At 67.1% G+C, this 54,084-nt stretch carries 59 protein-coding genes (1 of these 59 only partly in view); 38 read left to right on the forward strand and 21 right to left on the reverse strand.

Features of this window, described 5'->3' with window-relative positions:
* The coding region (locus J2X09_RS11780) for a two-partner secretion domain-containing protein (RefSeq protein ID WP_204733901.1) at positions 1–1,486 on the reverse strand (1,486 nt) is incomplete at its 3' end.
* Positions 1,487–1,828: 342 nt separating this feature from the next.
* Here J2X09_RS11780 and J2X09_RS11785 point away from each other — a divergent pair.
* Entirely contained in the window at positions 1,829–2,731 is a 903-nt protein-coding gene (locus J2X09_RS11785; protein WP_204733900.1) for a delta(1)-pyrroline-2-carboxylate reductase family protein, read from the forward strand.
* Between the two features lie 12 nt (positions 2,732–2,743).
* On the opposite strand, the gene J2X09_RS11790 is transcribed toward J2X09_RS11785, so the two are convergent.
* From J2X09_RS11790 to cyoA, 7 genes are read right to left on the reverse strand one after another with little or no spacing between them, the layout of a single operon-like run.
* Entirely contained in the window at positions 2,744–3,295 is a 552-nt protein-coding gene (locus tag J2X09_RS11790) for a response regulator transcription factor (RefSeq protein WP_204733899.1), read from the reverse strand.
* A complete protein-coding gene (locus J2X09_RS11795) occupies positions 3,292–4,617 on the reverse strand; it encodes an ATP-binding protein (protein ID WP_204733898.1) in 1,326 nt (441 codons plus the stop codon). Before J2X09_RS11795 ends, J2X09_RS11790 begins: the two co-directional genes overlap by 4 nt.
* The gene (locus J2X09_RS11800; RefSeq protein ID WP_310308338.1) at positions 4,614–5,378 is read right to left on the reverse strand and encodes an SURF1 family protein; all 765 of its coding nucleotides are present in this window, start codon (positions 5,376–5,378) and stop codon (positions 4,614–4,616) included. The genes J2X09_RS11795 and J2X09_RS11800 overlap by 4 nt, the downstream gene beginning before the upstream one ends.
* Positions 5,375–5,758, reverse strand: a complete 384-nt coding sequence (gene cyoD / locus J2X09_RS11805) for a cytochrome o ubiquinol oxidase subunit IV (protein ID WP_204733897.1) — start codon at positions 5,756–5,758, stop codon at positions 5,375–5,377. The genes J2X09_RS11800 and cyoD overlap by 4 nt, the downstream gene beginning before the upstream one ends.
* Positions 5,758–6,384 carry a cytochrome o ubiquinol oxidase subunit III gene (gene cyoC, locus J2X09_RS11810; protein ID WP_204733896.1) on the reverse strand — a complete coding sequence of 209 codons (627 nt, stop codon included), beginning with the start codon at positions 6,382–6,384 and terminating at the stop codon, positions 5,758–5,760. Before cyoC ends, cyoD begins: the two co-directional genes overlap by 1 nt.
* On the reverse strand, positions 6,377–8,380 hold the full coding sequence (gene cyoB, locus J2X09_RS11815) for a cytochrome o ubiquinol oxidase subunit I (protein ID WP_204733895.1): 2,004 nt from the start codon (positions 8,378–8,380) through the stop codon (positions 6,377–6,379). The genes cyoC and cyoB overlap by 8 nt, the downstream gene beginning before the upstream one ends.
* Before the next feature lies 1 nt (position 8,381).
* Positions 8,382–9,392: a ubiquinol oxidase subunit II gene (gene cyoA, locus J2X09_RS11820; protein WP_204733894.1), complete on the reverse strand. Its 1,011-nt coding sequence runs from the start codon at positions 9,390–9,392 to the stop codon at positions 8,382–8,384.
* 198 nt (positions 9,393–9,590) lie between these two features.
* On the opposite strand from cyoA, the gene J2X09_RS11825 reads away from it, so the two are divergent.
* A complete protein-coding gene (locus J2X09_RS11825) occupies positions 9,591–10,940 on the forward strand; it encodes an MFS transporter (RefSeq protein ID WP_204733893.1) in 1,350 nt (449 codons plus the stop codon).
* A 15-nt stretch (positions 10,941–10,955) separates the two neighbouring features.
* Here the strand turns inward: J2X09_RS11825 and J2X09_RS11830 are convergent, their stop codons facing one another.
* Positions 10,956–11,180, reverse strand: a complete 225-nt coding sequence (locus tag J2X09_RS11830; protein ID WP_204733892.1) for a hypothetical protein — start codon at positions 11,178–11,180, stop codon at positions 10,956–10,958.
* 114 nt (positions 11,181–11,294) lie between these two features.
* On the opposite strand from J2X09_RS11830, the gene J2X09_RS11835 reads away from it, so the two are divergent.
* The 10 genes from J2X09_RS11835 to J2X09_RS11880 all read left to right on the forward strand — a co-directional run bounded on the left by J2X09_RS11835 (position 11,295) and on the right by J2X09_RS11880 (position 21,526).
* Positions 11,295–11,825, forward strand: a complete 531-nt coding sequence (locus J2X09_RS11835) for a DUF4142 domain-containing protein (protein ID WP_204733891.1) — start codon at positions 11,295–11,297, stop codon at positions 11,823–11,825.
* Between the two features lie 12 nt (positions 11,826–11,837).
* Positions 11,838–12,254 (forward strand): hypothetical protein, encoded by a 417-nt coding sequence (locus J2X09_RS11840; protein WP_204733890.1) that lies wholly within the window; start codon positions 11,838–11,840, stop codon positions 12,252–12,254.
* Between the two features lie 215 nt (positions 12,255–12,469).
* Positions 12,470–15,064 carry a DNA mismatch repair protein MutS gene (gene mutS / locus J2X09_RS11845; protein ID WP_204733930.1) on the forward strand — a complete coding sequence of 865 codons (2,595 nt, stop codon included), beginning with the start codon at positions 12,470–12,472 and terminating at the stop codon, positions 15,062–15,064.
* Positions 15,061–15,888 (forward strand): proteasome-type protease, encoded by an 828-nt coding sequence (locus J2X09_RS11850; protein ID WP_204733889.1) that lies wholly within the window; start codon positions 15,061–15,063, stop codon positions 15,886–15,888. The genes mutS and J2X09_RS11850 overlap by 4 nt, the downstream gene beginning before the upstream one ends.
* Before the next feature lie 18 nt (positions 15,889–15,906).
* Positions 15,907–16,791 carry an alpha/beta hydrolase gene (locus J2X09_RS11855; protein ID WP_204733888.1) on the forward strand — a complete coding sequence of 295 codons (885 nt, stop codon included), beginning with the start codon at positions 15,907–15,909 and terminating at the stop codon, positions 16,789–16,791.
* A 31-nt stretch (positions 16,792–16,822) separates the two neighbouring features.
* Positions 16,823–18,748, forward strand: coding sequence for a PAS domain S-box protein (locus J2X09_RS11860; RefSeq protein ID WP_204733887.1), 1,926 nt, complete (start codon positions 16,823–16,825; stop codon positions 18,746–18,748).
* 142 nt (positions 18,749–18,890) lie between these two features.
* Entirely contained in the window at positions 18,891–19,316 is a 426-nt protein-coding gene (locus tag J2X09_RS11865; RefSeq protein WP_204733886.1) for a DUF2306 domain-containing protein, read from the forward strand.
* Between the two features lie 34 nt (positions 19,317–19,350).
* Complete coding sequence (locus tag J2X09_RS11870) at positions 19,351–19,641, forward strand: 2TM domain-containing protein (protein WP_204733885.1); 291 nt, start codon at positions 19,351–19,353, stop codon at positions 19,639–19,641.
* Between the two features lie 38 nt (positions 19,642–19,679).
* Positions 19,680–20,729: a sensor histidine kinase gene (locus J2X09_RS11875; protein ID WP_310308349.1), complete on the forward strand. Its 1,050-nt coding sequence runs from the start codon at positions 19,680–19,682 to the stop codon at positions 20,727–20,729.
* Positions 20,726–21,526: a LytR/AlgR family response regulator transcription factor gene (locus J2X09_RS11880; RefSeq protein WP_204733884.1), complete on the forward strand. Its 801-nt coding sequence runs from the start codon at positions 20,726–20,728 to the stop codon at positions 21,524–21,526. Before J2X09_RS11875 ends, J2X09_RS11880 begins: the two co-directional genes overlap by 4 nt.
* A gap of 4 nt (positions 21,527–21,530) precedes the next feature.
* Here J2X09_RS11880 and hutC read toward each other — a convergent pair whose 3' ends face one another.
* Positions 21,531–22,253: a histidine utilization transcriptional repressor HutC gene (gene hutC / locus J2X09_RS11885; protein WP_204733883.1), complete on the reverse strand. Its 723-nt coding sequence runs from the start codon at positions 22,251–22,253 to the stop codon at positions 21,531–21,533.
* A gap of 138 nt (positions 22,254–22,391) precedes the next feature.
* Between hutC and hutU the strand changes: the two genes are divergently transcribed.
* From hutU to hutG, 4 genes are read left to right on the forward strand one after another with little or no spacing between them, the layout of a single operon-like run.
* On the forward strand, positions 22,392–24,089 hold the full coding sequence (hutU, locus tag J2X09_RS11890) for a urocanate hydratase (protein ID WP_204733882.1): 1,698 nt from the start codon (positions 22,392–22,394) through the stop codon (positions 24,087–24,089).
* A 26-nt stretch (positions 24,090–24,115) separates the two neighbouring features.
* The gene (gene hutH / locus J2X09_RS11895; protein ID WP_204733881.1) at positions 24,116–25,654 is read left to right on the forward strand and encodes a histidine ammonia-lyase; all 1,539 of its coding nucleotides are present in this window, start codon (positions 24,116–24,118) and stop codon (positions 25,652–25,654) included.
* The gene (gene hutI, locus J2X09_RS11900) at positions 25,651–26,880 is read left to right on the forward strand and encodes an imidazolonepropionase (RefSeq protein WP_204733880.1); all 1,230 of its coding nucleotides are present in this window, start codon (positions 25,651–25,653) and stop codon (positions 26,878–26,880) included. Before hutH ends, hutI begins: the two co-directional genes overlap by 4 nt.
* The gene (gene hutG / locus J2X09_RS11905) at positions 26,877–27,812 is read left to right on the forward strand and encodes a formimidoylglutamase (protein ID WP_310308354.1); all 936 of its coding nucleotides are present in this window, start codon (positions 26,877–26,879) and stop codon (positions 27,810–27,812) included. Before hutI ends, hutG begins: the two co-directional genes overlap by 4 nt.
* Before the next feature lie 9 nt (positions 27,813–27,821).
* Here the strand turns inward: hutG and J2X09_RS11910 are convergent, their stop codons facing one another.
* Positions 27,822–28,214, reverse strand: coding sequence for a hypothetical protein (locus J2X09_RS11910; protein WP_204733878.1), 393 nt, complete (start codon positions 28,212–28,214; stop codon positions 27,822–27,824).
* Positions 28,215–28,348: 134 nt separating this feature from the next.
* On the opposite strand from J2X09_RS11910, the gene J2X09_RS11915 reads away from it, so the two are divergent.
* A complete protein-coding gene (locus J2X09_RS11915) occupies positions 28,349–28,966 on the forward strand; it encodes a DUF924 family protein (RefSeq protein WP_204733877.1) in 618 nt (205 codons plus the stop codon).
* Positions 28,967–29,057: 91 nt separating this feature from the next.
* On the forward strand, positions 29,058–30,944 hold the full coding sequence (locus J2X09_RS11920) for a choice-of-anchor I family protein (protein ID WP_204733876.1): 1,887 nt from the start codon (positions 29,058–29,060) through the stop codon (positions 30,942–30,944).
* A 109-nt stretch (positions 30,945–31,053) separates the two neighbouring features.
* Here J2X09_RS11920 and J2X09_RS11925 read toward each other — a convergent pair whose 3' ends face one another.
* Positions 31,054–32,325: a DUF2157 domain-containing protein gene (locus J2X09_RS11925; RefSeq protein ID WP_204733875.1), complete on the reverse strand. Its 1,272-nt coding sequence runs from the start codon at positions 32,323–32,325 to the stop codon at positions 31,054–31,056.
* A 115-nt stretch (positions 32,326–32,440) separates the two neighbouring features.
* Here J2X09_RS11925 and J2X09_RS11930 point away from each other — a divergent pair, with 115 nt between their 5' ends.
* Genes J2X09_RS11930 through J2X09_RS11940 form a run of 3 tightly spaced genes read left to right on the forward strand, consistent with a single transcriptional unit; the run spans position 32,441 to position 35,088 of the window.
* Complete coding sequence (locus J2X09_RS11930; protein WP_204733874.1) at positions 32,441–34,273, forward strand: glutamine--tRNA ligase/YqeY domain fusion protein; 1,833 nt, start codon at positions 32,441–32,443, stop codon at positions 34,271–34,273.
* A gap of 1 nt (position 34,274) precedes the next feature.
* Positions 34,275–34,682: a phage holin family protein gene (locus J2X09_RS11935; RefSeq protein ID WP_204733873.1), complete on the forward strand. Its 408-nt coding sequence runs from the start codon at positions 34,275–34,277 to the stop codon at positions 34,680–34,682.
* 13 nt (positions 34,683–34,695) lie between these two features.
* A complete protein-coding gene (locus J2X09_RS11940) occupies positions 34,696–35,088 on the forward strand; it encodes a DUF1090 domain-containing protein (RefSeq protein WP_204733872.1) in 393 nt (130 codons plus the stop codon).
* A 21-nt stretch (positions 35,089–35,109) separates the two neighbouring features.
* Here the strand turns inward: J2X09_RS11940 and J2X09_RS11945 are convergent, their stop codons facing one another.
* Entirely contained in the window at positions 35,110–35,337 is a 228-nt protein-coding gene (locus tag J2X09_RS11945) for a hypothetical protein (protein WP_310308359.1), read from the reverse strand.
* Between the two features lie 196 nt (positions 35,338–35,533).
* On the opposite strand from J2X09_RS11945, the gene J2X09_RS11950 reads away from it, so the two are divergent.
* Entirely contained in the window at positions 35,534–36,607 is a 1,074-nt protein-coding gene (locus J2X09_RS11950) for a restriction endonuclease (protein ID WP_310308361.1), read from the forward strand.
* A 34-nt stretch (positions 36,608–36,641) separates the two neighbouring features.
* Positions 36,642–36,968, forward strand: coding sequence for a hypothetical protein (locus J2X09_RS11955; protein WP_204733870.1), 327 nt, complete (start codon positions 36,642–36,644; stop codon positions 36,966–36,968).
* Between the two features lie 9 nt (positions 36,969–36,977).
* Here the strand turns inward: J2X09_RS11955 and pcp are convergent, their stop codons facing one another.
* Both pcp and J2X09_RS11965 read right to left on the reverse strand, forming a co-directional pair.
* Positions 36,978–37,619 (reverse strand): pyroglutamyl-peptidase I, encoded by a 642-nt coding sequence (gene pcp / locus J2X09_RS11960; protein ID WP_204733869.1) that lies wholly within the window; start codon positions 37,617–37,619, stop codon positions 36,978–36,980.
* Positions 37,588–38,403: a tRNA-uridine aminocarboxypropyltransferase gene (locus J2X09_RS11965; protein WP_204733868.1), complete on the reverse strand. Its 816-nt coding sequence runs from the start codon at positions 38,401–38,403 to the stop codon at positions 37,588–37,590. Before J2X09_RS11965 ends, pcp begins: the two co-directional genes overlap by 32 nt.
* Positions 38,404–38,556: 153 nt before the next feature.
* Here J2X09_RS11965 and J2X09_RS11970 point away from each other — a divergent pair, with 153 nt between their 5' ends.
* The 8 genes from J2X09_RS11970 to J2X09_RS12005 all read left to right on the forward strand — a co-directional run bounded on the left by J2X09_RS11970 (position 38,557) and on the right by J2X09_RS12005 (position 43,269).
* Entirely contained in the window at positions 38,557–38,943 is a 387-nt protein-coding gene (locus J2X09_RS11970; protein WP_204733867.1) for a hypothetical protein, read from the forward strand.
* A 75-nt stretch (positions 38,944–39,018) separates the two neighbouring features.
* Complete coding sequence (locus tag J2X09_RS11975; protein WP_204733866.1) at positions 39,019–40,236, forward strand: GGDEF domain-containing protein; 1,218 nt, start codon at positions 39,019–39,021, stop codon at positions 40,234–40,236.
* Between the two features lie 36 nt (positions 40,237–40,272).
* A complete protein-coding gene (locus J2X09_RS11980) occupies positions 40,273–40,887 on the forward strand; it encodes a DUF938 domain-containing protein (protein ID WP_204733865.1) in 615 nt (204 codons plus the stop codon).
* A gap of 50 nt (positions 40,888–40,937) precedes the next feature.
* Positions 40,938–41,414: a tellurite resistance TerB family protein gene (locus tag J2X09_RS11985; RefSeq protein ID WP_204733864.1), complete on the forward strand. Its 477-nt coding sequence runs from the start codon at positions 40,938–40,940 to the stop codon at positions 41,412–41,414.
* A 122-nt stretch (positions 41,415–41,536) separates the two neighbouring features.
* Positions 41,537–41,980 (forward strand): RcnB family protein, encoded by a 444-nt coding sequence (locus J2X09_RS11990; protein ID WP_204733863.1) that lies wholly within the window; start codon positions 41,537–41,539, stop codon positions 41,978–41,980.
* Between the two features lie 139 nt (positions 41,981–42,119).
* The gene (locus tag J2X09_RS11995) at positions 42,120–42,728 is read left to right on the forward strand and encodes a thioredoxin fold domain-containing protein (RefSeq protein ID WP_204733862.1); all 609 of its coding nucleotides are present in this window, start codon (positions 42,120–42,122) and stop codon (positions 42,726–42,728) included.
* A 108-nt stretch (positions 42,729–42,836) separates the two neighbouring features.
* A complete protein-coding gene (locus tag J2X09_RS12000) occupies positions 42,837–42,977 on the forward strand; it encodes a hypothetical protein (protein ID WP_204733861.1) in 141 nt (46 codons plus the stop codon).
* A 10-nt stretch (positions 42,978–42,987) separates the two neighbouring features.
* The gene (locus J2X09_RS12005; protein WP_204733860.1) at positions 42,988–43,269 is read left to right on the forward strand and encodes a DUF427 domain-containing protein; all 282 of its coding nucleotides are present in this window, start codon (positions 42,988–42,990) and stop codon (positions 43,267–43,269) included.
* A gap of 2 nt (positions 43,270–43,271) precedes the next feature.
* On the opposite strand, the gene J2X09_RS12010 is transcribed toward J2X09_RS12005, so the two are convergent.
* Together J2X09_RS12010 and ylqF are read right to left on the reverse strand one after the other, a co-directional pair.
* Entirely contained in the window at positions 43,272–43,865 is a 594-nt protein-coding gene (locus J2X09_RS12010) for an NAD(P)H-dependent oxidoreductase (RefSeq protein WP_204733859.1), read from the reverse strand.
* A gap of 82 nt (positions 43,866–43,947) precedes the next feature.
* The gene (ylqF, locus tag J2X09_RS12015) at positions 43,948–44,892 is read right to left on the reverse strand and encodes a ribosome biogenesis GTPase YlqF (protein WP_204733858.1); all 945 of its coding nucleotides are present in this window, start codon (positions 44,890–44,892) and stop codon (positions 43,948–43,950) included.
* 131 nt (positions 44,893–45,023) lie between these two features.
* Between ylqF and J2X09_RS12020 the strand changes: the two genes are divergently transcribed.
* The gene (locus tag J2X09_RS12020) at positions 45,024–45,494 is read left to right on the forward strand and encodes an SRPBCC family protein (RefSeq protein WP_204733857.1); all 471 of its coding nucleotides are present in this window, start codon (positions 45,024–45,026) and stop codon (positions 45,492–45,494) included.
* 10 nt (positions 45,495–45,504) lie between these two features.
* Here J2X09_RS12020 and J2X09_RS12025 read toward each other — a convergent pair whose 3' ends face one another.
* The gene (locus J2X09_RS12025; RefSeq protein WP_204733856.1) at positions 45,505–46,113 is read right to left on the reverse strand and encodes a TetR/AcrR family transcriptional regulator; all 609 of its coding nucleotides are present in this window, start codon (positions 46,111–46,113) and stop codon (positions 45,505–45,507) included.
* A gap of 78 nt (positions 46,114–46,191) precedes the next feature.
* Here J2X09_RS12025 and J2X09_RS12030 point away from each other — a divergent pair, with 78 nt between their 5' ends.
* A complete protein-coding gene (locus tag J2X09_RS12030; protein ID WP_204733855.1) occupies positions 46,192–46,803 on the forward strand; it encodes an NAD(P)H-dependent oxidoreductase in 612 nt (203 codons plus the stop codon).
* On the opposite strand, the gene J2X09_RS12035 is transcribed toward J2X09_RS12030, so the two are convergent.
* The 3 genes from J2X09_RS12035 to J2X09_RS12045 all read right to left on the reverse strand — a co-directional run bounded on the left by J2X09_RS12035 (position 46,804) and on the right by J2X09_RS12045 (position 50,390).
* The gene (locus J2X09_RS12035) at positions 46,804–47,697 is read right to left on the reverse strand and encodes a dienelactone hydrolase family protein (protein WP_204733854.1); all 894 of its coding nucleotides are present in this window, start codon (positions 47,695–47,697) and stop codon (positions 46,804–46,806) included.
* A gap of 95 nt (positions 47,698–47,792) precedes the next feature.
* Positions 47,793–49,355 (reverse strand): glutamate--cysteine ligase, encoded by a 1,563-nt coding sequence (gene gshA, locus J2X09_RS12040; protein ID WP_204733853.1) that lies wholly within the window; start codon positions 49,353–49,355, stop codon positions 47,793–47,795.
* Positions 49,356–49,388: 33 nt separating this feature from the next.
* Positions 49,389–50,390 (reverse strand): tRNA dihydrouridine synthase, encoded by a 1,002-nt coding sequence (locus tag J2X09_RS12045; protein WP_204733852.1) that lies wholly within the window; start codon positions 50,388–50,390, stop codon positions 49,389–49,391.
* A 360-nt stretch (positions 50,391–50,750) separates the two neighbouring features.
* Here J2X09_RS12045 and J2X09_RS12050 point away from each other — a divergent pair, with 360 nt between their 5' ends.
* The 5 genes from J2X09_RS12050 to J2X09_RS12070 form a co-directional block, all read left to right on the forward strand.
* Positions 50,751–51,359, forward strand: a complete 609-nt coding sequence (locus J2X09_RS12050; protein WP_204733927.1) for an RluA family pseudouridine synthase — start codon at positions 50,751–50,753, stop codon at positions 51,357–51,359.
* Between the two features lie 8 nt (positions 51,360–51,367).
* Complete coding sequence (locus J2X09_RS12055) at positions 51,368–52,141, forward strand: SDR family NAD(P)-dependent oxidoreductase (protein ID WP_204733851.1); 774 nt, start codon at positions 51,368–51,370, stop codon at positions 52,139–52,141.
* A 19-nt stretch (positions 52,142–52,160) separates the two neighbouring features.
* Positions 52,161–52,733, forward strand: a complete 573-nt coding sequence (locus J2X09_RS12060) for a histidine phosphatase family protein (RefSeq protein ID WP_204733850.1) — start codon at positions 52,161–52,163, stop codon at positions 52,731–52,733.
* 79 nt (positions 52,734–52,812) lie between these two features.
* A complete protein-coding gene (bktB, locus tag J2X09_RS12065; RefSeq protein ID WP_204733849.1) occupies positions 52,813–54,000 on the forward strand; it encodes a beta-ketothiolase BktB in 1,188 nt (395 codons plus the stop codon).
* A 16-nt stretch (positions 54,001–54,016) separates the two neighbouring features.
* Positions 54,017–54,084: the start of a DUF4256 domain-containing protein gene (locus J2X09_RS12070; RefSeq protein WP_204733848.1), read on the forward strand. Its footprint extends 478 nt past the window's final position; 68 of the gene's 546 nt are visible here — the first part of the coding sequence; its start codon is at positions 54,017–54,019; its stop codon lies beyond the right edge, outside the window.

Here is a 54,084-nt window from a genome sequence, read left to right on the forward strand (position 1 = left end):
CGCCCGCTCCACGCTGCGTTACCGGCGTGTTGCACGCGACGACTCCGGGGTCATCACCTTCATCCAGTCTCACATGGCACTGAACCCGCGTCACGCCTTGCGCCATGCTCTTGGCCGCTGTGTCGCTCATGCCCGCGGCGATCAGGCTTTGCTCGATGTTGTCCTGCCACGCATTCATCAGGTTGGCGCTGGCTCCGCTGACTGCCGCCCCTGCCGCCCCGCCGAGCCCACCGCCCAGCGCACCGGCTGCCGTGTGCAGCGCCACGCGGTACACGCCGCCTTCCTTCCATTTGTCGATCTCGACTTGCAGAGCCTCCTGTTTGACGGGATCGGTCTCGTCCCGCAGTTGCTGCGTCAGCGCGCGCTGCTGCGCACCCGCATAACTCGCCACCGCCTTGGGTGCCTCGCGGCTGAAGGTCTCGGTGATCAAGGTTTGCGCCGCAATCTCTTTCTGCACCGTCTCCTTGTCGAAGATGCGCTGGATGCCGGTCTCGGCATCCGTGCTGCGGATCGCCTTGTCGCCCGCGATGCCGCTGATGCCCGCCGTGGTGGTGCTGCTGGCGTTACCCGAATCTCGCCCCACGCCCGCACCCAGCCCGTTCATGGCCAGGTTCTGGCCGACCGAGCCCGTGCCCACGCCCACGCTGGTGCTGCTGGCGCTGTAGCGGGCCTCGTTCCGGATGTCGGTGGTGCTGAGTTCTCCACCCGTGCCGAAGCGGTTCTTTCCTTCGTCCACCGCACGCTGGTTGCTGGCAATGGCCCCGCCGATGAGTTCGGTGTTGCCGTTGACGTTGACCTGGAAGCCTCCGTCGCCGGCCTTCAGGCCAGACTGCTCGGCCACGCTGACGCCCGAGGCATTGAGGAAAGTACCCCCGTTCACGCGGATGCCCGAGGGGTTGGCAACGATCACCTCGGCGCGCTGGCCGGCCACTTCGAGCGGCCCGTTGAGGTACGACGGGTTGGAGGAATTGACTTCGTTGAGGATGACGCGGGCCGGCGCTCCTACCCAGGGATTCCCGGAAATCCAGCCACCGATCTGCGTTTGCACGTTGGTGCGGCTGTTGTTGAGGATCGCCCCGCTGGCGTCCACATCGAACCGGCCATAGACATTGCGGGAAACGCCTGCCGCGCTTGGCGTTTGGATGTTCACGACCGTTGCGCCGTTGCCCGCTTGCAGGATGGTCGGGCGTTGGTTGCCCGGCGCGCTCGGGTCGGCCACGATCTGCGCGTGGGCCGTGGTGTAGAACACCAGGCCCAGCGTGAACGCCAGGGCGATGCTCAAGGTGAGCGGGTGCAGCGCCACGTTGCGCAGCCGGCTGGGCTTGCAGATGTCCAGGTCACCCAGGGGCGCCAAAGGGGCCAGCACACTGTCGGCTGTGGAGGTCTCGCCGCTGGCGCTGCCGCCTGCGCTGCTCGCGTTCTCTGCCACCACCATGCGCTGGCCGCGTGCTGCGTTGAAGATGATGCGGTGGCGGTTCTTGTTCATGGCTTCACGTTCCCTTGGTGTTGGAGAACCGCGAAGCCCTGGTGATGTGACGTGAACTCAACGCTCGCCCCCCCCTGCCTTGTGGTTCTGGAAGGGGTGACCCGATGCGCGTCGGTCTGCAGCCGCTGGATCGAATCCCCCGTGAGCGGGCGATTCTTCAGGCAATGTCAGTGCGCGTGGGCGTGCAAGACGGAAGTGTTATTTCCATCCACAGGGCAACAAAATTTGGCAACGAAATACAAAATCGGGTCCGCAAACTGATTCACACCTTCGTGCATATGCACCTGTTTTAGATTCAGGCAGATAGTCAACCCATTCCCGAAATGGCCCGATGATGGTGGCATGACCTCTCTTCAAGACGCCGACGCCACCGCCCGCGCACTGCCCTACCCCGAACTGGCGGACGAGATCGCCGCGCTGCTGCGCGACCCGTCGGTGATGGTGCCGCCGCGCATCGTGCAGGCCTTGCCGGGTGGCGGCAGCCTGTTCGTGATGCCTGCCACCGATGCGCGGGTGGCCATCACCAAGCTCATCACCTTCGTGCCCGGCAACGGCGCGCGCGGCCTGCCCACCATCCAGGGCGACATCGTGGTGTTCGATGTGGCCTCCGGGCAGCGCACCGGCTTGCTCGATGGCCCCACCGTGACCGCACGTCGCACGGCGGCGGTGTCCCTGCTCGCTGCACAACGGCTCGCGCCCCGGCGTGACGGGCCGCTGCTCATCGTCGGCGCGGGTGTGCAGGGCCGCTCACACCTGGAGGCGTTTGCCGCCGGCCTGGGTGTGCGCGAGGTGCGCGTGGCGTCGCGGCAGGCGGCGAGCGCCGACGCTCTGGTGGCGCACGCACGCGCACTCGGCCTGGACGCGCAGCGGGTGGACGACGCGGATGCGGCGCTCGCCGAGTGCCCGCTGGTGGTGAGCACCACGCCTGCGCAACAAGTGGTGCTGCGCGGCACGCCGCGAGACGATGCGTTCGTGGCCGCCGTGGGCGCGTTCACGCCGCGCATGGTGGAGTGGGCGCCCGAGGTGTGCCGCGACATGGCCGCGCGCGGCACGCTGGTGGTGGACACACGCGATGCCGACCACGAAGCGGGCGATCTGCTTCAGGCGGGTATCGATGTGGCCGCGCTGCCCACATTGGCCGATTGGGTGAGCGCGCCACGCGCGGTGCGCGGGCCCGTGTTCTTCAAGAGCTGTGGCTGGGCCGGCTGGGATCTGGCCGCAGCGCGTCTCGCGACGCGGTCCTGAGGCGGGGTCGCCTCACTTCACCTGTTGTTTGCCGAGCTTGCGTGCCAGCGTGCGCCGGTGCATGCCCAGGCGGCGGGCGGTTTCCGAAATGTTGAAACCGGTCTCGGCCAGCACTTCGTGAATGCGTTCCCATTCCAGCGTCTTGATGGAGCTGGATCGGTTCGTCAGCTCCACCTCGGTCGTGCCCTGGGCGCGGCCGAAGGCGGCCTCGATGTCGTCGGTGTTCGAGGGCTTGGCCAGGTAGTGGCAGGCCCCCAGCTTGATGGCCTCCACGGCGGTGGCGATGCTGGCAAACCCCGTGAGCACGACGATGAGCATGTGGCTGTTGTGCGCATGCAGGGCCTGCACACAGGCGAGGCCCGAGGCATCGCCCTGCAGCTTGAGGTCCACCACGGCCTTGTCGGGCGAGAAGCTCGCCAGTTGCGCAGTGAGCTGTTCCAGGCTGGCGGCCACGCGCACGTCGTACCCCCGGCGCTCGAAGGAGCGCGCCAGCGTGCGCGCGAAGGCGGCATCGTCTTCCACCAGCAACAGGCGATGGCCTTCGCGGACGGTCTCAGCGGTCATCGGTTCGGTCCTTCCTCGGGCAGGGTGATGGCGGCCAGCGGCAGGGTGATGCGGACTTCGGCACCGCCTTCGGCGGGGTTGCGCACCGCCACCGTGCCACCGAGCGTGCGGGCCACGTTGAACACCAGGAACAGGCCAAGGCCACCACCCGGCCGGCCCTTGGTCGACTGGTAGGGCCGACCCACGTGCGGCAAGAGATGTGCCGCGAAGCCTGGCCCTTCGTCGCGCACGGTGAGCACCAGCGCATCGCCTTCGCGCGAGGCTTCGAAATGCACGGCCTCGGGTGAGGCTTCCAGCGCGTTGTCGAGCACGTTGCCGATCATCTGCTTGATCGCCGAATCGGACACCATGGGCAGGTCGTGGCCGAAACGGTTGTGGTAGCTGAAGCCCTTGCTGGGTCGGCGCTGGCGCCATGCATCCACCACGCCATCGAGGAACGCGCAGACGGTGGTTTCCCCGGAAGATTCCGAGCGGGCCTCGCCCGCCGACAGCAGGATGCCGCTGACGATGGACTTGCAGCGCGCCACCTGGGCCTGCATTTCGGCCACCTCCTCGGCCAGTTCGGGCTCGGAACTGAAGTGCGGCAGGTGCTGCCAGTCGCCCAGGATCACGGCCAGGGTGGATAGCGGCGTGCCCAGTTCGTGCGCGGCGCCCGAGGCCAGCAGGCCCATGCGCACCACGTGCTCTTCCTCCGCCGCGCGCTGGCGCAACGCAGCCAGGCGAAGGTCCCGTTCGCGCAGGTTGGCCACGATGCGGGTGATGAAGGTGACGAGCAGCGCCGCGTTCAACGCGAAGCAGACCAGCATGCCCAGCATGTAGGGACTGGCCAGCCCCTGATGCAAATCGGGCGACAGCGGAAGCGGCTGGGCGAACACGGCCAGGCCGGCGAAGCACAGGGTGCTCACGCCCACCATGGTCCAGGTGGCCCAGGCCGGCAGCAGCACCGCGCCCAGGATCACCTGCAGCAGGTACAGGAACACAAAGGGGTTCGTGGCGCCACCGCTCAGGTAGAGCTGGGCAGTCAGCGCGCCCACGTCCACCAGCAAGGCCAGCAGCAGCTCGGCGTCCATGACGCGCAGCCGGGTGCGCCAGCGCAGCAAGGCCACCACGTTGAAGGCCACGAGACCCGCCAGCACGGCGAACATCTGCTGGATGGGAATGACAATGTTCAGGCCATGGTGAACGACGAGGATGGTCACTACCTGGCCGAACACGGCGATCCAGCGCAACTGGATCAGCTGAAGCAGGTTCTTCAGGCCGGCGGCCTGGTTCAGGTCAACGGCGGCGTGCGAGGCGGCGGAAGAGGCATGGGCAGCGTTCACGCTGCGATTGTGGCCTCTTCCACCCCGTGTGGTCGCGGTGCGGCCTTGTCGCGCAGCAGGTAGACGCCGGCCCCGGCGGTCATGGCGGCGAGGGCGAACCAGGTCAGCGCGTACACGAGGTGGCTGTCGGAGAACTTCAGCACGGTGAGGCCGCCCACGGGCGACGCGGTGGCCTGCGGTGCGGCATCGGCGTCCACGAAAAATGGGGCCACGGTTTCCGGCGCGAGAGCGCGCGCTGCGGCCAAGGCCGCCACGTCGCGCGAATGCCAGCGGTTGGCGTTGGGGTCGTTCTTGCGCAGGAAGCCACCACCGGGCTCCGAAATGCGCAACAGACCCGTGACGGTGACGGGCCCTTCGGGCGCGGCCGCACCGCGCGCGGCGGGCTCGCGCTGCGAGGGCGTCACGAAACCCCGGTTGACCATCACCACGCGGCCATCGGCCAGGCGCAACGGTGTGACCACCCAGAAGCCGGCGCCCAGCTGGGTGACGGCCTGCACCAGGGCCTCGTCGGCATGCAGGAACTCGCCGTCGAGCCGCAGGCGGCGGTATTCGTAGGCGGCGGGATCGCCGCGCACCGCTGGCCACTCGGCGATGAGCGGAGGCGCCACCGGCGCGGCCTGCACGCGCGCTTCGATGCGCGCGATGAGGTCGTGCTTCCACCCCATGCGCTGCACCTGCCACACGCCCAGCGCGACGAACGCAGCCGTCAGCAGCGCGGCACCCGCCAGCATCAGGGCAAGGCCGCGCCGCGCGGTGGTCATGACGTCAACTGCCCGTGCAGCTCGTGCGACGGCATCATGTTGGTGTTCATGTGGAACATGACCCACAGCGTGCCGGCGATCGCGATCGCGACGAAGACGACGGTAAAGAGCGTGGACAGCATGGTCCAGCCGCCTTCCACCTTGCCATTCATGTGCAGGAAATACACCATGTGCACCAGGATCTGGGCGACGGCCAGGCCCCCGAGCACCATCACGGCCGTGGTGCGGTTGCTGATCACATCGTTCATGACCAGCCAGAAGGGAATGGCGGTCAGCACGACGGAGAGGGCGAAGCCGATCATGTAGCCCGAGAAGGTGCTGTGCGGGCCATCGTCGTGATCGTGGTCGTCGTCATGGTGGTGGACATCGTGTGCGCTCATCACAGCACTCCCATCAGGTAGACAAAGGTGAAGACGCCGATCCAGACGACGTCCAGAAAGTGCCAGAACATCGACAGGCACATCAGGCGGCGCTTGTTCGCCCGGGTCAGGCCGTGCTGCGCGATCTGGATCATCAGCACCACGAGCCAGATGCAGCCGAAGGTGACGTGCAGACCGTGCGTGCCGACCAGCGTGAAGAAGGCCGACATGGCCGCGCTGCTCTGCGGCGTGGCACCCACGCTGATCAGGTGATGGAACTCGTACAGCTCCAGCCCGAGGAAGGCCAGGCCGAACAGCCCTGTCACAGCGAGCCATGCCAGCGTGCCACCCTTCTTGCCCTGCTGCTTCTGCAGCATGGCGAAACCGAAGGTGATGGACGACAGCAGCAGGAACGCGGTGTTGATGGCGACGAGCTTGAGGTCGAACAGCTCGGCGCCGCCCGGGCCACCCGCATAGCTGCGGCCCAGCACGCCATACGTGGCGAACAGCGCCGCGAAGATGAGGCAGTCGCTCATCAGGTACAGCCAGAAGCCCAGCGCGGTGCCGTTCTCCGGGTGCGGTTCGTGTTCGAGGTGGTAGGCGCGCGTGGCGCCCGTCACGGGTTGCGGATGGGCAAGTTCAGACATGGGCGAGCTGCTGGGTGCGTGCGTTTTCGGTGGCCACCACGTCGGTCGCCGGAATGTAGAAGTCGCGCTTGTAGTTGAAGGTGTGGACGATGGAGGCAAGCACGATGGCCGCGAACGAGCCGATGGCCAGCGGCCACATGTGCCAGATCAGCGCGAAGCCCCAGACCAGCGACAGCACCGAGATGACCACGCCGGCCGCGGTGTTCGCCGGCATGTGGATCGCCTGGAAGCCGCTCAGCGGGCGCTGGTAGCCGAAGCGCTTCATGTCCCACCAGGCGTCCACGTCGTGCACCACCGGGGTGAAGGCGAAGTTGTAGGCCGGCGGGGGCGACGAGGTGGCCCACTCCAGCGTGCGGCCGTTCCACGGATCGCCGGTGACGTCACGCAGTTGCTCGCGCCTGTAATAGCTGACCACCAGCTGGATCAGGAAGCAGGCAATGCCGATGGCGATCAGGACGGCGCCGCACGCGGCGATGACGAACCAGATCTGCAGCGACGGGTCCTCGAAGTGGTTGGCGCGGCGCGTCACGCCCATCAGGCCCAGCACGTAGAGCGGCATGAAGGCGACGTAGAAGCCGACCAGCCAGAACCAGAACGAGCACTTGCCCCAGAACGGATCGAGCTTGTAGCCGAAGGCCTTGGGGTACCAGTAGGTGATGCCGGCCATGAGGCCGAACAGCACGCCACCGATGATCACATTGTGGAAGTGCGCGATCAGGAACAGGCTGTTGTGCAGAACGAAGTCGGCCGGTGGCACGGCCAGCAGCACGCCCGTCATGCCACCGATGGCGAAGGTGACCATGAAGCCCACGGTCCACAGCATCGGCACCTCGAAGCGGATGCGGCCTCGGTACATGGTGAACAGCCAGTTGAAGATCTTCGCCCCGGTCGGGATCGAGATGATCATGGTCGTGATGCCGAAGAAGCTGTTGACGCTGGCCCCCGAGCCCATGGTGAAGAAGTGGTGCAGCCACACCAGGTACGACAGGATGGTGATGCACACCGTGGCATAGACCATCGAGGTGTAGCCGAACAGGCGCTTGCCGCTGAAGGTGGCCACCACTTCCGAGAAGATGCCGAAGGCCGGCAGGATCAGGATGTAGACCTCGGGGTGGCCCCAGATCCAGATCAGGTTCACGTACAGCATGGGGTTGCCGCCCAGGTCGTTCGTGAAGAAGTTCGTGCCGACGTAGCGGTCCAGCGACATCAGCACCAGGGCGGCCGTCAGGATCGGGAAGGAGGCCACGATCAGCGCGTTGGTGCACAGCGAGGTCCAGACGAAGACGGGCATCTTCATCAGGTTCATGCCGGGCGCGCGCATCTTGATGATGGTGACCAGCAGGTTGATGCCCGAGAGCGTGGTGCCCACCCCCGCGATCTGCAGCGCCCATATGTAGTAGTCGAGCCCGACCCCCGGGTTCTGGTTGCCCAGCGTGGACAACGCCAGCCAGCCGGCGGTGGAGAACTCGCCCAGGAACAGCGAGACCATCACCAGAATCGCACCGGCGGTCGTCATCCAGAAGCTGAAGTTGTTCAGGAACGGGAAGGCCACATCGCGCGCGCCGATCTGCAGCGGCACGAGGTAGTTCATGAGCCCGGTGACCAGCGGCATCGCCACGAAGAAGATCATGATCACGCCGTGCGCGGTGAAGATCTGGTCGTAGTGGTGCGGCGGCAGGTAGCCCAGGTTCTCGCCGAAGGCCATGGCCTGCTGCAGGCGCATCATGATGGCGTCGGAGAAGCCACGCAGCAGCATCACGATGCCCAGCACCATGTACATGATGCCGATGCGCTTGTGGTCGATGCTGCAGAACCAGTCGCGCCAGAGCGTTCCCCACACGCGGTAGCGCGTCAGCAGGGCCAACATGGCGACCCCGCCCAGCACGACGGCGATGAAGGTCCAGAGCAGGATGGGTTCGTGCGACATGGGCACGGAGTCCCAGGTCAGGCGCCCGAGGAGCCAGTGGGAAGCGGCAGGGGAATCGGACACGGACATATCAGTTGCTCAGGAGATCGAAAGACTCGGATGCGGTGCACACGCTCTGCTGCGTCGCGGCGGCCAGCGCGACGCCCGCGTTGTGGGCGCGGTTGCGCCGGGCGTCCCTGGCCATCACTTCGTGCATGCAGGCCTGGCCGTCGGCCACGCACAGGTTGAGCACGCGCTGGAACAGCGACGCGTCCACCGAGGCGAACAGTGCCACGGGGTCGCGCGTGCTGGGCTTGGCCAGCTCGAGGTAGGCGTCGCGCGACAGTTCCCGGCCGCCTTCCCTGGCCTTGGCCACCCACTGATCGAATGCCTCGTTGCTCAGCCCATGGAATTTGAAGGTCATGCCCGAGAAGCCCGAGCCGCTGTAATGCGACGACATGCCGTGGTACACGCCGGGCTTGTTGATGATGGCGTTCAGCTCGGTCTGCATGCCGGGCATGGTGTAGATCATGCCGGCCAGATCCGGCACGTAGAACGCGTTCATGGTGGAACTGGACGTCAGCTTGAAACGGATCGGCCGGTCCACTGGCGCGGCCAGCTCGTTCACCGACGCGATGCCTTGCTCGGGCAGCAGGAACAGCCACTTCCAGTCCAGAGCCACCACCTGCACCTCCAGCGGCTTGATATCGGCGGGCAGGGCCTTGCTCACCGAGATCCGGTCCAGCGGGCGGTAGGGATCCAGCTTGTGCGTGGTGATCCAGGTCAGCGCACCCAGGGCGATGATGATCACCAGCGGCGCCGCCCAGATCACCAGCTCCAGCTTGGTCGAGTGGTCCCAGTCGGGCGCGTAATCGTCCTGGGCCCGCTGGCTGTTGTGCCGGTAGCGCCAGGCGAACAGCAGGGTCAGGAAGATCACCGGAACGATGATCAGCAGCATCAGCACCGTGGCGATCACCACCAGCTGGCCCTGCTGGGCCGCGATGTCACCGGCGGGGTTGAGCACGACCAGCTGCTTGCAGCCGGCCAGGAAACTGGCCAGAACCAGCAGGATCGATCCACGAATCAGGGTCGGAGGGCGCATGCGGAAAGGGCTGTGGTGCGGTCGAACGGAGGCATCCGGGTAAACCCCAGTTGCGAAAACCCAACCAATGTAGCCCCGGGGGTGCCGGAGCGCGATTGGACGTTTTGTCCCACTCCCGTCCTCCATCGATCCGCAGGAGGACCCCCCGGTTTATAGTGACCCACGCCCTTCCGGCCACACGTCCCACGGAGCCCTCCGATGTCCAGCATCAGCCACGCCAGCCCCCCTGGTTCCCCGCTCGTTTCCCAAGGCGCGCCACGCGCCGAGGGCGATCACAACGTTGCGCCTGGCGGTGACGTTGCTCCGGGCGACATTGCCGTGGGCGTGGTCATCGGGCGCACTTCCGAGTACTTCGACTTCTTTGTCTACGGCATCGCTTCGGTGCTGGTGTTCCCGGCTCTTTTCTTCCCCGACCTGCCCCGCCTGGAGGGAACCCTCTGGGCTTTCGCCATCTTCGCCCTGGCCTTCATCGCGCGGCCCATCGGTACGGTGATCTCGATGGCGGTGCAACGGCGCTGGGGTCGCGCCACCAAGCTGACCATCGCCCTCTTCCTGTTGGGCAGTTCCACCGCCGGCATCGCCTTCCTGCCGGGCTATGCGACGCTGGGCGCGGGGGCCATCGTGCTGTTGTCCATCTTCCGCATCGGCCAGGGCCTGGCCCTGGGTGGCTCGTGGGACGGCCTGCCCTCGCTGCTGGCCCTGAACGCGCCCCCGCAACGCCGGGGCTGGTACGCCATGCTGGGGCAGCTCGGTGCGCCGGTGGGCTTCGTGCTCGCCACGTCGCTCTTCGCCTACCTCTACGCCAGCCTGTCCCCTGAAGACTTCCTGGCCTGGGGCTGGCGCTATCCCTTCTTCGTGGCGTTCGCCATCAACGTGGTGGCCCTGTTCGCGCGGCTGCGCCTGGTGGTCACGCACGAATACGAGCAGCTGCTGGACCAGCGCGAACTCGAACCTGTGTCCACCCGGGAACTGCTGAGCAACCAGGGCTACAACGTCTTCATCGGCGCCTTCGCGGCGCTGGCGAGCTATGCCCTGTTTCACCTGGTCACCGTGTTCCCCCTGTCGTGGATCCACCTGTTCGCGGAACAGACCATCAGCGAATTCCTGCTGATCCAGATCGTGGGCGGTTTCCTCTGCGCGGGGGGCATTGTGGCCTCGGGCTGGATCGCCGACCGCCATGGCCGCCGCCGCACGCTGGGCACCCTCGCCGTGCTGATTGCGGTGTTCAGCGGCTTCGCGCCCACCCTGCTCAACGGCGGCACGCTCGGCCAGGACGTGTTCATTCTGGTGGGCTTCATTCTGCTGGGCCTGTCGTACGGCCAGGCCTCGGGCACGGTGACGGCCAATTTCTCGCCGCGCTTCCGCTACACCGGCGCGGCCCTCACGGCGGACATCGCCTGGCTGGTCGGCGCGGCGTTCGCGCCGCTCGTGGCCCTGGGCCTGTCGGCGCACTTCGGCCTGGGCTACGTCAGCGTCTACCTGCTGTCGGGCGCTGCCTGCACGCTGGCCGCCCTGTACCTGAACCGGGCACTGGAAACCAGGGCCTGAGCGGGCCAGCCTTCTTCAGGTGCCCGAGCGGCGCCGGGTCGGGCGAGGCGCGACGGGCGAGCCGCCGCCTTTCTCACCCGCCCCACCGGCCTCACTGACCGCCACGCGCGGCGGTGGCACCGGGGCATCCACCGCCGCGCCCGGGTCTTCCTCACCCGCCACCGACGCCAGCAAGGCGGCCGTTTTCGAACCGGGCTTGCCAGGGGCCGGGGTGGGCGGAATGCGGATGGTGCGGCTCATGGTTTGAACGCTCCTGAGTGAGAGCAGCCCAGGGGCAAACGGCGCTCCCGCACATGCCCGGGCATCCCGTTTGCCGCGCCGGCAGGCTCCAGCAACGATGAAAGGAGTCTACCCATGACACACCGAGCCCTCTCCTGGATCCCCCTGTGCGCCGCCCTGCTGTTTGGCGGGTCTGCCCTTGCACAAGGTCTAGCCGAAGTGGACCGGACTTTTCTGGAGCAGGCTGCGCAGAACAGCCATGCAGAGGTGTCGGCCGGCCGGCTGGCGCTGACCAAGACGCGTGACCCCAGGGTGCGTGACTACGCGCAGCGCATGGTCGACGAACACACCCGTGCCGGCGAGGAACTGCGCACGCTGGCCGCAGCCCGGCAACACGAGGTACCCACCGAACCCTCGATGGCTCAGAAGGGCAAGGAGATGATCATCGCCACGCTGATCGACGACAGCAGCTTCGATCGCCGTTACCTTGCCCAGATGGGCGTCGAGGCGCCACAGACGGCCATTCCGATCTATGAAAAAACCGCGCGCGAGTCGCGCGACCCGGAGGTGAAGGCATTCGCCTCCCGACAGCTGCCGGCGCTGCGCCAGCAACTGCAGACCGCACAGACGATCAAGACATCTGTCGATCGCGGTGCGTCCAACTGAAACACGGCCACGATGTCTCTGTTGCAACTGTTGTATCTGGCCATGGCGCTCCTCTGGGCGGGCACGGCGGTGTACCTGCGCGGCCTGATGGTCGCCGCCCGGCCGATGGACGTGAGCGACAGGCCGCGGGCCGCGCAGGCTCGACGTCGCCTGCGCTGGGTCTTTCTTGGCGTGGCCACGCCTGCGGCACTGGTGACGCTGGCTTCGGGCGAGGCGCTGCACCGACCGCTCGTGAACCCGGCCGGCCTGGTGGCCTACCTCGCCGTCGTCGGTCTGCTGTTCTGGGCCCATGGCGCCTACGGCCTTCTTGTTCTCAAACTCGAACGGGGCCAGTACCGCGGCCTGGTGCAGGCCTGCCGGTTCCTCAGCGGGCTCACCATCGTTCTGCTGCTTCTGTTCACGGGCATGGTGCTGCTGCAGACCGGGTGATACGGCTCCGGGGCGGGGCCCCTGCAGCAGGGGAAACGCCTGCTGCGCCTGCCAGGGTGCATCGACAATAATGTGCGGGCAAGGCCCAGCGCCTTTTGTCTCCCGAAAACCCGCACCCCACGCCCCGGCGTGGGTGACGCACGACCACCGGATTGCACCCCGAAGTGACCAAGCACCAAGCCCCATCCAGACAGGAGCTGGAGGCCCACACGCCCATGATGCAGCAGTACCTCGGCCTCAAGGCCGGGCACCCGGACACGCTGCTGTTCTACCGCATGGGCGATTTCTACGAGCTGTTCTTCGACGACGCGGAAAAGGCCGCACGCCTGCTCGACATCACGCTCACGCAGCGCGGCCAGTCGGCCGGGCGGCCCGTGGTCATGGCGGGCGTGCCCTTCCACTCCGTCGACACCTACCTGGCGCGGCTGATCAAGCTGGGCGAATCGGTGGCCATCTGCGAACAGGTGGGCGACGTGGCCACCGCCAAGGGGCCGGTGGAACGCAAGGTGGTGCGCGTGGTCACCCCCGGCACGCTGACGGACAGCGAGTTGCTGTCGGACAAGGCCGAGGCTGTGCTGATGGCGGTTCACCCCGGTGCGCGCACCGGCTGCGGGCTGGCGTGGATGTCGGTCACGCAGGGCATCGTCTTCCTGGCGCAATGCGCCAGCGACGAGCTGACCGACTGGGTGGCGCGCGTGGCGCCCGGCGAGTTGCTGTACAGCGCGGATGCCACGCCTGCGTTCGAGAAATCCGTGCAGGCGCTGGCGGGCCAGAGTGCGGCCAGCGGCGGTCGCTTGGTGGCGGTGCTGCGCCCGGCCTGGGCGTTCGACGCCGCGCTGGGCCAGCGCAAGCTGCTGGACCAGCTGCAGGCCGCCAGCCTGGCCGCGTGGGACGCGCAGGACCTGCCCGACGCCCACGCCGCCGCCGCCGCGCTGCTGAGCTACGCCGAGCACACGCAGGGCCGCGCGCTCACGCACGTGGCCAGCCTGCAGGTGGCCCGCAGCGGCGACCGCATCGACCTGCCGCTGAACACGCGCCGCAACCTCGAACTCACGCAGACGCTGCGCGGTGAAACCAGCCCGACCCTGTTCTCCCTGCTGGATGTGTGCTGCACCGGCATGGGCAGCCGCGCGCTGCGCACCTGGTTGCTCGAGCCACGGCGCGACCGCAGCGAGGCGCGTGCGCGCCTGGCCGCCATCGACACCCTGCGCCGCGATCTGTGGCAGAGCCTGCGGCAATCGCTCAAGGGCGCCAGCGACGTGGAACGCATCACCGCGCGCACGGCGCTGCGCCAGGTGAAGCCGCGCGAGCTGGTGGGCCTGGGGCAGACGCTGGAGCGCGCGCGCCAGCTGGCCACGCAGCTCGGCCCGCAGGCCGAAGGCAGCCTGTTGCAAGGCATTGCCTCACAGCTGACACCGCCGCCCGGTTGCGCGGAACTGCTGCGCGCCGCCCTGCTGCCGGAGCCCGCCGCGCTGGTGCGCGACGGCGGCGTGATCGCGGATGGCTTCGATGCCGAGCTCGACGAACTGCGCGGCATCCAGAACCACAGCGATGCCTTTCTCATCGAGCTGGAACAGCGCGAACGCGCGCGCACCGGCATCGCCAACCTGCGGGTGCAGTTCAACAAGGTGCACGGCTTCTACATCGAGGTCACGCAGGGGCAGGCCTCCAAGGTGCCGGACGATTACCGCCGCCGCCAGACGCTGAAGAACGCCGAGCGCTTCATCACCCCCGAGCTGAAGGCCTTCGAGGACAAGGCCCTGTCCGCCCAGGACCGCGCACTGGCGCGCGAAAAGTGGCTGTATGAACAGCTGCTGGATGAACTGCAGGCGCATGTGGCGCCGCTCACCCAGCTGGCGCGCGCCATGGCGGCCCTGGACGCGCTGTGCGCGCTGACCGAACGCGCGCTCACGCTCGGCTGGAACGCACCGCAGTTCGTGCCCGAGCCCTGCATCGACATCCGCGGCGGCCGCCACCCGGTGGTCGAAGCCCGGCTCAACGAGACCAGCGGCGGCAGCTTCATCGCCAACGACACGGTGCTCGGACCGAAGCAGCGCATGCAGGTGATCACCGGCCCCAACATGGGCGGCAAGAGCACGTACATGCGCCAGGTGGCGGTGATCGTGCTGCTGGCCAGCATGGGCAGCCACGTGCCGGCCGCCTCGTGCCGGCTGGGCCCGATCGACGCCATCCACACCCGCATCGGCGCGGCCGACGACCTGGCGAACGCGCAGTCGACCTTCATGGTGGAGATGACCGAGGCGGCGCAGATTCTCAATGCCGCCACGCCCGAGAGCCTGGTGCTGATGGACGAGATCGGTCGTGGCACCTCCACCTTTGATGGCCTCGCGCTCGCCGGTGGCATCGCCACCCACCTGCACGACAAGTCGCGCGCGTTCACGCTGTTCGCCACGCACTACTTCGAACTCACCGAGTTCCCGGCCAGCCACCACGCGGCGCTGAACGTGCACGTGAGCGCTGTGGAAGCCGGCGGCAAGGCCGGTGGCATCGTGTTCCTGCACCAGATCGAACCGGGCCCCGCCAGCCGCAGCTACGGCATTCAGGTGGCGCGCCTGGCCGGGGTGCCGGCCGGTGTGGTGCAGCACGCTCGCCATGCGCTGGCCGCGCTGGAAGCCCAATGCGAGGAAAGCCGGAGCCAGGTGGACCTGTTCGCGCCACCTCCTGCCACACTCGAGCCCGAAGCGCATCCGCTGCAGACGGCCATCGCACAGATCGACCCCGACACCCTGAGCCCGCGCGAAGCGCTGGAACAGCTCTACACCCTCAAGAAACTCGCTGCCTCATCATGACTTACTGTGTCGCCGTCAAACTCAACGCGGGCATGGTCTTCCTGTCGGACTCGCGCACCAACGCGGGCCTGGACCAGATCAGCACTTTCCGCAAGATGATCGTCTACGAGAAGCCGGGCGACCGCTTCATGTGCCTGCTCTCGGCGGGCAACCTGAGCATCTCGCAGTCGGTGCGCGAGATCCTGCAGGTGGAGCAACTGACCGATCCCGACGGTGGCGAACCCATCACCATCTGGAACGCCAAGAGCATGTTCGACGCCGCACGCGTGCTGGGCTCGGCGGTGCGCCACGTATATGAGCGCGACGGCGACGCCCTGCAGCGCGCCGGGGTCGACTTCAACGCGTCCATGATCTTCGGCGGCCAGGTGCGCGGCGAAGGCATGCGGCTGTTCCAGGTTTACTCGGCCGGCAACTTCATCGAGGCCACCGCCGAAACGCCGTTCTTCCAGATCGGCGAATCCAAGTACGGCAAACCGGTGCTCGACCGCGTGATCGCACCCGAGACGCCGCTGGACGAAGCCGCCAAGTGCGTGCTGGTCTCGATGGACTCCACGCTGAAGTCCAACCTGTCGGTCGGACTGCCCCTGGACCTCGCGGTGTACGAGGCCAACATGCTGCAGTCCGACAAGATCACCTGCATCGACAACGACAACCCCTACTTCAAGATGCTGCACAAGACCTGGGGCCAGAAACTGCGCGAGGTGTTCGACGAGATCGAGCAGCCGACCTGGGACGACGCCCACACCGACGTCCCGCTGCTCACCGAGCATCCGCGCAACCCGCCGCTCAAGAAGATCACCAACTCCAGTGAAAAACTGATCTGAGTCCTGTTCGCACCGGACATGTCGCTGATCATCTTCTCGCACGCCAACAGTTTTCCGGCCAGCACCTATGGTGTGCTCTTCAAGTCGCTGCGCGCGCGCGGTCATGCGGTGCGCGCGGTGGACCGCTTCGGCCACGAACCCCACTACCCTGTCACCAGCAACTGGCCGCACCTGGTGCAGCAACTGGCGGACTTCGCCGCGCCCGAGATCGAGCGGCATGGCCGGGGTGCCTGGCTGGTGGGTCATTCGCTGGGCGGGTTCCTCAGCCTGATGTGCGCCGCGCGCCACCCGATGCTGGGTGGCCATGCGGTGCGCGGCGTGGTGCTCATCGACTCGCCGTTGCTCGGCGGCTGGCGCGCCCGCACGCTGGAACTGATCAAGCGCACGCAACTGGTGGGTTCCATATCGCCCGGCAAGGTCAGTCGTGGGCGCCGCCGTGTCTGGCCTGATGCGGATGCCGCACTGGCCCATTTCAGCAGCAAGAAAGCCTTCGCCCACTGGGATCCGCATGTGCTGCACGACTACATCGAGCACGGCACGCGCGAGGAGGTGGACGCGCACGGCAAACCTCGCCGCGTGCTGGTGTTCGACCGCGAGGTGGAGACCGCGATCTACAACACCCTGCCCCACAATCTGGACCGCCTGCTGCGCCGCCACCCCTTGCAATGCCCGGTGGGATTCGTGGGCGGCACCCGGTCGCTGGAAATGAAGCAGGTCGGCATGTCGATGACGCTGCGGCTGGTGGGCCGCAAGCACCCCGAGCGCCTGAAGATCCTGGAAGGCAGCCACCTCTTCCCGATGGAGCGGCCGCTGGAGACAGCGGCGGCCATCGACGAGATGATCGGTCTGCTGACGCCGACCGGGCATCCCGCTGAAGGGCCGCCCGTCACGGCATCGGTGTAAGCTGCGTCCCACCCTCCACCAGCGCCACCGCATGACGAGCACGCCACCCTCCGCCAGTCCGCTGCAGCAGCGATGGCAACGCGTGGCGAACTGGCAACCCCAGGAGCACAGCATCTGGTTGCGCCATGGCGTGGCGGTGCTGCTCACGCTGCTGGCGGTGGGGGTGCGCCTGGCGGTCGCACCGCCAGAGGCCGGTGGCCGTTTCATCACGCTGACGCTGGCCACCGCCCTGTCCGCGTTGTACGGCGGCTTTCTGGCCGGCATGCTGAGCATGGCGCTGGGCATGTTGCTCGCCAACATCCTGATGGTGCCGCCATACGGCAGCCTGTCCTTCGCGAACCCGACCGCGACTTTCTGGCTCAACTTCTGGCATGTGGTGACGCAGTTCGCGGTCGTGGGCGCGATCCACCTGATGCAACGCCAGAACCGGCATCTGCGCGAGGCCACCGTCCAGTTGCAACAAAGCAAGAAGCAGCTGGAGGACACCTTTGAACAGGCCGCCACCGGCATGGCGCACAGCGAGATCGGAGGCGCCTGGATCCGCGTGAACCAGCGCTACTGCGACATCGTGGGCTACACCCGTGAAGAGATGCAGCGCATGCACTTCCGCGATTTCACCCACCCCGACGACCTGGAGCTGGACATGCGCCAGCTCAAACGCACGCTGGATGGCGAGATCGCGCACTACAGCTTCGAGAAGCGCTACATCCACCGGCTGGGTCACGTGGTGTGGGCGTACGTCACCATCTCGCTGGTGCGCAAACCCAGCGGCGAGCCCGACTACCTGATCGCCGTGGTGCAGGACATCAGCGCACGCAAGACCACCGAGCAGGCCTTGCGCACCAGCGAACACCTGCTGCGCCAGGCCCACGCCATCGCCGGCCTGGCGAGCTGGCGCGCAGACATGGCCACCGGGCGCTTCGTCACACTGGCCGGTTCGCACCAGATCCTGGGCCTGCCTTCGGCGGACTTCAGCGGCGAAGACCTGCTCGCCCTCACGCACCCCGACGACCTGCCGCGTGCGCTGTCCTTGTGGAAGCGCGCGGTGAAGGGCGAGGCGCCGTACCACATCGAGTACCGCCTGCGGTTCGGCGGCGAAGAGCACTGGTTCCTGGTGCAGGCCGAATTCGAACGCGATGCGCACGGGCGGGCAGTGAGCGCGCTGGGCGTCATCCAGGACATCACCCAGCGCAAGCACGCCGAGATGGAAATCCAGCAGCTCAATGCCTCGCTGGAGCAGCGCATTCACCACCGCACCGAGGCGCTGAAGGCGGCCTACGACGAGCTGGAGAGTTACTCCTACGCCGTGGCGCACGACCTGCGCTCACCACTGCGCATCATCAATGGCTTCGCCCAGGCCCTGCACGAAGATCACCCCGGCATGAACGGTGAAAGCCTCTCGCACCTGCAACGCATCACGGCGGCCAGCAAGAAGATGGGCGAACTGATCGATGGCCTGCTCAAGCTCTCGCAGTACGCGCGCGGCGAACTGCAGCGCCAGCCCGTCAACCTCAGTGCCATCGCCACCCGCCTGCTGGAGGAATTCGCCAGCGCTGAACCGCAGCGGCAGGTGCGCTGGGAGATCGAGCCACACCTTCACGTCATGGCCGACCCGGCCCTGGTGGAGGCGCTGATGCAGAACCTGCTGCACAACGCCTGGAAGTACACCGCCAACACCCCGCAGGCCGTCATCAGCCTGCGCATGAACTGGCAAGACAGCCAGCAGCGCTTCAGCGTGAGCGACAACGGCGCAGGCTTCGACATGGCGCGCGCCGCCAAGCTCTTCCAGCCATTCCAGCGCCTGCACATGCCACATGAGTTCAGCGGCCTGGGCATCGGGCTGGCCACTTCGCTGCGCATCGTGCAGCGCCATGGCGGTGAACTCCTGGCCACGGCAGAGCCGGGCCAGGGCGCCACGTTCAGTTTCACACTGACCGCGCGCCCGCTCCTGAACTGACCGCAAGCCAGCACTCGGCGCCGGCATTCCACGCCGCACCAGCGTCGTTTCACCCCCGGCTTCGGCGGTTTGGTCGCAAGGCGATGGCGATTCACCCGCCTGCCCGGCACAGTGGCCTCCCACGCACCCGACGGAGCCCACCATGCAACTCACCCCCCTCATCGCCATTCATATGACGGCTGCCATCGCGGCCCTCGCGCTGGGGCCCGTGGCGCTCTGGGCGCGGCGCGGACACAGGGCCGGCCAGGCCCATCGCCCGCGCCTGCACCGCGCCGCAGGCTATGCGTGGGTCACGCTGATGCTGGTGACCGCGATCACGGCCATCTTCATCCGCGACTTCAAGCTGCCCAACATCGCGGGTTACACGCCGGTGCACCTGCTAGTGCCGCTGGTGTTCGGCAGCCTGTTCTTCTCGTTCCGCGCCTTGCTGCGCGGCAACGTGGACGCCCACCGCAAGGTGATGGTGTGGCTGTACGTGAGCGCCTGCCTGGTCGCCGGCGCCTTCACCCTGCTGCCCAGCCGTTACCTGGGCGGGCTTTTCTGGCACCAGTGGCTCGGTCTGGCCTGACGTGCTGCCCTTCAACCCGCAACCGGAGACTTCCATGAACACCCCGAACATCCGACACGACGATCTCGATCGCCTGGCACGCCGCCGCGCCGCCGCGCGCATGGCCTGGTACGTGCACGCCCTGGTCTTTCTGGCCGTCAACGCCGTGCTCGCCGCTCTCTCACTCTCCAGCGGCCGGCATTGGGCCATCTACCCGGCGCTGGGCTGGGGCCTGGGACTGCTGATCCACGGCCTCGTGGTGTGGGTGGTGCTGGGCGGCGGTGGACTGCAGCAGCGACTGGTTGCACAGGAGCGCGAGCGCCTCCTGCGCGACCACGGCCGCTGAACGGCGCGGCCTGCACGGGCATGCGGGATACTGTGACCATGCCGCGCATTGAGTACCACATCATTGCCCGCCGCGCCCTCGGGGCCGTGGTGATCAATACCGTGATCGCGCTGGTGATCACCGCCGTCAACGCGGGCACGAGCGAAAGCCTGGCGATCAACCTGCTCTACTCACAATGCATCGGGCTGTCGATCTGGGTGCTGATCGACGGAGGTCGCCACGTGCTGCACCCCAGTGGCTGGCCCGGCGTGTGGCGCATGGCGGTGCTGGTGACGGTGGCGGTGCTGCTGGGCTACGCCGGTGGCAGCGTGATCGCCAACCTCCTTCTCGGGCGCCCGCTGCTGGCCAGCCTGAGCAATGTCCCACGCGCCACCCTGGGCTTCGTGCTGATGTCGCTGGCCGCCGGTGGCTTCGGCGCCTATTACTTCACCAGCCGCGCCATGCTCGCGCATGCCCGCCTGGCACAAGAGGAAGCCCAGCGGCAGGCCAGCGAGGCGCGCCTCCGGCTGCTCGAATCGCAGCTCGAGCCTCACATGCTGTTCAACACCCTGGCCAACCTGCGGGTGCTGATCGGCACCGACCCCGAACGCGCCACCGCGATGCTCGACCGGCTCAACGACTTCCTGCGCGCCACACTGGCCGCTTCGCGCACCGAAGCCAACGCCGGACAGCACACGCTGGCCGGAGAGTTCGCGCGGCTGCGCGACTACCTGGAGCTGATGGCGGTTCGCATGGGCCCGCGCCTGCACTACACGCTCGATCTGCCGGACGACCTCGCGGCACAGCCGGTGCCCCCCTTGCTGTTGCAACCCCTGGTGGAGAACAGCATCCGCCATGGCCTGGAACCCAGCCTCGATGGCGGTGCCATCCACATCCGCGCGCGACGGCACGCTTCACAACTGGTGCTGGAGGTGAGCGATACCGGTGTGGGTTGCGAACCCTCGCCCACACCCGGCTTCGGCCTCGCACAGGTTCGCGAACGCCTGGAAACCGCCTACGCCGGTCGTGCGCACATGGACTGGCACGCCGAACCCGGCGGTGGCACGCGCGCCCTGCTCACACTCCCCCTGCAAACTTCCTCGCCATGAACGCCACCGCCCTGATCGCCGAAGACGAACCGCTGCTGGCCCAGGCCCTGCAGGCCGAACTCGCGCGTGCCTGGCCCGGCTTGCACGTGGTGGCCACGGTCGGCGACGGCGAAGCCGCCGTGGCGCAGGCCCTGCAGCTGCGGCCCGAGGTGCTGTTCCTCGACATCCGCATGCCCGGCCAGACCGGACTGCAGGCCGCTGCCGAACTGGCGGACGAATGGCCGGCCGGCGTGCCATTCCCGGCGCTGGTGTTCGTCACCGCCTATGACGCGTACGCCGTGGAAGCCTTCGAAACACAGGCGGTGGACTACGTGCTCAAGCCGGTGCAGCCCGCGCGACTGGCGCGCACAGTGCAACGCGTGCAACAGGTGCTGCAACAACGCCAGCCCACCAGCCCCGCGCCCGACGACGCCACGCTCGAGCGCCTGCGCGCCCTGCTCTCGGCAGGCAGCGGTTCTTCACCTGCGGCGCAGCGACTGCAGGTGATTTCGGCCAGCGTGGGCTCCGGCATCCGCATGGTGCCGATCGCCGAGGTGCTGGTGTTCGAAGCGGCCGACAAGTACGTCCGCGTGCTCACCGCAAACACCGAAGTGCTGATCCGCACCCCGCTCAAGGATCTGCTGCCGCAGCTGGACCCGGCGGTGTTCTGGCAGGTGCACCGGGGCACTGTGGTGCGGGCGGATGCGATCGACAGCGTGCAACGCGACGAGGCCGGCAAGCACACACTGCGCCTGCGCGGCCGCCCCGAAGCCTGGCCCGTCAGCCGGCTCTACGCGGGCCAGTTCAAGGCGATGTAGCGCTTCAGAAGCTGCCGGTGAACTGGTAGCGCGACGCGGGGTGCCACATCGCCGCCACCGAGGCCACCCGCCCCTGCGACTGCGTCTGCCGCCGCAACACCAGGCAGGTATCCCCCGCCGCCATGGCCAGCATCTCGGCCACCTCGGGCGGCGGCGGGCAGGCTTCGATGACAAAGCTCACGCCCTGCAGCGGCGCCACCCGCATCAGGTAGGCGTTGGGCGTCTGGCTGGCGAAGTCCTGCGTCATGTAGTCCGGGGCCACGGCCGGGTTGACCCAGCGATCCTCCACCTGGATCGGCTCGTCGTTCTCGAAGTGCACCACCACCGAATGGAACAGCGGTTCGTTGGGCCTCAACCCGAACCGGCGCGACAGCGCGTCTGCGGCACGGGTGCGCTCGAGCCGGTGCAGTTCGCTGCGGTGCGCGTGCCCTCGCGCAGCGATCTCGTCGGCAATGTTGCGGATGGACACCAACGTGGCCTGGTACTTCTGTTGCGCCACGTAGGTGCCCGAGCCCTGCACCCGTTCCACGATCTGCTCGTCGCTCAGTTCGCGGAGGGCGCGGTTCACCGTCATGCGCGAGACGCCGAAACTGCGCGCCAGCGTCTCCTCGCCAGGAATGGCATCGCCTTCCCGCCAGGCCCCGCTGTGGATCTGCGCGAGCACGTGCTGCTTGACCCGCAGATAGACGGGCTGCGCGCGGGCGGACGGGCTGGAAGGGCTTGTCATGGGGTTTCTACGGGGCGGCGATCCGTAAAGTGGTCTTGACAGCCGGGATTATCAATCGATAAAGTTGTCTATACAAATTAAAAGAAAATCACGACCAGCTGCACGACAACCCGGCCGACAGCCATTGAAACACCCGCCATGACCACGCCCACCGACCCCCGCCTCGACCCCACCCGCGTGATCCGCGCCCCGCGCGGCAACACGCTGCATTGCAAGAACTGGATCGCCGAGGCCGCGTTCCGCATGATCCAGAACAACCTGGACCCGGAGGTCGCCGAGAACCCCCGGCACCTCGTGGTGTATGGCGGCATCGGCCGTGCCGCACGCGACTGGGCCAGCTTCGACCAGATCCTCGCTTCGCTGAAAGACCTGAACGACGACGAGACCCTGCTGGTGCAGTCGGGCAAGCCAGTGGGGGTGTTCAAGACCCACGCCAACGCCCCGCGCGTGCTGCTGGCCAACAGCAACCTCGTGCCGAAGTGGGCCCACTGGGAGCATTTCAACGAGCTCGACCGCCAGGGCCTGTTCATGTACGGCCAGATGACGGCGGGCTCGTGGATCTACATCGGCAGCCAGGGCATCGTGCAGGGCACGTTCGAGACCTTCGTCGAAGCGGGCCGGCAGCACTACGGCAACGATCTTTCGGGGCGCTGGATTCTCACGGCGGGCCTGGGTGGCATGGGCGGCGCGCAACCTCTGGCCGCGACACTGGCGGGCGCGTGCTCGCTCACCGTCGAATGCCAGCAAAGCAGCATCGACTTCCGCCTGCGCACGCGCTATGTGGACAAGCAGGCCAGGAACATCGATGACGCCCTCGCCCTCATCCAGCACCACACGGCGAAGAAGGAGGCGGTCTCCGTCGCCCTGCTCGGCAATGCGGCCGAGGTGCTGCCCGAACTGGTGCGGCGCGCCAGGGCCGGCGGGCTCAGGCCCGATCTCGTGACCGACCAGACCTCCGCCCACGACCTCATCAACGGCTACCTGCCTGCGGGCTGGGACCTGGCGCACTGGAAATCGGCGCAGCGAGACCCTGCGCAGCACGCCCGGCTGACCGCCGCCGCCGCCCGAAGCTGTGCCGTGCATGTGCAGGCCATGCTGGACTTCCAGGCCTTGGGCGTGCCCACGGTGGACTATGGCAACAACATCCGGCAGGTGGCCTTCGACCAGGGCGTGGGCAACGCCTTCGATTTCCCGGGCTTCGTGCCGGCCTATATCCGCCCGCTGTTCTGCGAGGGCAAGGGGCCGTTCCGCTGGGTGGCACTTTCGGGTGACCCCGAAGACATCCACAAGACCGACGCGAAGATCAAGGAGCTGTTTCCCGACAACCACCACACCCACCGCTGGCTCGACATGGCACGCGAACGCATCGCCTTCCAGGGCCTGCCGGCGCGCATCTGCTGGCTGGGCCTGGGCGAGCGCCACCGCGCCGGGCTCGCGTTCAACGAGATGGTGCGCAAGGGCGAGCTGAAAGCCCCCGTCGTGATCGGCCGCGACCACCTGGATACCGGCTCCGTGGCCAGCCCCAACCGGGAAACCGAAGGCATGAAGGACGGCACCGACGCGGTGAGCGACTGGCCCTTGCTCAACGCCCTGCTCAACACCGCCGGTGGTGCCAGCTGGGTCAGCCTGCACCACGGCGGCGGCGTGGGCATGGGTTATTCACAGCACGCGGGCATGGTGATCGTGGCCGACGGCAGCGATGCCGCAGCCGAGCGCCTGGCGCGCGTGCTGGTGAACGACTGCGGTTCGGGTGTGATGCGCCATGCCGACGCAGGCTACGAACTGGCCGTGGCGACCGCGAAGAAACACGGCCTGAAACTCCCGATGGTGGCCTGAACGCCCGCAAGAGACACTTCCTTTCCATGAACCTCGCTCTCACGCTCCAACCTGGTCAGCTGTCGCTGGCCGACCTTCGCAGCATCTGGCGGCAATCCATCAAGGTGGAACTGGCGGACAGCGCCCGCCCTGGCATCGAAGCCTCCGCCGCCACCATCGACGCCATCGTGCAGAAGGGCGACGCGGCCTACGGCATCAACACGGGCTTCGGCAAGCTCGCCCGCACGCGCATCCCAGACGAACAGCTCGAACGCCTGCAGCGCAACCTGATCCTCTCCCACTCGGTGGGCACTGGCGACCCCATGAGCGACGCCACGGTGCGGCTGGTCGTGCTGATGAAGGCGGCCAGCCTGGCACGCGGCCACTCGGGCGTTCGCCCCGTGGTCATCGACACCCTGCTCGCCCTGCTCAACGCGGGCATCTCGCCATTGATCCCGGTCAAGGGTTCGGTGGGTGCGTCGGGCGACCTCGCACCGCTGTCGCACATGACGCTCGCCCTCATGGGTGAAGGCGACGTACTGGTGCGGGGGCAGCGCGTGTCTGCCGCGTCGGCCCTTCAGCAGGCGGGCATCGCGCCGATCGCGCTTGCGGCCAAGGAGGGCCTGGCCCTCATCAATGGCACCCAGGTCTCCACCGCGCTGGCGCTGCACGGCCTCTTCATGGCCGAACGCCTGCTGGAGGCCGGCACCGTTATCGGCGCGCTGTGCGTCGACGCCGCCAAGGGCAGCGATGCACCGTTCGACCCGCGCATCCACGCCGTGCGCGGCCAGCCCGGCCAGATCGCCGTGGCCGCCGCCACGCGCGCCTTGCTCGCCGGCAGCGAGATCCGACGCTCCCACCTGGACAACGACGAGCGCGTGCAAGACCCCTACAGCCTGCGCTGCCAGCCCCAGGTCATGGGCGCCTGCCGTGACCTCATCGGCCATGCCGCGCGCACGTTGCTCGTCGAGGCCAACGCCATCACCGACAACCCCCTGGTCTTCACCGACACGAACGAGGTGATCTCGGGCGGCAACTTCCACGCCGAGCCCGTGGCCTTCGCCGCCGACGCGCTGGCCCTGGCCATTGCCGAGATCGGCGCCATCTCCGAACGCCGCATCGCGCTGCTGATCGACAGCACACTCTCCGGCCTGCCCCCCTTCCTGGTGGACAACCCGGGTTTGAACTCCGGCTTCATGATCGCGCACGTCACCGCCGCCGCGCTCGCCTCGGAAAACAAGTCGCACGCGCATCCGGCCAGCGTGGACAGCCTGCCCACCAGCGCCAACCAGGAAGATCATGTGAGCATGGCCACCTACGCCGGTCGCCGTCTTGACGAGATGGCGCGCAACACCGCGACCATCCTCGGCATCGAGTGGCTGGCGGCTGCTCAGGGCGTGGACTTCCACCGGCCGCTGACCACCAGCCCACACCTGGCGCGCACCCATGCCCTGCTGCGCAGGCAGGTGCCCTTCTATGCACAGGACCGCCTGTTCGCCCCCGATATCGAAGCCGCGCTGCAGCTCGTGCTGCGAGGCGACGCGAGCGCAGAACAGCCCGATCTCTGTGCCGCCATCTGGACATGACCGGCAGCACACTCTGGCGCAATGCCCGCCTGGCCACACTCGACCCTGCTCAGGGCGGTGACGGCTGGGGCCTGGTCGAACACGGTGCGCTGCTCACCGAGGGCAACCGCATCGCCTGGGTGGGGACCATCCATGATCTGCCCGCCCAGGCCGCCCCCGATCAGGAAGTGGACCTCGGCGGTGCGCTCGTCACCCCCGGCCTGGTGGACTGTCACACCCATCTGGTCTACGGCGGCCACCGCGCGGCCGAATTCGAACAGCGTCTGCAAGGCATGAGCTACGAGGCCATCGCACGCGCGGGTGGCGGCATCCGCTCCAGCGTGGCAGCCACGCGCGCCGCCAGCGAAGACCATCTGTTGGCTTCAGCCGCGCAGCGCGCAGAAGGCCTCATGGCCGAGGGCGTGACCACGCTGGAAATCAAGTCCGGCTACGGCCTGTCGCTGGAGGCCGAGGCACGGTGCCTGCGCGTGGCGCGCCGGCTGGGCGCCGAACTGCCGCTCGACGTGCGCACGACCTTCCTGGGCGCACACACCCTGCCGCCCGAATTCGAAGGCCGCGCCGACGACTACATCGACGCCATCTGCACCTGGCTGCCCGAACTGCAGGCCCAGGGCCTGGTGGACGCGGTCGATGCGTTCTGCGAACACATCGGCTTTACGCGCGAGCAGACGCGCCGCGTGTTCGAAGCGGCGCAATGCCTGGGCCTGCCCGTCAAGCTGCACGCGGAACAGCTGTCCGACCAGGGTGGCGCCGCGCTCGCGGCATCGTTCGGTGCGCTCTCGTGCGATCACCTCGAGCACCTGAGCCCCGAGGGCATCGCGGCGATGCGCGCGGCCGGCACGGTGGCGGTGCTGCTGCCAGGCGCCTACCACACGCTGCGAGAAACACGCCTGCCACCCATCGAGGCCCTGCGATCGGCAGGTGTTCCCATGGCCGTCGCCACCGACCACAACCCGGGCACTTCGCCCGGGCTATCGCTCCTGCTCATGGCCAGCATGGCCTGCACATTGTTCCGCCTCACACCGCTGGAAGCAGTGCAAGGCATCACGATGAACGCGGCGCGCGCGCTCGGCCTGCCGGACCGCGGCCAGCTCGCCGCCGGACAACGCGCCGACTTCGTGGCGTGGCGCCTCGGGCATCCGAACGAGCTGGCGTACTGGTTCGGCCACAACCCGTGCCAGCGCGTGGTGTCCAATGGATGCGAAAGGAGCAACCCATGGGCATGACACCGCCATTCAAATGGGAGGGCCGCACGGACCCGGAGGAGATCGGCATCAGCACCCGCTGGCATGAGAAAGTGCGGCCGGCGGACGCGCACGCCCGGGGCGGCATCACGCTGATCGGCTTTCCGGTGGACGAAGGCGTGCGCCGCAACAGCGGGCGCGGGGGCGCGGCGCACGGGCCCGAAGCGCTGCGCCAGGCCCTGTGCAACACCCCGGTGCTCGGTGAGCCCGCCGTGTGGGACGCGGGCGATGTGGCCTGCGAAGATGGTCAGCTGGAAAGCGCGCAGGCCGCGCTCGGTGAGCGCGTGGCCGACGCCATGGCCCGAGGCAGCCTGCCGCTGGTGCTGGGCGGCGGCCACGAAATGGCCTGGGGGACGTTCCAGGGTGTGGTGAAGCACCACCCCGATGCCAGCCGTTTGCTGGTGGTCAACCTCGACGCACACTTCGATCTGCGCATGGCCCGCCAGGCCAACTCTGGGACACCCTTTCGGCAGATGCACGAATGGTGCATGGCGAACGGCCACGCCTTCAACTACCGGGTGTTCGGCATCAGCCGCTTTTCCAACACGCAGGCCCTGTTCGACCGCGCGAACACCATCGGTGCGCGTTACTGGCTCGACGACAGCCTGCAGGACGCCACGGGCCTGCACGACGCGCAGCAGGCACTAGCCGTCGACCTCGCGCGCAGCGATGCGGTCTATCTCACTGTCTGCATGGACGTGCTCCCCGGGGCACAGGCACCCGGCGTGTCAGGGCCGGCGGTGCTGGGTGTGCCGCTCGCTCACGTGGAACGGCTGATCGATCAGGTGATGGCTTCGGGCCGCGTGGTGGCGGCGGACATCGCGGAGCTCAACCCTTCATTCGACCGGGACCGGATCACGGCGCGGCTGGCGGCACGGCTGGCGGCGCGCATCGCGCGCAACCGCCGCGCCTGAGCACGGGCTTCAACGGCGCCTGTCGTGGCGGTCCCACCCGTGCCGGTGTCCATGGCGATGGCCTTCCCAGCGTGGGGCGGGACCCCATCCGGAGCGGTAGACCGGGCGCGGTGCGTAATAGACCGGCGGCGGGCTGTAGTAGATGGGCCGCGGAGCGTAGTACACGGGCGGAGGCCCGTAATACACCGGGGCTGGCGCGTAATACACGGGCGGCGCGCTCGACGCGCCCACCACGACACCGGGAACATTCACACCGATGGACCAGTGCACGTCGCTGCGCGCATGGGCCTGGGAGCCCATTGCCGACAGGGCCCAGGCACCGGCGGCGATGGCGGCGATGGAGAGGCCTCGGGCCACGGCCGAGGTGCGGCTCCAGGGGGTTTTCAAGGTCTGCGTGTTCATGTGGGGCTCCAGTTGAAGGGTGGTCTCGCACCCCGTGACGCTATTACAAGGAAATCCGCGTTAACCTGTTCCACATGCTCGGTCAAAGTCGTTGCCAGACGTAACACCCGGCCCATCTTTACATTGAAATCTCCATGAAAACCCTTAAGCCACCCACCGCTCAGGACGTGCTCGACTTCTGGCTGGGCGACGGTCTGGAGCGCGGCTGGTGCTCGGACAAGCGCGACGAACTCTGGTTCGGCGGCAGCCCCTCGATCGACAAACAGATCCAGGAACGCTTCGGCCCGCTGGTGGAGGAAGCGGTGAACGGCGGCTTGGCAGAGTGGGAGACGCGCATCGACACCCGACTGGCCCTGGTGCTGGTGCTGGACCAGTTCACCCGCAACGTGTACCGGGGCCAGGCACGCGCCTTCGCGGGCGACCAGCGGGCGCAGCAACTCTCACTGGACGCACACGCAAGCGGCATGGACGCCGAGTTGGCCACCGTGGGCATGGTGTTCCTCAGCATGCCGCTCATGCACGCGGAAGACCTGGCCCTGCAGGCCGAAAGCGTGCTGCGCTTCCAGCGCCTGCTTGACACCTGCGCACCCGAACTGCGCGATACGCTGGCGAACAACCTCGAATTCGCGCGGTTGCACCGCGACATCGTGGAGAAGTTCGGGCGTTTTCCGTACCGCAACGCCGTGCTGGGACGCACCAGCACACCCGAGGAAGAAGCCTTTCTGAAAGACGGACCCCGATTCGGGCAGTGAGCCTCGTCACAAAAACGACACATCGACGTCACGGCGACGTCATGGCGCGTTTCTACAACCGTGGGTTTCCACCACAACGTAGAGACCGCCGATGCGCCCCCTGACCAACTCGCCCGCGACCCGCCTGTTCACCGTCACGCTGCTCATGACCGCCGTGCTTGCCGCCTGCGGCGGCGGCAGCGACGCACCGGCACCCACCACCCCGACCACGCCCACACCGGAAGCCACGCCAGTGAGCCTGCGGCTGGAGAAGATCGGTTCCTACAGCACCGGCCAGTACGAAGTGAGCGCGGCGGAAATCCCGGCCTTTGACGCCGCCAGCCGCCGCCTGTTCGTCGTCAATGCGCAGCTGGGTGCCGTCGACGTGCTGGATATGGGCAACCCCGCTAGCCCGACGAAGATCGGCGCGATCGACGCCACCACCGTGCTCGCTGGCGCTTCCATCAACAGCGTGGCCGTTCACAACGGCATCGTGGCCGTGGCCATCCAGGCCGCCGTGAAGACCGACAACGGCCGCATGGCGCTGTACCGAGCGAGCGACCTCACCCTGCTCGGCTCCGTCGCCGTCGGCGCCCTGCCCGACATGCTCACCTTCACGCCCGATGGCAACACCGTGCTGGTGGCCAACGAAGGCGAGCCGAGCGACGACTACCAGATCGACCCCGAAGGCAGCGTGAGCATCATCGACGTGCGCAACCCCGCCGCGCTGGTGGAGCGCAAGGCCACGTTCACCGCGTTCAACAGCCAGGCCGCCACCCTGCGCGCCGCTGGCGTGCGCATCTACGGCCCGAACGCCACCGTCGCGCAAGACCTGGAGCCCGAGTACATCGCCGTCTCCGCCGATGGCACCACCGCGTGGGTGACGCTGCAGGAGAACAACGCCTTTGCCAAGTTGAACATCGCCAGCGCCACGGTCACGGACATCCTGCCCCTGGGTTACAAGGACCACGGCGTGGCCGGCAACGAGCTCGACGCGTCGGACACCGAAGGCGGCGCCATCACCATCCGCACCTGGCCTGGCGTGTACGGCATGTACCAGCCCGATGCCCTGGCCTCTTACACGGTGGGCGGCCAGACCTACCTCGTGACCGCCAACGAAGGGGACGCGCGTGCCTGGGGTGAAGACAACGCCGCCTACTGGGCCGGTGACGCCAGCCAGGGCTTCGTGGAGGAGTTCCGCGTCAAGCACCTGATCAACCGCAACGGCTGGTCGGGCCGGGCTGGCGATGACCTGCCGCCCCAGCTCAACGCCATGGCCGCGGGTGGGCTGCTCGACCCGGCCGTGTTCGGCTACTGCGGTGCCGTCGCGGGCAACCCCATGGGCTGCCGGGACGATGCCAACCTGGGCCGCCTGAACATCACCTGGACCATGGGCTACCGCACCAACCCCGATGGCTCACCGATGATGTTCACCGCCGCCGGCGTGCAGGACCCGACCGGCAACCGCCTCATGTACGACAGGCTCTACAGCTATGGTGGCCGCTCCTTCAGCATCTGGAACGCCAACGGCGGCCTGGTGTGGGACTCGGGCGCGGAGGTCGAGAAATTCCTCGCCAGCCCCGAGTGCATGCTCGGCCAGGCGCGCAACATCCCCTGCGCGGACTTCTTCAACTCGGGCCACAACGAAGGCAACGCCAAGGACAGCCGCAGCGACGCCAAGGGCCCGGAACCCGAAGGCATCGCGCTGGGCCAGATCGGCAACAAGACCTTCGCCTTCATCGGCCTGGAGCGCATGGGCGGCGTGCTGGTGTACGACATCACCACCCCGACCGCACCGGTCCGCGTGGACTACCTCAACACCCGCAACGAGTGGGTGACCCAGCCGAGCGCAGCCAACCTGGCAACCGTCGGCGACCTCGGCCCCGAAGGCCTGGTGTTCATCCCCGCCTCGCGTTCGCCGAACGGCCGACCGCTGCTGGTGGTGGGCAACGAAGTGAGCGGCACCACCTCGGTGCTGCAGTTGAATCTGAGCTATTGAGGGGGCGCCCCCCGCGCGCCTTCGGCGCTCCCCCCTCTCTCGCCTGCGGCGGGAGGGGGGCGGCACCTGGGGCCGGCAGAGCCGGACCCTCGGTGCCCCTGGTCCCTTCTCACTCGTTGCGTGCCAGCGGCTTCAGCGCCGCTGGCAGCCAGCCGACGAGGCGGTCATGGATGGCCGCCTCGTTGCGCTGCCACCAGATGCCCAGCGCCACCACGCCCAGGCCGAGCAGGGTGAGCGCGAAAGGGAACAGCAGGCTGTCCTCGAACACACGGTATGCGAGGTAGCCCAGGTAGCTCGCCACGCCGATGGCGCCCAGCACGGTGAACACGCGCCGGCCGATGGCCGCGCCCAGGAACACCAGGAACACGTTGATGAGCGCGTACAGCAGCTTGTTGAGTTCCGAGTCGCTGTCGCGCAGGCTCAGGCCGCACCAGAACATGATGGCGCCGAACAGGTAGAGCCAGAAGGCGAAGTCCTGCCGGTCCTCTTCGTTCTCGGCAGCGCGGGTGCGAAGGTCCACCCACACGGCGATGCCGCAGGTCGCCAGGCCGAACACCAGCGACATGTCGCGCGTGAACTGCCAGTCGAAGCCGTCGAGCTGCATCAGCATGTGCGTCACGTCCACGCAGAGGTACCAGAGGGTCACAGCCACCGGCATCACCATGAACGGTAGCTTGTAACGGTACAGCAGCACCACGGCCACGATCAGCGTGGCGAATTCCAGCGTGAGCCAGCGCCAGTCGATGTAGCGGTGGTAGTCGCGGTAGCTGTCGTGCGAACCTTCGGGCCACAGGCCGATGCCCGCCTGGAATGCCCACACCGCCAGCGGCACCAGGCACACGGCCAGCGTGGCCAGGATGCCGGCCGGCGTGCGCAGGCCTTTTTCCAGCAGATTGCCCGCCACCAGCAACGCGCCCGTGAAATAGCCCAGCGCCAGTACGAACACACCCCAGGCACCGAAAAGCTCCCAGCCCAGCGTCATGAACAGTGTCATGGCACCGATGGCCAGCATGCCGCCGAAGTAATACAGGGTGTTGGTGAAGCTGAACGCCGGGCCACGGTCCAGCGGCGGGCGCTTGCCGGGCACCGCCGGCTGGCTGGCGGCTTGGTCCTCCTGCGCCAGTTCGGCGGCGGTGGGTACCGCTGCCCCCTGGGCCGCCATCCCCCCCGCCGCCACCCGCAGCGGGCTGCCCGGCGCGGCCCAGGCGGCCCAGAGCGTGTGCGCCTCGGCCGGCGGAATCAGACCGCTCTCCACGGCCACTTCCACGTCACTCCAGCCGATCTGCACGCGCACCGACGGGAGGAACACGTCCTCCGCCTGCGTGATCTCCCAGCGGGGCGGCTCCTCCGTGGGCATGGTGTCGGGGTTGTCCTTGTTCATCTCGGCTTCCTCTTCCTCGTCCGGGAACAGGCACGATACCGGAAACCGCCCCGCTAGAACCAAAGTGCCAACCGGCGGAGCCGGTGCGCGACGGGCGGGATCAATAGAATGGCGCATGAGCTCCACCCACCCCAGCAACTCCCCCAGCACCCCCGCCACGGAAGGCGAACACAAGGTCAGCAACTTCCTGCGCCAGATCATCGAGAACGATCTGGACAAAGGCACCTACCAGAGCCGCCGCTGGGCGGGCAGCCCCGGCGACGCCGCGCACCACGCCCAGGGCGAGCCCGACCCGGCGAAGATCCGCACCCGCTTCCCCCCCGAGCCCAATGGCTACCTGCACGTCGGCCACGCCAAGAGCATCTGCCTGAACTTCGGCCTGGCGCGCGACTACGGCGGCGTGTGCCACATGCGCTTTGACGACACCAACCCGGAAAAGGAAGACACCGAGTACGTCAACAGCATCCTCGATGCCGTGAAATGGCTCGGCTTCAACTGGGAAGCCCACGGCCAGAACCACCTGTACCAGGCCAGCGACTACTTCGACTTCATGTACCGCGCCGCCGAATACCTCGTGGAAGCCGGCCACGCCTATGTGGACGAGCAGACCACCGAGCAGATGCGCCTGAACCGGGGCGACTTCTCCAAGCCCGGCGTGGACAGCCCCTTCCGAGGCCGCACGCCGGCCGAGAACCTGAAGCGCTTCCGCGAAATGCGCGACGGCCTGCACGAAGACGGCAGCATGGTGCTGCGCGCCAGGATCGACATGGCCAGCCCCAATATCAACCTGCGCGACCCGGCCATCTACCGCATCCGCCGCGCCACGCACCACAACACCGGCGACACCTGGTGCATCTACCCGATGTACACCTACGCGCACCCCATCGAGGACGCGCTGGAACAGATCACCCACAGCTTCTGCACGCTCGAATTCGAAGACCAGCGCCCGTTCTACGACTGGCTGCTGGAACGCCTGTGCGAAGGCGGCCTGCTGAAGAACCCGCCGCCCCGGCAGTACGAATTCGCCCGACTCAACCTCACCTACGTCATCACCAGCAAGCGCAAGCTCGCGCAACTGGTGTACGACCACAAGGTCAACGGCTGGGACGACCCGCGCATGCCCACCATCGTGGGCCTGCGCCGGCGCGGCTACACGCCCGAGAGCATCCAGCTCTTCGCCGAACGCATCGGCGTGACCAAGAGCGACTCGTGGATCGACTACAGCACGCTCGAAGGCTGCCTGCGCGAAGACCTGGAGAACAAGGCCCACCGCGGCATGGCCGTGCTCGACCCCGTCAAGCTCGTGCTCACAAACTGGGGCGAGGTGTTCGGCTCTGACGGCTACACCGAAGACTGCACCCAGCCCGCCCTGCCCCACAGCGCCATCGCCGAAGGCCAGACCCCGCCACCCGACCGCGTGTTCAAGATCGGCAAGGAAGTGTGGATCGAGCGCGAGGACTTCGAAGAGGCGCCACCCAAGGGCTACAAGCGCCTGTTCCCCGGCAACGTCGTGCGCCTCAAGGGCGGCTACGTCATCGAATGCACCGGCGTTGGCGCGAAAGACGCCAACGGCCAGGTGACCGAAGTGCACGCCAAGGTCATCCCCGACACCAAGAGCGGCACCCCCGGCGCCGACAGCGTGAAAGCCAAGGCCGCCATCACCTGGGTGAGCGCCGCCGACGGCGTGCAGGCCGAAGTGCGCCTGTACGACCGCCTGTTCCTCGACGCACACCCCGACGCTGGCGGCAAGGATTTCATCGAAGCCCTGAACCCGAACAGCCTGAAGGTGGTGACCGCATACGTGGAACCGTCACTGGCTGCGGCGAAGCCGGATGAGAAGTTCCAGTTCGAGCGGCATGGGTACTTTGTGGCGGACCGGAAGGACCATGTGGCTGGAAAGCCGGTGTTCAATCGGGTGACGGGGTTGAAAGATTCGTGGGGGAAATGACATGCTTGCCAACCTGACCCCATTCCTCCTCCACTGGGCCATCACCGCCCTTGCCCTCTGGGTGGCCAGCCACGTCTTCAAGGGCATCCAGTTCAGCAGCACCGCGTCGCTGGTGGTGTCTGCCCTGCTTCTGGGTCTGGCCAACGCCATCGTGCGGCCCTTGCTGGTCGTGCTCACGCTGCCCCTGACGGTGCTGACCTTCGGCATCTTCCTGCTCGTGATCAACGCGCTGATGCTCTTGCTGGTGGCGAAGATCGTGGACGGCTTCAAGATCAGCGGTTTCTGGACCGCGTTCTGGGCGAGCATCTTCATGGCGTTGCTGAGTTTTGTGCTCGGTGCGTTCTTGCTGGGTGGCTCGCCGGAGTTCACCATCGACACCAGCCCGAGCTCGGGTTCGGTCTGGCTTTGACAAGGAGCAAGGCATGAGCCGACTTCTCGGTTTGCTGGCCACCGCAGGCCTGGCACTCACGGCACACCTGGCCGTAGCTGCCAACGACGCCGCGCCGCTCAAGGGATGCGCGGCCAAGGTGGCCAACATCGAGAACGAGCTGATCCTTGCGAAATCCAGGGGACAAACCCGCAAGGCCAAAGGACTGGAAGACGCGCTGAGCGCTGCCAGGAAGTGTGACGACCAGACGCTGGCGGCCGAGCGCGAAAAGAAGGTGCGCGACGCCACGAACAAGGTGAGCGAGCGCGACGCGGAACTTCAGGAAGAGATTCGCGAGGGCAAGAAGAAGGACATTGCGAAGGCGCGCAAGAAACTGGCGGAAGCGCAGAGCGAGTTGACGGCGGCGAAGGCTGAGCTGGATCGCTGAGGCCGAAATGCCCCTCCATACCTAGCAGCGCAAATCGCGAAAGCGCTTGCGACTTTCAAACAGGGACTGCTGAGCCGTCTGCAGGTCTTGGGGGGTCGTCGCAGTGCGCTCGTTGGTTTCCTGGCTTGCGAGGCGGCTGTCCAGCAAGGCGCACTCCAACTTCGCTGCATGTGAAAGCTTGAAGCGACGATGCAATGTCTGGCGTTGTTCATGCTCCAACCCGGTAATGGGTCGCAGGGCTTCACTCATGGCTCTGTCATGCTCAGCCTTTCGAACGTCCGGGCCTTTACGGCTTTTCCCGCTGGACTTGTCCAGCCCCTGAGTGGGTGTCGTATCCAGCGCTTTCGCACCCACACAGGGCTCGTGCGAGTAGGAGACCTTTCCTTGCATTTCGCATCGATAAACAGTCTGCGCATGTAGGACTGAGCCAAGCAGCCCACACCCCATGAGCACCGCCAGTCGCCGCGATGAATGCGCTCGGCGCCCGCTTCCCCGATTGGTTGTCATTACTCCCTCCCCTCTTGTTGATCTGCGGCATCATGCCCGCGTCAATCAACAAAGCAAGCAGGGGGCTTCTCACATGGGCAGATCATCGTCCACTAAATCACGTCGCAGAAAGAACCGTCAGCCATTTCTGGAGAAGGGTTTGAGCGCCCTGGGACTGGGCGTTGCATTTCTGCTCATGTCGTTGTTTCTGTCCGCGAATCCGATGCTCAGCGCGGCGACCCGTGCGATTCAGATGCCGGCCTGGCTGGCCATCGGCATAGGGGTGCTCCTGTTGGGCATTCATTTCGTGGTGAAAGACAAGGGCGATGAAAGCAAGAAACCACTGCCCAAAGTCGCGCCACTGCTGAAAAGCGTGCCATCGGCCAGACCGACAGCGCAATACGAAGAGTCCGCCATCTGGCGGGCTTCCGCATCGTCAGAACCTGCAGACACATCCAAAGCATCACCCACACCAACAGAATGGGGCCCAGCAGTTTTCAAGGCCATCGAATGGCGGCGCTTCGAAGCGGTGTGTGAGGCGCTGTTCGCTCAAGCCGGGTTTGAGGCACGCACGCAGTCGCACGGTGCGGATGGCGGTGTGGACGTGTGGCTGTATTCGAAGCACATGCAGGGGCCCGCGTCGGTGGTGCAGTGCAAGCACTGGCTATCCAAGCCAGTTGGCGTGAAGGAGGTGCGTGAATTTTTCGGGGTGATGGCATCTCACCAGCTCAAGCGCGGTACCTACGCCACCACCTCGACCTTCACGCCGGATGCGGTGGATTTCGCGAGGCAGAACGGCATCCATCTGCTTGATGGCAAAGGCTTGCTGGCCCTGATCGGGCAACGCACGCCCGAGCAGCAACAAGCGCTTCTGGCGGTAGCGTTCGAAGGCGACTACGCGCGGCCAACGTGTGCGAGCTGTGGCATCAAGATGGTGGAGCGTGCCAACCGGCAGACGGGTTCACCCTTCTGGGGTTGCACCAACTACCCTCGCTGCAAGTCAAAGATCGCGATGTCCAGGCAAGCGGCTTGACCCCGGAGCGGCGCATCGGACAATCCAACCCACCATGCCCCGCCGCCGTCACCACCACGTCTACGTCATAGAGCTCTCCAAAGACGTGCTGCTGGAGCCGAAATTCCGCAAGAACAACCCTGGCTACATCGATGGCAAGCCCTGCGTCTACGTGGGCATGACGGGTCTGGACCCGGATGTGCGATTCGACAAGCACAAGGCGGGCATTCAGTGCAACGCGTATGTGTTCAGGTACGGCCTGCGGCTGCTGCCGGATCTGTACGAGGGGTTCAACCCGATGCGGTACGAGGACGCCGTCGAGAAGGAGATCGAGATCGGCATCGACCTGCGTTCGGCCGGTTTCGGCGTGTGGCAGGCCTGAAGGCCGGGCTCAGTTCGTGGCGCCGGCACCGAGCGCGTGGTCGTGCTGAACACGCAGCGCGCTACGCACCGCCGTGCGCAGGCCGCGCACGATGTCGTCGAGCGGCATGCTGGGTGTTCCCTGTTCGGGCAGCCAGGGCACGTGGATGAAGCCGCCCCGCGCATGACCCAGATCGGGCTGCGTGGCCAGGGCGTGCATGAGCCCGTAGAACACGTGGTTGCAGACGAAAGTGCCCGCAGTCTGTGACACCTCGGCCGCAACGCCCTCTTCACGCAACATGCCGAGCATGGCCTTGATGGGCAGGGTGGTGAAGTAGGCGGCGGGTGCGCCGGCCTGCACCGGTGTGTCCACCGGCTGCGCGCCCGCGTTGTCGGCAATGGGCGCGTCGTTCACGTTGATGGCCACGCGCTCCAGCGAGAGTGGCGCACGGCCACCGGCCTGGCCCACGCAGATCACCAGCGCGGGCCGGTGCTGGTGCAGCAGGGCCTGCAGTTCGCGCAACGAGGCGTCGAACACGGTGGGCAGCTGCGCGGCCACCACCGTGTGCCGGAGCACCTGGCGTCCATGCAGCGCCTTCACGGCCAGCCAGCTGGGGTTGATGGATTCGCCACCAAACGGCTCAAAGCCGGTGAGCAGGACCTTGTTCGGCATCCTGGCAATTTACCTCACGCAGTGCGTCGAGTTCGCGATGGGCCGCGCTGGTGCGGTCCAGCGGCGTGCCGCGCTTGGCGCTGAGGTAGTGGGTGGTGAACACGTCGAGCCAGTTCGCCAATGCGTGGGCGGCCTGCACCTCGCCCGCCAGCGCCAGGCACAGCGCGGCCACTTCGGAGGTGCAGAAGTGCGTTTCGCGCGATGAACGCCGCAGCCGGTAGTGGGACACCACGTCCTCGGGCTGCAGGCTGAGCACGGGCAAGGCATCAAGGTACGGGCTCTTGCGGAACATCTTGCGGGCTTCGGACCAGGTGCCGTCGAGCAAGACGAACAGCGGCTTCCTGCCATGCGCCTCCGGGGTGGATCCGGTGTGGGGGATGTCCGTGACCACGCGCTCCGGCGACACGAACTCGCCCGGGAACACCAGATACGGTTGCCATTGCGGATCGGCCAGGAGTGCCAGCAGGCCAGGGTCGACCGCCGTCCGGGACCAGCCGAATGCGTAGGTATCGGCCACGATGTCGGCCACCAGCCAGCCCGTGTTGCTGGGTTTGAGCGCTTCGATATCGCCCATGATGAGACATACCCCGGAACGGGTGTGCGCCTGCGGCCGCAGGGCGCACACGCAGTGGCTGGCGACCAGACGGCAGCCCTCACAGCGGCCCCCGCCCGAACCGCGCGCCACGAAGGGTTTGGCACTGGCGGCCAGGCGCACGGCACGAAGCCGTGAAACGGCATGCGCCGCCCTCCCGGGTGACGATGAAGATTGGATGGGAAAGACCATGGCAGGAATGTAGGCGCAAGGCACGCAGGTTTTTTTCTTACCCGGAATACCACCTGTCGCACCCGGAAGCACGGCCAGCCGGCCATTGTCCCGTCTGTCGCCCTGCGCGGTTTTCCAGGCGGCGCTTGCGCCATCATGGCGGGCACGTTTCCCATGACCAAGACATCCAGTTCCAAGAGCCGTTCCGGGCGCCGTCGCGCCCAGCGCCGCAGAGCGCACCCCCTGCTGTTCAATGGCGTCGGGGCGCTGGCGGCCGGCATCACCTTGTGGCTTGTATCGATCGCCATGAGCATCGACCACTCGCTCAAATCGGCCGCCCGGGCCTTGCTGGCACCGGCCTGGATGGCACTGGGGCTCGGTGTCGGGTTGCTGGTGCTGCATGTGCTGTCCAAGCGGCGCGCGCAAGCCGAGGCCGCCATGCTGCTGCGCCAGCATTCCACATTCCTCGAACCGATGCCGCGCCTCAAACCCCAGCCACGGCCCAAGGAAAGGGCCGCGTACACCGAGCAGCGCAGGCGCTCATCGGCCACGGGAAGGTAGCCGTTGTTCGCCCTCCCGTGAAAAACTTGACGGGGTGGCAACGCCCGGTGGCTGTGCAGTCCCCATAATCGGCGGATGCCCATTGCTGAAATTGCCGTCTGGTCTGCCATGCTGGGTGGCCTGTTCACCCTTGCCGGACTGGCATTGGCCGATCTGTTCAACGGTCGCAGCATTGGCGCCTGGCGCAACCTGCTGTTCGTGTCGATCACCGGCGCCAGCTGCGTGGTGATGACCGGGTTGCCCGAGGTGTTCTTTCCCGGCATGCCTGAACGCCTGTTGATGGTGCTCAAAGCGGGCCTGGGCCCCGCGGCCGGTGGCATGGGCCTGTATTACGTGGGCACCTGGCTGGGGGGCGCGCGCGAAGACGGGAAGGTGCACCGCCTCACCGCCATTGGAAGCGCGCTGCTGTTGTCCGCAGCCGTCATCCTGGTGGTGCTGGCCAGCCAGATCGATGCCGCAAACTTCCACCACCTGCTGGTGGCCACTGCCCTGGTGAACATGGTGCCCGTGCTCCTGGCGCTGTTCGCGGCGCTGCGGGCGGCACGCCGGGGTGATCCCCTCGCGCGGTGGATGGCCGTGGCCATCGGCTGCCTGGCCATCACCACGATCGGCCACTACCTCCGCGGGCTCGACGTGCCGCTGGGCCTGGGCGCCTGGATCTTCACGGCCGCGATCACGCTCATCTTCTTCCTCATGGCTTCCGTGCTGGCGTTGCTGCGCAACCGGCACAACCGCGAACTCAGCCGCCTTTCCCGCCTGCACCAGAGCACCGACCCGGCCACGGGCCTGTCCACCGGTTCTGCGCTGATCGCGGATGTGGAGCATGCGCTCTGGCGCGCCGCGCGCCTGGAGTGCAAGGCGGCGGTGCTGTGCCTGTATGTGAGCAACCTGTACGAGCTCGCCGATGTGGTGGGGCCCGGCTCGGAACATCAGATCCTGTCCACCGTGGCGGCACGCATCCGCCGTGCCGCAGGTTTTCGCTGTGTGGTTGGCCTGTACCACCCGCGCTGCTTTGTCGTCGTGCTCACGATGGATCCGCAACAGCCCCCCGTGAGCGCCACCGCAGCCCGCATGGTCCTGACGGTCTCGCATCCCATGGCGGTGCTCGACGAGCAGCGTGGACGCCACCTGTTCCGGCCGCGCATCGGCATGGGCGTCGTCCCGCTGGACCCGGCCCACGCCGTGCCCAACGACGTCATCAACGAAGCCGAGAGCCAGGCACTCGCGATGATCAATTCGATGCCGCGCGACGCGGACCACAGCGCCGAGACCGAGCCGGCTTCGCTCAACTGAGCGCATTGTCGGCGCGCCTTGCCGGACAATGCCCGCATGAACGCCAACATCATGCGCCTGAGCCCGGCTGCGGAGCGCAACAAGCGGCCCATCCTGTCGGTGCTCCAGCAGGTGCTGCCTGCACAAGCCCGGGTGCTGGAAATCGCTGCCGGTACCGGCCAGCACGCCGCCTTTTTCGCGGCTTCCATGCCCCATTGGCATTGGCAACCCACGGATGCCGTGGCGGACGCGCTGCCCTCCATTCGCGCGTGGGCGGCAGACGTCGGCACGGGCAATGTGCTGCCGCCACGGGTGCTCGACGTGATGACCCCTGCGTGGCCAGTGCAACCGGCGGCCTTCGATGGCATCTATTGCGCCAACATGCTGCACATCGCACCTTGGGCCACCTGCGCCGCGCTCATGCAGGGCGCGGCCAGGCACCTGGCACCACAGGGGGTGCTGATCACCTACGGCCCGTATCTGGAGGACGGCGTGCCCACCTCGGAAGGCAATCTTGCCTTCGACGCCAGCCTGCGCCACGAGAACGCCGCGTGGGGCATCCGGCGGCGGGAGGACGTGGAGCAGATGGCCCGCAAGGCCGGCCTGGTGCTGCGCGAGCGCCACGCGATGCCCGCCAACAACCTGCTGCTGGTCTGGGGACGGGAACCCTGAGCACCGTCCCGGGCTCCATCCGGGTATCACCGCACTCCACCTTCTGTCCCATGCTCAGGAATCTGAAAGACCTTTTCGACAATCTGACCGCCAGCCTGACCGCTCCCGCCGGCACGCAGGCGCCCGCCGAGCAGGAGCACACCCTGCAGCTGGCCACGGCCGTGTTGCTGGTGGAAGTGATGCGGGCCGAACCCGGCCTGCAGGACAGCGAGCGCGATGCGGTGCTGGCCGCGCTGCGCCGCAAATTTGCGCTGGAAGAAGACGAGTTGCAGCGCCTGCTGGAACTGGCCCACGAAACCGCCCGCACGTCCTACGACTACCAGCGCTTCACCCGCCTGATGAACGAGCGCTACACGCAGGAGCAGAAGATCCGTGTGGTGGAAGCCATGTGGGAAGTGGCCTTCGCCGACCACCACCTGGACGCGCACGAGCACCACGTCATCAGCAAGGTGGCTGGTCTGCTGCATGTGACACATGGCGAATACATCGCGGCCAAGCTGCACGCCCAGGCCGCCATGAAAGGTTGAAACGAAGGCATTCCCGGCCGAACAAGCCGGTACAGGACTTTGCCGTAGCGCAGTGTCGCGTTTACCGGAGATTCACACGCCGCAGAGACGATGGAGGCTCACCAACCCCAGGAGAAACCTCCATGAAACCCCGAAACCTTGTTGTGTATGTTCTGGCCGCTGCCTCGCTGGGCGTGAGTTCCCTGTCCTTCGCGCAAGGCCCCCGTTACGAACCCAGCCACATGCAACGCGTGGACGACCGGCGCGATGACCGCCGGGACTACCGGCATGACCGGCGCGATGATCGTCGCGATTTCCGGCATGACCGCCGGGACGACCGGCGCGATTTCCGCCCGGGCCCCGTGGTCAGGCACCACCACTACTACTACAACGCCCGTGGCCCGGAGTTCCGCCGCGGCGCCTACATCCCCCGGGAATACCGCAGCCGCCAGTACGTGGTGGTGAACCCCCGCGCCCACCACCTGTATGCGCCGCCACGCGGCCACCAGTGGGTGCAGGTGGGCAGCGACTACGTGCTCGTGGCCATCGCCACCGGCCTGATCGCCAACCTGATCTTCAACAACTGAGTACCGCCATCACCGCTCGAAAGGGGCGTGGCGCACCCGCCAGCGGGGGCCACGCCCCTTGCCACGAGCCCGGCGCGCACCAGGGCTGTGGCTTCTCTGCGATGATTCGGCCCCAGGAAAACCACCGAACCGCTTCGCCATGAAACTCCGCCATCTCACCCTCCCCCTGGTCGCTGCACTCGCCCTGTCGCTGGCGGCCTGCTCGAAAGAAGACGCCACCGGCGCGCCCGGCGCACCCGGTGCCAGCGCGGAGGACAAGACCCCCATTGCCCCGGGCCAGGCGTTCGACGTGCTCGCCGCGCAAGGCAAGGGCTTCACCGCCGGCGCCATGATGAGCGCCCACACCGTGTACGTGCTGTTCGATCCCCAGTGCCCGCATTGCGGCCACCTGTGGCAGTCGTCACAGCCACTGCACAGCAAGGTCAAGTTCGTGTGGCTGCCGGTGGCCATCATGAACGCCAAGAGCGCGCCGCAGGGTGCCGCCATCATGACCGCCGCCAACCCGGTGGAAACCATGAACGCCCACGAGCAGCAACTGCTCGCAGGCCAGGGCGGCATGTCCGCCTCGGCCAGCATCCCGCCCGAGGTGATGCAGACCATCAAGACCAACACCAACCTGCTCGAGCGCCTGGGTGCCACATCGGTGCCCTTCATCGTCTCCAAACACCAGCGCACGGGCGCCGTGATCACGCAAGCCGGCGCGATGGGGCCCGAGGCCCTGGCCAGCTTCCTGGGCATGGGCCAATAAGCCGCCACGGTTCCGCGATCAGCCCCCTGCCAGGGGCTTGAAACGCGCATCCGTTCGCTTACCATCAGCCCATCGTGCCGCACTGCGCGGCGTTCAATGGAGGTCCGTATGGGCAAGGAACAACGCAACGAAAAGATGAGCAAGAAACCCAAGAAGGACACGTCACTCCCCAAGGGACCCGGCACTTCCGACCGCCCTGTGGCGCCGGTGACCGCCGTGATGCCCAAGGGCAAAGAGAAGAACAAGTGAGCCGCACCCCATGAAGGCGACCTGGAACGGCGTGACGATTGCCGAGAGCGACGACACGGTGGTGGTGGAAGGCAACCACTACTTCCCAGAGAGCTCGCTCAACCGCGCCTACGTCACTTTCAGCAACCACCGCACCAGCTGCCCGTGGAAAGGCCAGGCGAACTACTACTCGCTGCTGGTCAACGGCGAGCTCAACACCGACGCCGCCTGGTACTACGCCGACCCCAAGCCCGAAGCCGAGATGGTGAAGGGCCGCGTGGCGTTCTGGAAAGGTGTGAAAGTCGAGGCCTGAGCTCAGGCCCCCGCGCTGCCCAGCTGGCGCAGCTTCTCCTGCCACTTGCGTACGCCGGCATCGCCCAGTTGCTCCACCGATCCGACCAGCGTGGCGTGGATGGGCGAAAAACCGATGAAGCCCAGGATATTGCGCTCCAGCGCCTTCAGGCTGTGCGCACGGAAATACCAGCGGTAGGCCAGCGCGGGCATGCCCATGGTCACCACCACCCGCGCTGAACGGCCACTCAGCGGTTTCTTGCCGAATTCCTTCGGCCCTTCCGGGCCCACGGCGAATCCCGGTCGGGCCACCTGCTCCAGCCAGGCCTTGAGCAGCGCCGGCATCTCGCCCAGCCAGAGCGGAAAGAACAGCACCATGTGCTGCGCCCAGAGGATGTGCTGCTGCGACGCCTGCAGCGCGGGTGGCACGGGCCCTTGCTTCCAGTCGTGCGCGCTGCGCAGCACGGGGAAATCCAGCGCGCCCACCGCCACGCGGCGCACCTCATGGCCGGCCACACGGGCCGCCTCGGCGTAGGTCTCGGCCAGCAGGCGGTTGAGGTGCGGCCCCGTCACGTCGGGGTGGCCTTCGATCAAAAGGATGCGGCGGGGGTCGGTCATGGCGAACTCCGAAAAAGTTGAACGCATGCTCACACCGCGCGGCTCCCCGCGCCTTGACGAGGATCAAGTCCGCTGAACGGACTCAGCGGCGGCCGGGTTTGCGGGAGCGGACGGCAGACCGCTCCTTCTTGCGCCCCTGGCGCTCCGCGTCGGCCTGCTGCCCAGCGTGGAGCCAGGCCGTGAACTGTTCCGGCGTCTCCAGCGTGATGCGCCCCAGCGCGCCGCTTCGAAAATCGGCGATCACCAGTTCGGCCGCCTTCTGCCAGTTCACCGCACCGCCACCGGCCAGCGCACCGCGCTTGCGGCCGATGGCCTCCAGCAGGTCTTCGTCCGGCAGCGCCGCAATGGCCTCGGGCGCCAGACCCAGCTTGTAGCGGCTTTCGAGCAAAGGCGCATAGGACTGCTTGAGCTTGTTGAGCAGTTCCAGGGCCACCTCTTGATCGTCGTAGGCATTGCGGCCGACCGCGCCACTGGCGGCCAGGTTGAACCCGCTTTCGGGCACCACGATGCGCGGCCAGAGCATGCCCGGCGTGTCGAACAGGTAGAAGTCGTCCGCCAGCGCGATGCGTTGTTCGGTGCGCGTGATGCCGGCCTCGTCCCCCGTCCTGGCGGCGCGCTTGCCCATGAAGGTGTTGATGAGGGTGGACTTGCCCACGTTGGGGATGCCGCAGATCAGCACGCGCATCGGTTTGACCATGCCCCCCCGGTTGGGTGCCAGTTCGAAACACGACGCGATGATCGCGCGCGCTGGCGCGGTGACGCTGGCGTCCAGCGGGATGGCACGCGTGTTCGCCTGGGCGTTGTAGTGCGCGAGCCAGAGCGAGGTGCGCGCGGGGTCGGCCATGTCCTGCTTGTTGACCACCTTGAGCGTGGGTTTGGACGAGGTGAGCTCGCCCAGGAGGGGATTGGCGCTGGAGCCGGGCAGGCGCGCGTCGAGCATCTCGATGACGACGTCGATGTCCTTCACGCGCTCGGTGATGGCCTTGCGCGTGAGGTGCATGTGCCCGGGAAACCACTGGATGCTCATGGAAAAAATCGTTTTGCGGAAATGGAGTAACGAGGGCGCAGCGGGGATTGTGCCTTGGTGTAACTCCCGGGGGACGACCGCCCGGGGCCTCCCTACAATCGGGCCCAACCCAACACCCGCAGAGGCGCCTCATGAGCATCACCGTCAAGATCGATCTGGGCTATGAATTCGACGTCAAGGCCAAGGCGGCCGAGGTGTTCGAGGTGCTCTCCAATGTGCCCGAGTCGGTCAGCCATTTCCCCAAGGTGGAGAAACTCACCGACCTGGGTGGCGGTGTCTACCAGTGGGAAATGGAGAAAGTCGGTACCGCGCAAGTCAACATCCAGACCGTGTACGCCAGCAAATACGTGAGCGATCAGGCACGCGGCACCGTCAAATGGACGCCCGTCAAGGGCGTGGGCAACGCGCAGGTGGGTGGCAACTGGAAGATCGTGGACAACAAGAAATCCACCGGCCTGACCCTGTCCATCCAGGGTCAGATCGATGTGCCCCTGCCCGGGTTGATGAAGATGGTGGTCGCCCCGGTGGTGGAAGGCGAGTTCGAGAAGCTGGTCGAGAAGTACATCGCCAACCTCATCAAGCGCTTCGGCGGCGAAGCCTGACCAGCGTGCTTCAGGTCCTGCGGGCGATCCGCACGATGGCGTCGTAGATCTCGTTCTTGGCATCCGCCGCATCCAGCTCGCCCGCGGCCGCCGCGAACGACACGGCCTCCGCCGTACCCAGCATCGCCCGCATGCCCGATGGCCCGATGGACTGCTTCGCGAAGGGCTGCAGCGCGGCCTGGCACTTGGCCAGGAACGCCGCTTCCAGCCTCTTCTTCAGCGCGTCGAGTTCGGGTGACCCGGCCAGCGCCGCACTCACGCCCGGCATTTCACGGCCCATCGTCATGACGCAGTTGACGTACGTGGCGGCAATCACTTTCGCCACCGCCGGAAGCGACTTGCCCGACGCCTGTAATGCCTCGTCCATCAAGGCGTGCTGCCGGTTGTCGTATTCCTCGTAGAGCGCGCTGAGCAGCCCGGTCCGGGTACCGAAGTGGTCGTACACCACGGGCTTCGTCACGCCGGCCCGCTCAGCCAGGTAGCCCAGCGTGAGCGCATCGGTTCCTTCGCTGCGCACGATCGACCACGCCACCTCCATGAGCTGGCGGTTGCGGTCTTCCTTGGGGAGGCGCTTCTTGGGTATGGCTGGCACAGCCGGCTTCATCGGATTGCTTGACATTTTTAACCTACCAAAGGTAACCTACGATCAGTAGATTACTAAAGGTAGTTTACACCCAACCACGCCAAGGAACCCACCATGCATACCCTCATCGTCGTCAGCCATCCCGAACCGCAATCCCTCACGCACAGCGTCGCGCGCGCGTTCGCCGAGGGTGTTGCGGCCTCCGGCGACCACACCACCGAGATCGCCGACCTCGCCGCAGAAGGTTTCGACCCGGCCTTCAACCAGGCCGACCGCAGCGCCTACTTTCTTCAAAAGCCCTTGCCGTCGGACATCCTGCGCGAGCAGGCTCGCATCGACCGGGCCGATGCGCTCGTGCTGGTCTATCCCGTCTACTGGTGGTCGTTCCCCGGCCAGCTCAAGGGCTGGATCGACCGCGTGTTCTCCAACGGCTGGGCCTACGACGAGGCACCGGACGGCACGTTGGGCAAGCGGCTCGGCCGCCTCGCCGTTCATCTCATCGGCATCGGCGGCGCGGACGGAGGCACCTATGCGCGGCACGGCTACGACAAGGCCATGCGCACGCAGATCGACCATGGCATCTTCGATTTCTGCGGCGCGCGGGTCGTCACCTCGGAGTTCCTGCTCGATGTGAACGGGCAGGCCGCGGCGTCCCATGTCGTCACGGCGCGGGCCCTCGGCAGCAATGCGTTTGCGAAGGCCGTGCCAGCCGTCACAGAGGGCTGATCAAGCCAGATGCTGCTTGAAGAACGCCAGCGTGCGGTCCCAGGACAGCTTGGCCGCGGCGGCGTCGAAACGTGGCGTCGTGTCGTTGTTGAAGCCGTGCTGCGTACCCGGGTACTGGTGGGCCGTGTAGCGCACGCCGGCGGCCTTCAGCGCGGCCTCGTAGGCGGGCCAGGCGGCGTTGATGCGCTCGTCCACCGCCGCGAAATGGATCAGCAGCGGCGCCTTCACCCTGGCGGCCGCCTCGGCCGGTGGGTGGTTGCCGTAGTACGGCACCGCGGCCGCGAGATCGGGCAGCTCGGTGGACAGCATGTGTGCAATGCCCCCGCCGTAGCAGAAGCCCACCACACCCATTCGGCCGTTGCCATCGGGGCGGGCCTTGAGCGTGGCGGCGGAGGCCAGGAAGTCCTGCCGGGTCTTGGTCTGGTCCAGCTGTGCAAACAACGCCCGCGCCTTGTCCTCGTCACCCGGGTAGCCGCCCAGCGGCGTCAGCGCATCGGGCGCGAAGGCCAGATAGCCCTCCAGCGCCAGCCTGCGTGCGATGTCCTCGATGTGAGGGTTCAATCCCCGGTTCTCATGCACCACCAGCACGGCAGGCAATCGGGCACCGGTGGGCGGGGCGGCGGGCGTGGCCACATAGGCCTTGATGGTGCCGTGGCCCATCGGCGATGGCACGCTCACCATCTCGGTCTTGATGCGCGGGTCGTTCGCCGGCACCACCTGTGCGGCCGCGAAGTTGGGGCTGAGCGCCGCCAGCAGGCCTGCGGCGGTCATGCCGCCCACGGCGAACTTCGAGGCGCGATCCAGGAAAGCGCGACGGTCGATGTCGCCATGCACGTAGGCATCAAACAGGATCAGCAGTTCCTGGTCGAAGTCGGCGGCGGTCAGTCGGGCCATGGCGCTCTCCGGCAAAAAAGAACGCAGCATAGAACCCGCCTGCAGCCAGCGGGGCATTGCCCTTCCCTCCGGGCCGGGCTTTCGCCAAGGGTCGCTCAGGCTGCGAGCGGTGCGTCGGCGGCCATCTGCGGCCGGCCCAGCCGCGCCGCAGAGATGTACTCCTGGCGGTAGATCTCGAACGGCAGGGAGTCGGCGGCTTCGATGGCGCGCTGGTCGTCCCATGACTGGGCCGCCATGGCTTCGTATTTCGCCTGCAGCTTGCTGGCCCAGGGCAGGCCCGCAAGGTGCTGGTGCGTGACGCGCGACTGGGCCCGCGCGAAGGCCACGAAGGAATCGCCGTGGTGCTTGTGCATGGCCTGCAGCACGCGGGCCGAAGGCAGTTTGTCGGGGTCTTGCAGATGGGCCTTGGCCAGCGCCACGGCCAGTGCATGCTCATTGCCGCCTTGCGCCGCATCCAGCCTGGCGGCAATGGGTGCCAGTTCGTCCAGGAGCTCGGCACCCCACTGCACCAGCGGCACGCTCTGGCCATGGCGCATGAGGTTCAGGCCGGGCTCTCTCCCGCGCGCGGCCGTGAGGTGCTGGTTGTGCGCCAGCTCGCGGATTTCGGCGGGCGTGTCGGGCGGGCTGTCCGACAGCAGGCAGTGCAGCAGGAACACGTCCAGGAAACGCAGCGTCGCAGCGCCAATGCCGATGGGCTCGAAGGGGTTGAGGTCCATCAGGCGGACCTCGATGTATTCGACGCCGCGTTCCCGCAGGGCATGCAGCGGGCGCTCGCCAGGAAAGATCACGCGCTTGGGGCGGATGGTGCCGTAGAACTCGTTCTCGATCTGCAGCAGCGTGGTGGCGAGCTGGTTGTAGTCACCGCCCGGATTGCGGATACCCACGGCCTCGTAGGCCGGCCAGGGCCGCGTGAGTGCGTCGTGCAGCGACGCCGCATAGCCTTCCAGGCCGTTGTAGCTCACGGCCAGCGTGGCCTGAGCCTCGCTCTGGTAGCCCAGGCGGCCCATGCGCAGCGAGGTGCCATGCGGCATGTACAGCGTCCCCGTGTCGCCAAGCTTCTGCAGTTCGTGTTCCCGGCCTTCGACAAAGGTGGAACACAGGGCGGGCGAGGCCCCGAACAGCGTGAGCAGCAGAAAAGCGTGGCGGCGGAAGTTCCGGATCAGCGAGAAATAGCCGTCGTTGTCGACACCAGGCAGCGACCAGTTGTAGTGGATGCCCGAGATGGTCTGCATGCGGCGGCCATAACGGTGCGCCAGGCCCATGCGGTACACGCTCTTCGCGCGACCCACGTTGGACGAGCCGTAGCGGCCGATGGGAATGGTTTCGTCGGGCGGCAGGCCGCACGGCATGCTGGACGCCCACATCATCTCGTCGCCCTGGGCGCGCAGGCTGCGGACGGTGTACTGATGGACCTCGGTCAATTCGGCCAGGCAGCTTTCCACGCTGCCATGCACGCCGGTGATGAGCTCGAGCTGCGACTCGCTGTAGTCGGTGGTGATGTGGGGGTGCGTCAGCGCGCTGCCCAGCGCGGCCGGATGCGGCGTGAGCGCCAGCCTCCCATCAGGCTGGGCGCGCAGGCTTTCCTTTTCGATGCCGCGACGCATGCCGCGCAAACGGTCTGCGGTCAAGGCGTCCAGCCGTTGTTCTGGGAAGGTCATAGAGGCGTCGTGGTTCGGGTCCGGGGCCGGAAGTTAACACGCCTGCGCCATTTCTGCTGGCAGCGCCCGGGACGGCTCTGTGGTAAGCGTTTCCACGGCCCGGGCGCGCAGGAGCCAGGCCTCGATGTCGGCAGGGTCGTTGTGCAGCCGCAGTTCGTCGAACGCGACCTGGGCCTCGGGGTAGCGCTTGCGCAGGTAGTTGAGCCACTGCTTGAGCCGCCCGGCCCTGTGGCGGCGCTCCACGCGCGCGCTGACCTGCTGCCAGAACACGGCCATGAGCGGCGGCAGCACGTGCCAGGGCACATGGCCCAGACCCTTGATCGCGAGGGCCAGACCGGGGTCGGTGACCATGCCGCGGCCGATCATCAGGTGCTCGCAGCCTGTCACTTGCTGGCAACGCAGGGCGTCGGCCACGGTCCATATCTCCCCGTTGGCGATCACCGGCAGGCGGAGGTGGGCGGGCAGCGAGGCGCGCACCTCGGCGAGGCGCTCCCAGTAGGCGGGCGGGCGGTACCCATGGGCCTTGGTGCGGGCATGGATCACCAGTTCGTCCGCACCCGCCTCGGCAATGGCATGGGCGCACGCTTCGGCACGTGCGTCGTCGTTGAAGCCGAGGCGCATCTTGGCAGACACGGGCACGGGCGCCGGCACGGCACGGCGCACGGCAGCCACGATGCGGCCAATGAGTTCCGGCTCATCGAGCAGCACCGCGCCACCCCGACTCTGGTTGACGGTCTTGGCGGGGCAGCCGAAGTTGAGGTCGATGCCGTGTGGCCCCAGACTGGCGAGGCGTTCGGCGTTTTCGGCGAGCAGGGTGGGGTCCGATCCGAGGAGCTGCGCGCGCACGGGCACACCGGCGCGGGTGCGGCCGCCGTTGAGCAGTTCAGGCATCACCCGGATGAAGGCACGTTCGGGCAGAACGGTGTTGGTGACGCGGATGAATTCGGTCACGCAGCGGTCGATGCCGCCGGTGCGCGTGAGCACATCGCGCAGGGTGGCGTCGAGCAATCCTTCCATGGGGGCCAGCAGCAGCATGGGGGGTATTGTCCTTTGCCGGGAGAATGTGCGGATGTTGTTGTCTTTTTCCCCGGTTGCTCCGGGTCTTGGCGACCGGGGTGGCCGGCTCCGCGAATGTCCCCCGGGTCGGCTGCGCCGCCCCTCCTCCTTTATTTCGCTGCGCCGGCCACCCCGATCACCCAGCCCCTCGTTGGCGCTTGAGGCATTGCGCGCCAACATCACCTCTGGCGTTTGGGTACACGGCGCCCTGCGCAGCGAAATAAAGGAGGAGCCGGCACCAGCCGGCGGGGGACATTCGCGGAGCAGGGCGCCGTGTGCCCGAACGCCCGCGAGGTGCAACCCGTGAGCAACGTACAGCTCATCCACGAAGACGAGCAGATGATCGTCCTCGACAAACCCGCAGGCCTTCTCGCCGTCCCAGGAAGAGGCCCCGACAAGCAGGACTGCCTCAGCGCCAGGGCACAGGCCCGGTGGCCCGACGCCCTCGTCGTCCACCGGCTCGACATGGCCACCTCCGGCCTGGTCGTCATGGCGCGCGGCCTCGACGCACAACGCCACATGAGCCGCGCCTTCGAGACCCGACAAGTCCACAAACGCTACACCGCCATCGTCGCCGGCACATTGCACAACCCGCAACCCGACAACCGCTGGAACACCATCGACCTGCCCCTCACCATCGACTGGCCCAACCGCCCCCGCAGCATCGTCAGCGCCGAACTCGGCAAACCCAGCGTCACACGCTGGCGCATCGCCGGCCCATCGGGCCCTGACAGCACACGGCTCGAACTCGAACCCGTCACCGGCCGCACCCACCAGTTGCGCGTGCACCTGCAAGCCATCGGCCACCCCATACTCGGTGACATGCTCTACGCCACGCCCGCACAGCAGGCCCGGGCCCCGCGCCTGCTGCTGCATGCCCACCAGCTCTCGTTGCCACATCCGCAGAGCAATGAGACCATGCACTTTCTCAGCCCCTGCCCTTTCTGACCCACCCCATGAACCCTATCCACCTCACCATCCTCACCGGCGGCTCGCGCGGCATGGGCCTGTCCATGGCGAAACGATCGCTGCGCACCGACAGCCACCTGCTCACCATCGCGCGCCACATCAGCACCGAACTGGCCGACGAGGCCCAGCGCAAGGACGCCACCCTCACACAGTGGACGCAAGACCTCGCCGAGACCACGGCCGCCGCGCAACGCCTGGGTGAATGGCTGGCCGATCTCGACGCCGGTGCGATCGCCAGCGCCACCCTGATCAACAACGCAGGCGTGATCCCGCGCATCGGCCCGCTGGACGAATGTCCCCCGAGCGAACTCGCCAACGCCCTTCGCGTCGGGCTGGAAGCACCGATGCAGCTCACCGCCGCATTCCTGCGCGCCACCCGCGTCTGGGTGCAAGGCGGCTGGCGTGGGCCGCGCAAGGTGCTCAACATCTCGTCTGGCCTGGGCCGCCGCGCGATGGCGTCGCAGGCACCCTACTGCGCCGCCAAGGCGGGCATGGACCACTTCACCCGCTGCAGCGCGCTGGACGAAGCCCGGCACGCCCAGGGCGCAAGGCTCGTGTCGCTGGCGCCCGGCGTGATCGACACCGACATGCAGATCCAGCTTCGCGCCGGCGACCCTGCGGCCTTTCCGGACCATGAGCGCTTCGTGGAACTCAAGAGCCAGGGGCAGCTCACATCCCCGGACGAGGCCGCCGGGCGCGTGCTGGCCTGGCTGCAGCGCCCCGACTTCGGCAGCAACCCCGTCGCCGACGTGCGCGACTGACACGCCCAAGGAGCCCCCCATGCGACGACGCCTCTTCACCCAGGCCAGTGCCCTCACGCTGGCCACCCTGCCCGGATTCACGGTGGCACAGGAGCCGGGCTTCTGGAACCTGCTGCGCGAAGGTGGCTGCGTGCTGCTGATGCGCCATGCGCAGACCACACCCGGCGTGGGCGACCCGCCCAACTTCACGCTGGGCGACTGCAGCACCCAGCGCAACCTGAGCGAAGCTGGCCGTGAGCAGGCGCGCAAGGTCGCGGCCGCGTTCCTGCGCGAGCGCGTCAAGGTTGACCAGGTGCGCTCCAGCGCGTGGTGCCGCTGCGTGGACACCGCCATGATCGCCTTCAAGAAAAACACCGTCTGGACGCCACTCAATTCCTTCTTCGGAACCGATGAACGCGAGATGAGCACGCGCGACGTGCTGGACGCCGTGCAAGGCTGGCAGGCACCCCGCAACATGGCGCTCGTCACCCACCAGGTGAACATCACCGCCCTCACCGGCCAGAACCCCGCCATGGGCGAGATCCTGCTCACGCGGCCCGGCAGGGACGGCAGCGGCACCCAGTTGCGGGTGGTGGCACGCCAGGTCTTCTGAACGGACATCCGGCCCGGGACGGCGAGCCGGGCTACGATGGCGGGTTACCGACATCCATCGTCATTCCAAGGAGATCGCCATGAGCAGCCGTGAAGTCTTCGTCGTCAGCGCCGTGCGCACCGCCATCGGTACCTTTGGCGGCAGCCTGAAGGACCAGCCCCCCACCGAACTGGGCGCCCTCGTCGTGCGCGAATCGCTCGCGCGTGCGGGCGTGGACGGCAAGGATGTCGGCCATGTGGTGTTCGGCCACGTCGTCAACACCGAACCGAAAGACATGTACCTCTCGCGCGTGGCGGCCATCAACGGCGGCTGCGCCGAAGGCACACCCGCCTTCAACGTCAACCGCCTCTGCGGCTCGGGCCTGCAGGCCATCGTCTCGGCCGCGCAGGGCATCCTGCTGGGCGACACCGACATTGCCATTGGTGCCGGGGCCGAGAACATGAGCCGCGCGCCCTTCGCCAGCCTCAACATGCGCTGGGGCGCCCGCATGGGCGACACCAAGATGGTGGACATGATGATCGGCGCGCTGCACGACCCGTTCCACACCATCCACATGGGCGTGACGGCCGAGAACATCGCCGCCAAGTGGGGCATCGGCCGCGAAGACCAGGACAAGCTGGCCGTGGAAAGCCACAACCGCGCTCAGCGCGCCACGGAAGCCGGTTACTTCAAGGACCAGATCGTGCCCGTGACGCTCAAGAGCAAGAAGGGCGACGTGGCCTACGCCACCGACGAACACTTCCGCAGCAACGCCACGCTGGACGATTTCGCCAGGCTCAAGCCGGTGTTCCTGAAGGAGAACGGCACGGTGACCGCCGGCAACGCCTCCGGCATCAACGACGCCGCCGCCGCCGTGGTCCTGATGGATGCCGGTGCCGTGAAGGCGCGTGGCGCGAAGCCGCTGGCGCGCCTGGTGGCGTATGCCCACGCCGGCGTGGACCCGAAGTACATGGGCATCGGCCCGGTGCCCGCCACGCAGGCTGTGCTGAAGAAGGCTGGCCTCACGGTGAAGGACCTGGACGTGATCGAGGCCAACGAAGCTTTCGCCGCACAGGCCTGCGCCGTCACGCGCGACCTCGGCCTGGACCCGGCGAAGGTCAACCCGAACGGCTCGGGCATCTCGCTGGGCCACCCCATCGGTGCCACGGGCGCGCTCATCACGGTGAAGGCCATCCACGAACTGCAGCGCATCCAGGGCCGCTATGCGCTGGTGACCATGTGCATCGGTGGTGGCCAGGGCATTGCGGCCATCTTCGAACGGGTCTGACCCGCCGCCCTGCGCCATGCAAGCAGAACAGCGCGACACGCTTCTGCGGACGTTGAAGCAGCGCTTCGACAAGCACACGCAACG

The organism is Hydrogenophaga laconesensis (assembly GCF_031457235.1).
Taxonomy (GTDB): domain Bacteria; phylum Pseudomonadota; class Gammaproteobacteria; order Burkholderiales; family Burkholderiaceae_C; genus Hydrogenophaga; species Hydrogenophaga laconesensis.

Coding starts and splice junctions, on each gene's coding strand:
- J2X09_RS11840 (WP_204733890.1), top strand. CDS start 11,838: ATGTCTCTGTTGCAACTGTTGTATCTGGCCATGGCGCTCCTCTGGGCG.
- J2X09_RS12030 (WP_204733855.1), top strand. CDS start 46,192: ATGCATACCCTCATCGTCGTCAGCCATCCCGAACCGCAATCCCTCACG.
- J2X09_RS11950 (WP_310308361.1), top strand. CDS start 35,534: ATGAGCACCGCCAGTCGCCGCGATGAATGCGCTCGGCGCCCGCTTCCC.
- J2X09_RS12000 (WP_204733861.1), top strand. CDS start 42,837: ATGGGCAAGGAACAACGCAACGAAAAGATGAGCAAGAAACCCAAGAAG.
- J2X09_RS11980 (WP_204733865.1), top strand. CDS start 40,273: ATGAACGCCAACATCATGCGCCTGAGCCCGGCTGCGGAGCGCAACAAG.
- cyoA (WP_204733894.1), bottom strand. CDS start 9,392: ATGCGCCCTCCGACCCTGATTCGTGGATCGATCCTGCTGGTTCTGGCC.
- J2X09_RS11855 (WP_204733888.1), top strand. CDS start 15,907: ATGTCGCTGATCATCTTCTCGCACGCCAACAGTTTTCCGGCCAGCACC.
- cyoB (WP_204733895.1), bottom strand. CDS start 8,380: ATGTCCGTGTCCGATTCCCCTGCCGCTTCCCACTGGCTCCTCGGGCGC.
- J2X09_RS11970 (WP_204733867.1), top strand. CDS start 38,557: ATGACCAAGACATCCAGTTCCAAGAGCCGTTCCGGGCGCCGTCGCGCC.
- J2X09_RS12010 (WP_204733859.1), bottom strand. CDS start 43,865: ATGACCGACCCCCGCCGCATCCTTTTGATCGAAGGCCACCCCGACGTG.
- J2X09_RS11870 (WP_204733885.1), top strand. CDS start 19,351: ATGAACACCCCGAACATCCGACACGACGATCTCGATCGCCTGGCACGC.
- J2X09_RS11940 (WP_204733872.1), top strand. CDS start 34,696: ATGAGCCGACTTCTCGGTTTGCTGGCCACCGCAGGCCTGGCACTCACG.
- J2X09_RS11965 (WP_204733868.1), bottom strand. CDS start 38,403: ATGGTCTTTCCCATCCAATCTTCATCGTCACCCGGGAGGGCGGCGCAT.
- J2X09_RS12005 (WP_204733860.1), top strand. CDS start 42,988: ATGAAGGCGACCTGGAACGGCGTGACGATTGCCGAGAGCGACGACACG.
- cyoD (WP_204733897.1), bottom strand. CDS start 5,758: ATGAGCGCACACGATGTCCACCACCATGACGACGACCACGATCACGAC.
- J2X09_RS12055 (WP_204733851.1), top strand. CDS start 51,368: ATGAACCCTATCCACCTCACCATCCTCACCGGCGGCTCGCGCGGCATG.
- J2X09_RS11995 (WP_204733862.1), top strand. CDS start 42,120: ATGAAACTCCGCCATCTCACCCTCCCCCTGGTCGCTGCACTCGCCCTG.
- J2X09_RS12025 (WP_204733856.1), bottom strand. CDS start 46,113: ATGTCAAGCAATCCGATGAAGCCGGCTGTGCCAGCCATACCCAAGAAG.
- hutI (WP_204733880.1), top strand. CDS start 25,651: ATGACCGGCAGCACACTCTGGCGCAATGCCCGCCTGGCCACACTCGAC.
- bktB (WP_204733849.1), top strand. CDS start 52,813: ATGAGCAGCCGTGAAGTCTTCGTCGTCAGCGCCGTGCGCACCGCCATC.
- J2X09_RS11925 (WP_204733875.1), bottom strand. CDS start 32,325: ATGAACAAGGACAACCCCGACACCATGCCCACGGAGGAGCCGCCCCGC.
- J2X09_RS11990 (WP_204733863.1), top strand. CDS start 41,537: ATGAAACCCCGAAACCTTGTTGTGTATGTTCTGGCCGCTGCCTCGCTG.
- J2X09_RS11875 (WP_310308349.1), top strand. CDS start 19,680: ATGCCGCGCATTGAGTACCACATCATTGCCCGCCGCGCCCTCGGGGCC.
- J2X09_RS11915 (WP_204733877.1), top strand. CDS start 28,349: ATGAAAACCCTTAAGCCACCCACCGCTCAGGACGTGCTCGACTTCTGG.
- J2X09_RS11860 (WP_204733887.1), top strand. CDS start 16,823: ATGACGAGCACGCCACCCTCCGCCAGTCCGCTGCAGCAGCGATGGCAA.
- J2X09_RS11975 (WP_204733866.1), top strand. CDS start 39,019: ATGCCCATTGCTGAAATTGCCGTCTGGTCTGCCATGCTGGGTGGCCTG.
- J2X09_RS12050 (WP_204733927.1), top strand. CDS start 50,751: ATGATCGTCCTCGACAAACCCGCAGGCCTTCTCGCCGTCCCAGGAAGA.
- gshA (WP_204733853.1), bottom strand. CDS start 49,355: ATGACCTTCCCAGAACAACGGCTGGACGCCTTGACCGCAGACCGTTTG.
- J2X09_RS11785 (WP_204733900.1), top strand. CDS start 1,829: ATGACCTCTCTTCAAGACGCCGACGCCACCGCCCGCGCACTGCCCTAC.
- J2X09_RS11825 (WP_204733893.1), top strand. CDS start 9,591: ATGTCCAGCATCAGCCACGCCAGCCCCCCTGGTTCCCCGCTCGTTTCC.
- J2X09_RS12060 (WP_204733850.1), top strand. CDS start 52,161: ATGCGACGACGCCTCTTCACCCAGGCCAGTGCCCTCACGCTGGCCACC.
- hutH (WP_204733881.1), top strand. CDS start 24,116: ATGAACCTCGCTCTCACGCTCCAACCTGGTCAGCTGTCGCTGGCCGAC.
- J2X09_RS11930 (WP_204733874.1), top strand. CDS start 32,441: ATGAGCTCCACCCACCCCAGCAACTCCCCCAGCACCCCCGCCACGGAA.
- hutC (WP_204733883.1), bottom strand. CDS start 22,253: ATGACAAGCCCTTCCAGCCCGTCCGCCCGCGCGCAGCCCGTCTATCTG.
- J2X09_RS11935 (WP_204733873.1), top strand. CDS start 34,275: ATGCTTGCCAACCTGACCCCATTCCTCCTCCACTGGGCCATCACCGCC.
- J2X09_RS11850 (WP_204733889.1), top strand. CDS start 15,061: ATGACTTACTGTGTCGCCGTCAAACTCAACGCGGGCATGGTCTTCCTG.
- ylqF (WP_204733858.1), bottom strand. CDS start 44,892: ATGAGCATCCAGTGGTTTCCCGGGCACATGCACCTCACGCGCAAGGCC.
- J2X09_RS11830 (WP_204733892.1), bottom strand. CDS start 11,180: ATGAGCCGCACCATCCGCATTCCGCCCACCCCGGCCCCTGGCAAGCCC.
- J2X09_RS11955 (WP_204733870.1), top strand. CDS start 36,642: ATGCCCCGCCGCCGTCACCACCACGTCTACGTCATAGAGCTCTCCAAA.
- hutG (WP_310308354.1), top strand. CDS start 26,877: ATGACACCGCCATTCAAATGGGAGGGCCGCACGGACCCGGAGGAGATC.
- J2X09_RS11835 (WP_204733891.1), top strand. CDS start 11,295: ATGACACACCGAGCCCTCTCCTGGATCCCCCTGTGCGCCGCCCTGCTG.
- J2X09_RS11985 (WP_204733864.1), top strand. CDS start 40,938: ATGCTCAGGAATCTGAAAGACCTTTTCGACAATCTGACCGCCAGCCTG.
- J2X09_RS12035 (WP_204733854.1), bottom strand. CDS start 47,697: ATGGCCCGACTGACCGCCGCCGACTTCGACCAGGAACTGCTGATCCTG.
- J2X09_RS11790 (WP_204733899.1), bottom strand. CDS start 3,295: ATGACCGCTGAGACCGTCCGCGAAGGCCATCGCCTGTTGCTGGTGGAA.
- mutS (WP_204733930.1), top strand. CDS start 12,470: ATGATGCAGCAGTACCTCGGCCTCAAGGCCGGGCACCCGGACACGCTG.
- cyoC (WP_204733896.1), bottom strand. CDS start 6,384: ATGTCTGAACTTGCCCATCCGCAACCCGTGACGGGCGCCACGCGCGCC.
- J2X09_RS11910 (WP_204733878.1), bottom strand. CDS start 28,214: ATGAACACGCAGACCTTGAAAACCCCCTGGAGCCGCACCTCGGCCGTG.
- J2X09_RS11865 (WP_204733886.1), top strand. CDS start 18,891: ATGCAACTCACCCCCCTCATCGCCATTCATATGACGGCTGCCATCGCG.
- J2X09_RS11800 (WP_310308338.1), bottom strand. CDS start 5,378: ATGACCACCGCGCGGCGCGGCCTTGCCCTGATGCTGGCGGGTGCCGCG.
- J2X09_RS12045 (WP_204733852.1), bottom strand. CDS start 50,390: ATGCTGCTGCTGGCCCCCATGGAAGGATTGCTCGACGCCACCCTGCGC.
- hutU (WP_204733882.1), top strand. CDS start 22,392: ATGACCACGCCCACCGACCCCCGCCTCGACCCCACCCGCGTGATCCGC.
- J2X09_RS11880 (WP_204733884.1), top strand. CDS start 20,726: ATGAACGCCACCGCCCTGATCGCCGAAGACGAACCGCTGCTGGCCCAG.
- J2X09_RS11920 (WP_204733876.1), top strand. CDS start 29,058: ATGCGCCCCCTGACCAACTCGCCCGCGACCCGCCTGTTCACCGTCACG.
- J2X09_RS11945 (WP_310308359.1), bottom strand. CDS start 35,337: ATGAGTGAAGCCCTGCGACCCATTACCGGGTTGGAGCATGAACAACGC.
- J2X09_RS12020 (WP_204733857.1), top strand. CDS start 45,024: ATGAGCATCACCGTCAAGATCGATCTGGGCTATGAATTCGACGTCAAG.
- pcp (WP_204733869.1), bottom strand. CDS start 37,619: ATGCCGAACAAGGTCCTGCTCACCGGCTTTGAGCCGTTTGGTGGCGAA.